The organism is Paenibacillus sp. PL91, assembly GCF_012935325.2.
Taxonomy (GTDB): domain Bacteria; phylum Bacillota; class Bacilli; order Paenibacillales; family Paenibacillaceae; genus Pristimantibacillus.
Genome location: NZ_JABBYG020000019.1, coordinates 57,672 through 115,342 on the forward strand (window position 1 = coordinate 57,672; position 57,671 = coordinate 115,342).

At 46.3% G+C, this 57,671-nt stretch carries 48 protein-coding genes and 4 pseudogenes (2 of these 52 cut by a window edge); 7 read left to right on the forward strand and 45 right to left on the reverse strand.

The genetic code is table 11. The annotated features are described in order from the left end of the window. From HI950_RS28975 to HI950_RS28985, 3 genes are all read left to right on the forward strand, one after another. Window positions 1–14, forward strand: partial view of an AraC family transcriptional regulator gene (locus HI950_RS28975; RefSeq protein WP_169089051.1) — the 3' end only. It extends 922 nt beyond the left edge of the window; only the last 14 of its 936 coding nucleotides appear in the window; its start codon lies beyond the left edge, outside the window; its stop codon occupies window positions 12–14. A gap of 353 nt (window positions 15–367) precedes the next feature. Beyond that, window positions 368–1,219 carry an aldo/keto reductase gene (locus tag HI950_RS28980; RefSeq protein ID WP_169089053.1) on the forward strand — a complete coding sequence of 284 codons (852 nt, stop codon included), beginning with the start codon at window positions 368–370 and terminating at the stop codon, window positions 1,217–1,219. Between the two features lie 166 nt (window positions 1,220–1,385). After that, window positions 1,386–2,594, forward strand: a complete 1,209-nt coding sequence (locus HI950_RS28985; protein ID WP_169089055.1) for a sugar efflux transporter — start codon at window positions 1,386–1,388, stop codon at window positions 2,592–2,594. A gap of 517 nt (window positions 2,595–3,111) precedes the next feature. On the opposite strand, the gene HI950_RS28990 is transcribed toward HI950_RS28985, so the two are convergent. The 16 genes from HI950_RS28990 to HI950_RS29065 all read right to left on the reverse strand — a co-directional run bounded on the left by HI950_RS28990 (window position 3,112) and on the right by HI950_RS29065 (window position 16,331). Further along, window positions 3,112–4,143: a Cfr family 23S rRNA (adenine(2503)-C(8))-methyltransferase gene (locus tag HI950_RS28990; RefSeq protein ID WP_169089057.1), complete on the reverse strand. Its 1,032-nt coding sequence runs from the start codon at window positions 4,141–4,143 to the stop codon at window positions 3,112–3,114. Window positions 4,144–4,635: 492 nt separating this feature from the next. Next, entirely contained in the window at window positions 4,636–6,123 is a 1,488-nt protein-coding gene (locus HI950_RS28995; RefSeq protein ID WP_223285574.1) for a serine hydrolase domain-containing protein, read from the reverse strand. A 48-nt stretch (window positions 6,124–6,171) separates the two neighbouring features. Further along, window positions 6,172–7,278, reverse strand: a complete 1,107-nt coding sequence (locus HI950_RS29000; protein WP_169089059.1) for a HAMP domain-containing sensor histidine kinase — start codon at window positions 7,276–7,278, stop codon at window positions 6,172–6,174. Then, complete coding sequence (locus HI950_RS29005) at window positions 7,266–7,937, reverse strand: response regulator transcription factor (protein ID WP_169089060.1); 672 nt, start codon at window positions 7,935–7,937, stop codon at window positions 7,266–7,268. Before HI950_RS29005 ends, HI950_RS29000 begins: the two co-directional genes overlap by 13 nt. 165 nt (window positions 7,938–8,102) lie before the next feature. Next, on the reverse strand, window positions 8,103–8,297 hold the full coding sequence (locus tag HI950_RS29010; RefSeq protein ID WP_169089062.1) for a hypothetical protein: 195 nt from the start codon (window positions 8,295–8,297) through the stop codon (window positions 8,103–8,105). A gap of 155 nt (window positions 8,298–8,452) precedes the next feature. Further along, window positions 8,453–8,896 (reverse strand): SRPBCC family protein, encoded by a 444-nt coding sequence (locus HI950_RS29015; RefSeq protein ID WP_169089064.1) that lies wholly within the window; start codon window positions 8,894–8,896, stop codon window positions 8,453–8,455. Between the two features lie 2 nt (window positions 8,897–8,898). After that, complete coding sequence (locus tag HI950_RS29020; RefSeq protein WP_169089066.1) at window positions 8,899–9,237, reverse strand: ArsR/SmtB family transcription factor; 339 nt, start codon at window positions 9,235–9,237, stop codon at window positions 8,899–8,901. A gap of 1,155 nt (window positions 9,238–10,392) precedes the next feature. After that, window positions 10,393–10,803: a GNAT family N-acetyltransferase gene (locus HI950_RS29025; protein ID WP_169089068.1), complete on the reverse strand. Its 411-nt coding sequence runs from the start codon at window positions 10,801–10,803 to the stop codon at window positions 10,393–10,395. A gap of 572 nt (window positions 10,804–11,375) precedes the next feature. Further along, on the reverse strand, window positions 11,376–11,810 hold the full coding sequence (locus HI950_RS29030) for a hypothetical protein (protein ID WP_169089070.1): 435 nt from the start codon (window positions 11,808–11,810) through the stop codon (window positions 11,376–11,378). 268 nt (window positions 11,811–12,078) lie between these two features. Beyond that, a complete protein-coding gene (locus HI950_RS37145) occupies window positions 12,079–12,369 on the reverse strand; it encodes a cadmium resistance transporter (RefSeq protein ID WP_169089071.1) in 291 nt (96 codons plus the stop codon). Window positions 12,370–12,564: 195 nt separating this feature from the next. Next, window positions 12,565–12,720: a hypothetical protein gene (locus tag HI950_RS29040; RefSeq protein WP_187768187.1), complete on the reverse strand. Its 156-nt coding sequence runs from the start codon at window positions 12,718–12,720 to the stop codon at window positions 12,565–12,567. A 58-nt stretch (window positions 12,721–12,778) separates the two neighbouring features. Continuing rightward, window positions 12,779–13,177 (reverse strand): DoxX family protein, encoded by a 399-nt coding sequence (locus HI950_RS29045; protein WP_169089075.1) that lies wholly within the window; start codon window positions 13,175–13,177, stop codon window positions 12,779–12,781. An 84-nt stretch (window positions 13,178–13,261) separates the two neighbouring features. Further along, entirely contained in the window at window positions 13,262–13,495 is a 234-nt protein-coding gene (locus HI950_RS29050; RefSeq protein ID WP_169089077.1) for a DUF896 domain-containing protein, read from the reverse strand. A 63-nt stretch (window positions 13,496–13,558) separates the two neighbouring features. Then, complete coding sequence (locus HI950_RS29055) at window positions 13,559–14,494, reverse strand: ring-cleaving dioxygenase (protein WP_169089079.1); 936 nt, start codon at window positions 14,492–14,494, stop codon at window positions 13,559–13,561. Window positions 14,495–14,896: 402 nt separating this feature from the next. Beyond that, the gene (locus HI950_RS29060) at window positions 14,897–15,172 is read right to left on the reverse strand and encodes a hypothetical protein (RefSeq protein WP_169089081.1); all 276 of its coding nucleotides are present in this window, start codon (window positions 15,170–15,172) and stop codon (window positions 14,897–14,899) included. Between the two features lie 220 nt (window positions 15,173–15,392). Further along, a complete protein-coding gene (locus HI950_RS29065; RefSeq protein WP_169089083.1) occupies window positions 15,393–16,331 on the reverse strand; it encodes an aminoglycoside phosphotransferase family protein in 939 nt (312 codons plus the stop codon). A gap of 991 nt (window positions 16,332–17,322) precedes the next feature. Here HI950_RS29065 and HI950_RS29070 point away from each other — a divergent pair. Next, on the forward strand, window positions 17,323–17,502 hold the full coding sequence (locus tag HI950_RS29070) for a hypothetical protein (protein ID WP_169089085.1): 180 nt from the start codon (window positions 17,323–17,325) through the stop codon (window positions 17,500–17,502). Window positions 17,503–17,931: 429 nt separating this feature from the next. On the opposite strand, the gene HI950_RS36535 is transcribed toward HI950_RS29070, so the two are convergent. The 8 genes and pseudogenes from HI950_RS36535 to HI950_RS29100 form a co-directional block, all read right to left on the reverse strand. Next, window positions 17,932–18,057, reverse strand: coding sequence for a hypothetical protein (locus HI950_RS36535; protein ID WP_262985737.1), 126 nt, complete (start codon window positions 18,055–18,057; stop codon window positions 17,932–17,934). A 30-nt stretch (window positions 18,058–18,087) separates the two neighbouring features. After that, window positions 18,088–18,249, reverse strand: a pseudogene (locus HI950_RS37150) (recombinase family protein); the annotation flags it as partial. Then, window positions 18,176–18,328, reverse strand: coding sequence for a recombinase family protein (locus HI950_RS37155; RefSeq protein WP_411268157.1), 153 nt, complete (start codon window positions 18,326–18,328; stop codon window positions 18,176–18,178). The pseudogene HI950_RS37150 and the gene HI950_RS37155, both read right to left, overlap by 74 nt. A gap of 274 nt (window positions 18,329–18,602) precedes the next feature. Continuing rightward, window positions 18,603–19,250 (reverse strand): 2OG-Fe(II) oxygenase, encoded by a 648-nt coding sequence (locus tag HI950_RS29080; RefSeq protein ID WP_169089089.1) that lies wholly within the window; start codon window positions 19,248–19,250, stop codon window positions 18,603–18,605. A 27-nt stretch (window positions 19,251–19,277) separates the two neighbouring features. Next, window positions 19,278–19,490, reverse strand: coding sequence for a hypothetical protein (locus HI950_RS29085; protein WP_169089091.1), 213 nt, complete (start codon window positions 19,488–19,490; stop codon window positions 19,278–19,280). A 275-nt stretch (window positions 19,491–19,765) separates the two neighbouring features. Then, window positions 19,766–20,626 (reverse strand): protein phosphatase 2C domain-containing protein, encoded by an 861-nt coding sequence (locus HI950_RS29090; RefSeq protein WP_191297114.1) that lies wholly within the window; start codon window positions 20,624–20,626, stop codon window positions 19,766–19,768. A 179-nt stretch (window positions 20,627–20,805) separates the two neighbouring features. After that, window positions 20,806–21,105: a Ger(x)C family spore germination C-terminal domain-containing protein gene (locus HI950_RS29095; protein ID WP_169089094.1), complete on the reverse strand. Its 300-nt coding sequence runs from the start codon at window positions 21,103–21,105 to the stop codon at window positions 20,806–20,808. Window positions 21,106–21,117: 12 nt separating this feature from the next. Next, the gene (locus HI950_RS29100) at window positions 21,118–21,420 is read right to left on the reverse strand and encodes a Ger(x)C family spore germination protein (protein ID WP_169089096.1); all 303 of its coding nucleotides are present in this window, start codon (window positions 21,418–21,420) and stop codon (window positions 21,118–21,120) included. Window positions 21,421–21,752: 332 nt separating this feature from the next. Here HI950_RS29100 and HI950_RS29105 point away from each other — a divergent pair, with 332 nt between their 5' ends. Beyond that, window positions 21,753–22,838: a GerAB/ArcD/ProY family transporter gene (locus HI950_RS29105; protein WP_169089098.1), complete on the forward strand. Its 1,086-nt coding sequence runs from the start codon at window positions 21,753–21,755 to the stop codon at window positions 22,836–22,838. Between the two features lie 4 nt (window positions 22,839–22,842). Here HI950_RS29105 and HI950_RS29110 read toward each other — a convergent pair whose 3' ends face one another. Both HI950_RS29110 and HI950_RS29115 read right to left on the reverse strand, forming a co-directional pair. Further along, the gene (locus HI950_RS29110) at window positions 22,843–24,060 is read right to left on the reverse strand and encodes a Ger(x)C family spore germination protein (RefSeq protein ID WP_169089100.1); all 1,218 of its coding nucleotides are present in this window, start codon (window positions 24,058–24,060) and stop codon (window positions 22,843–22,845) included. Continuing rightward, window positions 24,057–25,649, reverse strand: coding sequence for a spore germination protein (locus tag HI950_RS29115; RefSeq protein WP_223285575.1), 1,593 nt, complete (start codon window positions 25,647–25,649; stop codon window positions 24,057–24,059). The genes HI950_RS29110 and HI950_RS29115 overlap by 4 nt, the downstream gene beginning before the upstream one ends. Window positions 25,650–26,063: 414 nt before the next feature. Here HI950_RS29115 and HI950_RS29120 point away from each other — a divergent pair, with 414 nt between their 5' ends. Next, window positions 26,064–27,290 carry an RNA polymerase sigma factor gene (locus HI950_RS29120; RefSeq protein ID WP_169089104.1) on the forward strand — a complete coding sequence of 409 codons (1,227 nt, stop codon included), beginning with the start codon at window positions 26,064–26,066 and terminating at the stop codon, window positions 27,288–27,290. 285 nt (window positions 27,291–27,575) lie between these two features. Here HI950_RS29120 and HI950_RS29125 read toward each other — a convergent pair whose 3' ends face one another. The 12 genes from HI950_RS29125 to HI950_RS29180 form a co-directional block, all read right to left on the reverse strand. Next, entirely contained in the window at window positions 27,576–28,736 is a 1,161-nt protein-coding gene (locus HI950_RS29125) for an enolase C-terminal domain-like protein (RefSeq protein ID WP_169089106.1), read from the reverse strand. A gap of 814 nt (window positions 28,737–29,550) precedes the next feature. Beyond that, on the reverse strand, window positions 29,551–30,048 hold the full coding sequence (locus HI950_RS29130) for a DinB family protein (RefSeq protein ID WP_169089108.1): 498 nt from the start codon (window positions 30,046–30,048) through the stop codon (window positions 29,551–29,553). A gap of 413 nt (window positions 30,049–30,461) precedes the next feature. Further along, the gene (locus HI950_RS29135; RefSeq protein ID WP_169089110.1) at window positions 30,462–30,797 is read right to left on the reverse strand and encodes a cupin domain-containing protein; all 336 of its coding nucleotides are present in this window, start codon (window positions 30,795–30,797) and stop codon (window positions 30,462–30,464) included. A gap of 290 nt (window positions 30,798–31,087) precedes the next feature. Beyond that, window positions 31,088–32,779: a hypothetical protein gene (locus HI950_RS29140; RefSeq protein WP_169089112.1), complete on the reverse strand. Its 1,692-nt coding sequence runs from the start codon at window positions 32,777–32,779 to the stop codon at window positions 31,088–31,090. Further along, window positions 32,767–33,837 carry a glycoside hydrolase family 88/105 protein gene (locus HI950_RS29145; protein ID WP_169089114.1) on the reverse strand — a complete coding sequence of 357 codons (1,071 nt, stop codon included), beginning with the start codon at window positions 33,835–33,837 and terminating at the stop codon, window positions 32,767–32,769. The genes HI950_RS29140 and HI950_RS29145 overlap by 13 nt, the downstream gene beginning before the upstream one ends. Window positions 33,838–33,908: 71 nt before the next feature. Beyond that, window positions 33,909–39,281: a CBM96 family carbohydrate-binding protein gene (locus tag HI950_RS29150; RefSeq protein WP_223285579.1), complete on the reverse strand. Its 5,373-nt coding sequence runs from the start codon at window positions 39,279–39,281 to the stop codon at window positions 33,909–33,911. 14 nt (window positions 39,282–39,295) lie between these two features. Further along, window positions 39,296–41,647: a helix-turn-helix domain-containing protein gene (locus HI950_RS29155; protein ID WP_169089118.1), complete on the reverse strand. Its 2,352-nt coding sequence runs from the start codon at window positions 41,645–41,647 to the stop codon at window positions 39,296–39,298. A 32-nt stretch (window positions 41,648–41,679) separates the two neighbouring features. Beyond that, the gene (locus tag HI950_RS29160; protein ID WP_169089120.1) at window positions 41,680–43,284 is read right to left on the reverse strand and encodes an extracellular solute-binding protein; all 1,605 of its coding nucleotides are present in this window, start codon (window positions 43,282–43,284) and stop codon (window positions 41,680–41,682) included. A gap of 75 nt (window positions 43,285–43,359) precedes the next feature. Beyond that, on the reverse strand, window positions 43,360–44,268 hold the full coding sequence (locus HI950_RS29165) for a carbohydrate ABC transporter permease (RefSeq protein ID WP_169089122.1): 909 nt from the start codon (window positions 44,266–44,268) through the stop codon (window positions 43,360–43,362). Further along, window positions 44,262–45,224: an ABC transporter permease gene (locus HI950_RS29170; protein ID WP_169089124.1), complete on the reverse strand. Its 963-nt coding sequence runs from the start codon at window positions 45,222–45,224 to the stop codon at window positions 44,262–44,264. The genes HI950_RS29165 and HI950_RS29170 overlap by 7 nt, the downstream gene beginning before the upstream one ends. 410 nt (window positions 45,225–45,634) lie before the next feature. Continuing rightward, window positions 45,635–46,156: a GNAT family N-acetyltransferase gene (locus HI950_RS29175; RefSeq protein ID WP_169089126.1), complete on the reverse strand. Its 522-nt coding sequence runs from the start codon at window positions 46,154–46,156 to the stop codon at window positions 45,635–45,637. A gap of 175 nt (window positions 46,157–46,331) precedes the next feature. Further along, window positions 46,332–47,180: a copper amine oxidase N-terminal domain-containing protein gene (locus tag HI950_RS29180; RefSeq protein WP_169089128.1), complete on the reverse strand. Its 849-nt coding sequence runs from the start codon at window positions 47,178–47,180 to the stop codon at window positions 46,332–46,334. A gap of 348 nt (window positions 47,181–47,528) precedes the next feature. Here HI950_RS29180 and HI950_RS29185 point away from each other — a divergent pair, with 348 nt between their 5' ends. Then, window positions 47,529–49,931 carry an SBBP repeat-containing protein gene (locus HI950_RS29185; RefSeq protein ID WP_169089130.1) on the forward strand — a complete coding sequence of 801 codons (2,403 nt, stop codon included), beginning with the start codon at window positions 47,529–47,531 and terminating at the stop codon, window positions 49,929–49,931. 371 nt (window positions 49,932–50,302) lie between these two features. On the opposite strand, the gene HI950_RS29190 is transcribed toward HI950_RS29185, so the two are convergent. From HI950_RS29190 to HI950_RS29220, 7 genes and pseudogenes are all read right to left on the reverse strand, one after another. Continuing rightward, window positions 50,303–52,372, reverse strand: a complete 2,070-nt coding sequence (locus HI950_RS29190) for a serine hydrolase domain-containing protein (protein WP_169089132.1) — start codon at window positions 52,370–52,372, stop codon at window positions 50,303–50,305. 328 nt (window positions 52,373–52,700) lie between these two features. Further along, window positions 52,701–53,006: pseudogene (locus HI950_RS29195) on the reverse strand (fumarylacetoacetate hydrolase family protein); the annotation flags it as partial. Between the two features lie 92 nt (window positions 53,007–53,098). Next, window positions 53,099–55,354, reverse strand: a complete 2,256-nt coding sequence (locus HI950_RS29200; protein ID WP_169089136.1) for an ATP-binding cassette domain-containing protein — start codon at window positions 55,352–55,354, stop codon at window positions 53,099–53,101. A gap of 224 nt (window positions 55,355–55,578) precedes the next feature. Next, window positions 55,579–56,001 (reverse strand): annotated as a pseudogene (locus tag HI950_RS29205) (SRPBCC family protein). Next, on the reverse strand, window positions 55,998–56,327 hold the full coding sequence (locus HI950_RS29210; protein ID WP_169089138.1) for an ArsR/SmtB family transcription factor: 330 nt from the start codon (window positions 56,325–56,327) through the stop codon (window positions 55,998–56,000). The pseudogene HI950_RS29205 and the gene HI950_RS29210 overlap by 4 nt, the downstream one beginning before the upstream one ends. A 309-nt stretch (window positions 56,328–56,636) precedes the next feature. Beyond that, window positions 56,637–56,891, reverse strand: a pseudogene (locus HI950_RS37165) (SDR family NAD(P)-dependent oxidoreductase); the annotation flags it as partial. Between the two features lie 214 nt (window positions 56,892–57,105). Then, window positions 57,106–57,671, reverse strand: partial view of an NADP-dependent oxidoreductase gene (locus tag HI950_RS29220; RefSeq protein WP_169089140.1) — the 3' portion only. The gene runs 352 nt beyond the window's last position; only the last 566 of its 918 coding nucleotides appear in the window; the start codon falls outside the window, past its right edge; its stop codon occupies window positions 57,106–57,108.

A 57,671-nucleotide genomic window follows, 5' to 3' on the forward strand; every position in this document is an offset into this window, starting at 1 on the left:
CAGTTCGCACATAATGTTATGAGGAACCATGGTATAAACTTTGGGATCACCTTCACAAATGAAGAAAGGCAGCGGACTTAGATCGGCTGCCTTTCCTATGTCAACTGTCCTAACTCATACGACAGCCAATTCCGAATAATAACGGGTCACAAGAGGATTAGGCAATAATTTGAGACAATTTTGATATCGGTTCATTCTTTAAAAATTGCATAATGAAGTCATAGCCAAGAAGTATTTTAGTTGGCAAGGAGGAACTATAGCCGTTAACTGTAAGAATATAAATTCAAATGGTGTAGTTTGTTCAGAATAGTATTATCAAACCAGGTGGCTCAGAGAGACAAATCAATTACTATTGGGAGGAATACAAATGCAAAACGTGACTTTAAACAACGGGGTAAAAATGCCAATCCTTGGTTTCGGAGTGTTCCAAATTGCTGATGCAGATCAATGCGAACAAAGTGTTTATGATGCGATTTCTGCAGGCTATCGGCTGATTGATACCGCTGCTTCTTATCTAAACGAAGAAGCGGTTGGCAGAGCGATTAAACGTAGTAGCGTGGCAAGAGAGGAGTTATTTATCACTACTAAACTTTGGGTTCAGGATACTGGATATGAGCGCACAAAAAAGGCATTTGAAAATTCACTGGAAAGATTGCAATTGGATTATTTGGATTTGTATTTAATTCATCAACCATATGGAGATGTGTTTGGTTCTTGGCGTGCTATGGAGGAATTGTATCGTGAAGGTAAGGTCCGTGCAATTGGCGTTAGTAACTTCCAAGAGGATCGACTGATCGATTTGATTATTCATAATGAAGTAGTTCCTGCCGTAAACCAGGTTGAAACGCACCCATTCAACCAGCAAATCGAGAATGCAAAATTCATGAAAGAGAATAATGTTCAGATCGAATCCTGGGCGCCTTTTGCTGAAGGGAAAAATAACTTGTTCCAGAATGAGGCATTGGTATCCATCGCTCAAAAGTATAATAAATCCGTTGCTCAGGTGGTTTTACGTTGGTTATCACAAAGGGAAGTTGTTGTAATTCCAAAGTCTATTCGTAAAGAAAGAATTATCGAAAACTTCAATATCTTTGACTTTGAGTTAAGCCAAGAGGATATGGAGTCGATTACTACGCTAGATACGAAACAGAGCCTGTTCTTTTCCCATCGCGATCCTGAAATGGTGAAATGGATCGGTACCCGTAAACTCGATATTTAAATATCTTCGGTAGGGTCGATCAAATCGTATATCGATTTTTCAGAGAAGCAGTTGACTTGGAGGCAGTACCAGAAAGTTTCACATCGGGTTCGGGACACCATTCCTCAACCCGATTTCATTTCCCAGTGAGGCAAAGTAATGAAACGGATAGAAGGAGGAATAGCGGTTGCATGCGAGATTAAAAAAGGTGTTCGAGATCAAAGGGTACCGTATATTCGTCCTCTGCATGCTGATGATCGGGATCGGGATATCGATTACAATGCCATATCTACCTCTTTATTTCACGGCAGAATTAGGGATGAGCACGGGAGCGTTCGGCGTGTTCATGGCGGTAAGTTCTTTAAGCGGTGTGGCAGTGAATTCTCTCATTGCCAAGCGCTCGGATAGCGGACTGGACCGGAAATGGCTGTTGATTGCAGCGATGCTTTCATCCACTTTGGCGTATGTTGCGTATTTGGTATTCGATAGTTTCTTAATCCTGCTGATTGTGGTCAGTATTTTAAGTGGACTCGGAGCTGCCGCCATACCGCAAATTTATGCTTACGCACAAGAATCTGCCAATGCAAGCCAATCCGACGACAAAACGTTTGCAATGTCTGCATTGCGTTCTCTGATCTCTCTAGGATTCCTAATCGGACCATTGGCAGGGACTCTCCTTTTGGCGGCCGCTGGATATAGTGGTCTCTTTCTGGTGACATCCGCCATTTATCTAACAACTGCATCGCTAGTATTCTTGTTTCTCGCAAGTCGGAAAGCTAATCCGAGAAATCCTAGGAAGAGAACCGTTTCGAGTACCTCGTCACTCAGTAGCATGCAGATCAGGCAGCCTTTTATCGCCTTTATCCTTCTGTTCATGGTTAACGCGATGAACTTAGTCAACACGCCGCTCTTTATTGTGAATGAGCTTCAAGGAACGCATACGGATATCGGGTTAGTGGTAGGAATTTGTGCCGGCCTTGAAATCCCCATTATGCTGGTGCTTGGAGCGTTTGGTAGAAGGATATCAAATCACACTCTCTTGATGATAGGCAATATTATCGCGGTCTTTTATTTCGTCATCTTGAGTGTATCGAATGATCCGATACAGTTGATCATAGCACAGCTTTTGCAGGCAACGTTTGTGGCGATCGTGATGGGCAATGGACTCAGCTATTTCACGAATATACTAGCGGATTCACCTGGTGTAGCCATAACGCTCTATACCAACGCATCCACTATCGGTAGGCTGGCAGGAACGCTCGGCAGTGGTATCATTGCCCAGTTTACAGGATTTCGATCGGTTTACTGGATGTGTCTGGTGATTGTGATTCTTTCATTAGTCTTATTATGGAGAACAAGATCGCAAGTGGGAAAGGAAGTACTGTTACCAATGTGAGACCTGCAGCATACGCCGTTTTAACTTTGCATGGTCCATAACGTCTACGCTTTTGTCTCCTGACTCATGGCGCTGATCAATTGCTCTATCCTGCCCTGCCCGTTTGCTTAATAAAGAAAGGGAGCAGCTGCCGTAGCAAACTCCCTCCTTGTGTGTTCAACTATCGTGTCTCGATAGCTTAACGCAACGCGCCTCTTAGAATACTGAGCAACAGCATTAACTCCTACCAATAAAAACGGGTATAGTAATAAACCTGCATTTATGATTAATCCTGAAACAGGATTAGCATCATCAGCGGATAATGTCTATTCTATTAGACGATGCGAAATCACTTCAAGTTGCGTTATCCTGCCAGTTAGCGTAACGAAGGGCTACCACGCGGTAGCCCTTCGTTGTTCAACTATCGTACCCGTTACGTAATAATTATTGTATCTTATTCTGCTCACTGACAGTCGATTATTTAATCATTTAGTGAAAAAAAAGCATACAGTCTTTATCCTATACCAACTCATGCAACTTAATCAGATCCATAAAGTTGGCCACATGCTGCATTAATATCTGATCCAAACTGGGTTCTGACAGTGACATTGATTCCCCTTGACTTTAATATCTGAACGAACATTTTGACGCTGTTCCGGTCAGATTGCATATAGCTTTGCGGTGTCTCGTCGCTCAAATTGTAGGGTATCAAGTTAACATGATAGAGATGCTCCCATAACCCCCTTTCCCTCAATATATCTGCTACAGCTTCCGCATGATCTCTTGAATCATTTATTCCCCGAAGAAGTATATAAGCGATGTACACCTTTCTCCCCGTATACTGAATATGACTGTCCAACGCTTTCATTACTTCATGCAGGGGGAACCGACTATTAATGGGCATCAGTTCACTTCTCTGAGCCTCAAATGGTGAATGTAGCGAAAAGGTCAAGTTAACTTGTGGGAATTCTTGCATCAGTTTGTATATTCCTGGAAGTATTCCGATTGTAGAAACAGTAATTCTTCGTTGGCCTAACCCAAATATTTGTGGATCAGTCAGTATCGTCAGCGCGTCAAATATATGAGGGTTTGCAAGCGCCTCCCCCATTCCCATAAAAGAGACACTGTCCAAGGCATGGCCATTCAAGTGAAAGTGCAAAAGTTGGTCGGTTATTTCATCGGTTGTAAGATTTCTTTTCAAGCCGATTGTACCTGTAGCACAAAAACTGCAACCAAACCCGCACCCACACTGTGAGGAAATACAATATGATTCCCACCCACGTTTATAACTTAACCTAACTGCCTCTATTCGCTCACCACCTGCTATTGCGAACAGAATCTTACTGACCTGGTTTGATTTTTTTTCTAATACTTGTGTGACGCTGGATACATTATTTCCAAGTTCCTTGATCAATTCATCACGCAATGACTTAGGTAACATGGTCATGTGTTCAAATTCACCGATTTTTTGCTTAAAAATAGCATCTGTGATTTGAAGATATCTGTATCCTGGTTGCTTTAGGCTCGATACTATTTGCTGAATCTTTTCATATTTTGATTTTGGTTTCATTATTTTCTCCAATTAGCACGGAGAAAAACGCAAAAAAGCCCCAGTCAACCGGCGCTTATTTTGCGTTTTACTTTAACCAAACTATACAATAAAAAAACTAAGCGATTATAGAAGTCTTCACTAAGTGTATCTATATATAGAAGGATAAAGCTCCGGTAGCTGCTTCGTTATTTTGTGAACCATGTCAACGATCATTTTAAATGACAGGTTCACATTAACATCTACAATTTCCAGCATCACTTTATCCCCCTTCTAATTAAAAAAACATACAATTATTAACCTATCTTAAATCCTCGTCATAGTCAAGATCATTATGCAGATTGTATTAATATGCTGGTACCCATATGTAATCACGTTATGCTGCCCGTTAGTTCAACGAGACTACTGTTCTATGCCGGCAACCTCGTCCTCGTGATTGTTAATCTATAGTTTCCCATTCGTTTAACCCGCCCAATCAGGTGTGACACATACTGCTCTTCCTGGCTCGCAACTTCATCGGACGTCAGTTTCTAAATTACTCGTCTTCTGTGTAGAGTACAACAATCTAAAACGGCATACCAAATACGTTATATTTACCAGCGATAATACTATAAGCCATATAATCAGAGAAGGCATGGTAGTCCATAGACCGAACCAAGGCAAAACTCGCGCACCGCCGATAAATGTAGTTAGAGGTGACAGAATCAAAAGAATCAAGATAGGGAGCAGTCTTCCCAATAATGAAGAAATAAATTTTCTGGTCGTGATGCTCTTTTTGCTCCTATTAATACGAAAGTGTGAGTATACACCCCAAAGAATTGTCGCTATCACCAGCAGAATCATAAACGTCTCCATGTTTCTACCGTTAAAGATAGTAGCATCCGCTTTTTCACCCTTTATAATCCTTGCAATCCCGTCGACTAAAGCTGAATAATCGACAAAAGCGTTTAATCCGGAATTGAACATCATCGTGATGCCTAGCTGCTGATCCAAATCTATCGTTTCTTCCGCCTTATACGTCCAGAAAATTCCGCTATGGGAAACTGTTCGGCCTTCATGTTCATCCCCTTCTGCAGACCACCCCATTCCATACGGGCCGATCTGGCCGGCTGTATGGTATTGTTCCATCAGCTCTGGGGAAAGAAGACGGCCATTATATTGAGCAAGCATCCATTTTGCCATGTCTTCTGCAGTTGAAATAATACCGGCGGGACCGTCAATAAACCATATAGGTTCTGTTTTTCTTATTGGCTTGCCAAACAACAGATAATGCCCCTGAGGAATGGCGGTATTCTCATTGATTTGTTGCGTAGTACTGACGTTAAAGGTGTCATTCATCCCCAATGGCGCAAAGATATGATCTTGGAGATATTCGGAAAAACGTTGCCCGCTGATCCACTCAACAAGAAGCGCCAAGAATTGGTAGTTTGGATTGTGATAGTAGTAAGTCGTTCCCGGATCGGCGGCAAGCTTTACCGTATTCATAGATGCGTTGATTTCTTGCAACGATTGGAATTGATCGGATTTCGTCATGTCCGGATTCACTTTATCGGTAAGACCACTTGTTTGATTTAGCAAGTGCCGGATCGTGATACGGTGGACACGCTCGTCCACAGGCAAGATGCCGGGAAAATATGAGGTATACGGAGCGTCAAGGTTAATAAGGCTTTTATCCGCCAGCTGCAATATAGCCAATGCCGTTATGGATTTGCTCAATGAGGCAATCGGGAAGGCTGTATCAGTGGATATTCTTATTCCATCGGAATATTCCCCGTAGCCTTGCGTATAGAACACATCTTCCCCATACGCGATTGCAAGAGATGCACCGGGAATATGGTTGGCTTTCATGATTTTCTTGACATAATTATCAATTTCGGATAAGACCTCTGTTTTACTTCGGGTTTCAACAGCGACAGCAGGTATTACGGAAATACACACCGCTAGAAGCATGCAAATTAAACAAACGGCGATACTTTTATTCGTGAAAGTCATTTTATTCATCAACACTCCTTAGATTGGGATAAGGAAATGTTAACCCTTAATTTTCAACTATTTATCAACTTGGCATAAAAAGCTTGCGGTTACTTTTCCACCACCTCTAGAATGATTTGCAACCTGTAACCCTCCCTGGTGCTTTTCGCACAATGTTTTGCAAACGTAAAGCCCTAACCCATGATGCTTATTTGCTTCCGGCACTTCTCCCCGATAAAAAGGGAGAACGGCTTTCACCAGCTCTTCATTGGAAAACCCCGGGCCATCATCGGTGACAGTTATGGAAAAAATCCCGTTGCAAACGCAATAGTCGACTTTCACTTGACTGGAAGCATAACGAACTCCATTTGCTATCATATTTTCAAAAACCTGCATAACGAGATCCAGGTCGACAACCAATCTAGTCGAATCCACATCCTTGCGAGAATCGTAGGTTTTACCTCTTAAGTCTATAATTCGTCTGGAGCTGTCTTCCAGTAAGGCGATGAGTGTGTAGACTTCAACCTCCTGTTTGTTTGCCGGCAACTCATCAAGCTTCTGAATCGAGCTCATCGCCTCTACATAACGCTCCATCCGCAAAATATGGGATTCCATCGTTTTGATCGTGTCCAGAAGTTTTTCCTCTGAAATTTTTTTTTGTGGCAAATAGCTGGTAATAAACTCGAAATATCCTTTCAGGATAGACAATGGCGTTCTCAAGTCATGAGCGAAAATAGCGTTTATTTGATTCCGTTCTTCGGCCGTACGCCATAGGACTTTAAAATTGCTTTCCAGTTGACTGCGCATCTTTTCAAATGAACGGCAAAGCTCGCTCATTTCATCCTTGCTGTCATAGGAAACATGAAACCCCAAATCATTCGCCGAGATTTTTTCCGATGCGTTTATCAAGATTTCCAGAGGCTTTTTTAATTTCATTTTATAAAAAAAGCTAGCCATTAAAAATAATCCGATTCCGATCGTAAACAGCATAGCGATAATCTGAGCAGTTAAAACCCAATCGTTTCCGGAAGGATGATCGACGAAGCGTTGTCGAATTCGATCGGCCCATTCGAATTCAAATACAATGGCTGTTAGAACGATGGCTAAATATACACAATTTAATGCGATGAAGGATTGCAGCATAGTCATATTTTTCAGTCGGAGATAGTTTATTATTTTCGCCATTTATATCCTACTCCCCAAACAGTTTCTACCCTGTTTTCACAGCTATGCTCTTTCATTTTATACCGAATGCGCCTGACATGCTCAGCGATGACGGAGCTATCCCCTTCTTCGTCCGTTCCCCACACTCGTTCATAAATACGTTCTTTATCAAAAATCATTCCAGGGTGTCTGGATAGTAGTTCTACGATATCAAATTCCTTTTTCGCCAAAGAAATTTGTAAGCCATTATAGTAGAGCAGCCGCTCTGAGTAATCAATGACCAAATCGTCGCTAAATTTAAGCGTAGATTTTTTTTGATTTCGCATTTCCCTGCGTAAATGGGCATCCACTCTGGCCCCCAACTCATGGATGCTGAACGGCTTTTGAATATAATCATCACCACCAGCCTGAAAACCGGATATTTTATCCGCATCCTCTATGCGTGCGGTAAGAAATAAAATGGGACAGGACACAAAATTCCGGATCTTCTTGCATACGTCTAGACCGCTAGATTCGGGCATATTGATATCCAGCAAAATAATGTCTGGTTGTTTTTCCACTTGCCGCAACGCATCATTGCCGTCCTTTGCGGTCAATACGAGATACCCGTTAACTTCAAAATAATCCGCTAGCATTTTCCTAAGGTCATCTTCATCATCGATGATCAATATCTTTTGCATTACCTTTCCTTCTTCCCTAATATTTACTCCCTTATTATACTACCTACCTCCGCGGAACGAAGTCTTGACCTCGTCACTACCAGCGACTCGCACTCCATCTGTTCTATTTCACCTAATTTAAATTTCTTGCTGGTAACCAACAAGCTCATACTCAGCCGAGCTTCCTTATTCCACTAACGTTAACTTAATAATAAATGGAGCAGCTGCCGCGGCAAACTGCTCCATTTTCCGTTCAACTATCGTTACCCGATCCGACGACGTCTGCATTGGCGGCGACGGCCGACGATAGCCGGCAACGACCGTCGCCGCGACGTCCGGCGTCCCGATCGGACACTCGATGCCAAAGCCGACGAGGACCATTGTAGGGAAGACGTCGCATCCTCCGCCGCAGTCGGTCGGTGGAACTTGGCCTATGCCGCCGTAGGCATCTTGCGAGCAGCCGTCTGCGGAGAGGATCTGTTCGACTTTGAGAGGAGAGGAGCCATGAAGGCTCCTTCTCTATTCTTGCTCGCCGTCTACTGCTTCTGGTCGCGCAGGTGCGTCGTCAGATCGTCCAGCGCATTGGACCAGCCGTCGTAAAAGTACTTATCGCCGGGGTGACCGGCCACTCCGCGCAGGTGGAAGATCATCTCGGTGCACTCGCCCTGTGCGGTGAGGGTTAGGGTCACGACAGGGGAATTCTCGATGGGATCATCGGGATAACCCCAGGTGAAGACGAGCCGTTCGAAAGGTACGACATCGAGGAACACATCTCCGGTGGGATACTCCTCGCCGGTCTCGACGTTGACCATTGTGTAGCGGTAGCGTCCGCCTTCGCGGACGTCGAAGGAGATGGACTCCAGAGGTGTCGAAGGCAACCAGGGCGCGAGTTCCTTTTTCTCGGTCCAGGCGCGCCACACGAGCTCGCGGCGGACATTCAGGGTGCGGGTGATGGTGAACTCCGGTGCGGATGTGGACATGTTCATTGTTCCTCCTTTTTGATCATGGTCTTGAGGTGTTCTTCCAGTGCGTCGATGCGCTGGTTCCACTCACGGCGGTGTTTCTCGACCCAGGCCGATGCCTCATCGAGTGGCTCGGTGCGCATCGACAGGGTCCGCCACTGTGCGTTCGCTGTGCGTTCGATCAGCCCTGCTCGCTCCAGCACTTTGAGGTGCTGGGAGATCGCGGGTGCGCTTATCTCGAAGGGCTCGGCGACCTCCCTGACTGTCGCGGCCCTCTGTGACAGCCTGGTCAGGATGTTTCGGCGCGTCGGATCGGCGAGGGCAGCGAAGATGAGGCTGAGTGAGTCCTTCGCAGCCAATTAATAACCTCCTTAATTAAGGGTTTTATTAAAAATATGCCACAATGTGTAATCATGTCAAGCTGCTTGGAACGGGCAGTGACGCACAGGCCGAAGGATCGCTGGTACGCACCTCGGCTGTGTGAAGTTAGACCCTTATAAGGTTGACTAAAATGGATTGACAACGAGTTTATCCCTTTTAAGTTGAGATTATTAAGAAAGCTACAGGAAAAACTGTCGCTGAAATCATTAGCAAACGAGTGTTAAAACTTTTAGGATTTACTCAAACGGAGTGGAGAACAGAAGGAAAGAAACGCTGGTACAGCAAGAGAACTTGCTTTGAGGGGGAACTTGCATCTGAATAAGAGAGCTATACACGGGCAAAACATTCAAATGTGTCTTAATGTCCAAACGAATGTTCAACAATCAAATCTCATGCAAGGCTGCCAATTGACTCGGCAGCCTTTTGGAATGAGGGTAAATCAGCAACTTATTATTTTTAACATGAAAAAAAGGGTTATATAGTGAATGACAACAAATGAAAATGTAGTAACCTCGAGGTATTAAACAGTTTTATAGACATATGTTTAAAAAATCATTATTTTGTGAAGATGTAAAAAGGAGCTGCCACAGCAGCTCCTTCTTCGTTGTATAGGGTCCTTCATTGAACTAACGTTTCCCGTTAGTTCAATGAAATTCAAAGTCATACACTTAATCCTAATTTATCGATAAGAAAATCACCTTGTTCGATTATCATCGTTTTCTTCTCTTGGCGAAAATCCCATCCATGTTCTATTGCATACTTAATTAATCTTTTACAGTTCTTGGGTCTATGAAGATTGAAATGCCAGCTTCCTTTCCATGTGAAAAGCCACTTCATAAAATGAGGTATTTGATGAATAAATTTTAAAATTGACAAATTCATTACTAGGTATTTCATTAATAACGCAGTGGAATAGAGAATCGTTGACCCTTATCTTTTTAGCTCTCTTGCGAAATGGTTTCAATAAATCACCTTCTCGTAATTTAATCCTCATTTTTTATCATAAACCACCTTAACTTCTATTGCACTATCCTGCCCGTTAGCTTAAAAAAGAGCAGGCCACCGAAGCGCCTGCTCATCAAGTGTGTTATCCAACTATCGTTTACCGTTAGCGTAGTCGAGCTTTGCTACTATTACTTCAGGCTCTTAGTAAGTATGATTTCCAATGGCTCGTCTTCGAGTATTAAACACCCTGAATCTCGATAACCTAATTTTCTATAAAAATGCTGAGCCCCTTCATTAGCTAAAGTAGAGGTCATAACCAAGTTAAAACCGAGCTTCTTCATTTCATCTTCCCAAAAAAGAACTGCTTCCTTACCTAATCCTTTACTTCGATATGTATCATCGATCCAAATCATATTCATAAAAGGAGTGTTGTCCCAAAAATAACTGTGCCGCATCCACCCAACGATGCTATATTCTTCATTCTGGAGAATATAAATCTCATTCCCCCTAATTTTCGGTAAGATTAAGTTTTCTAGAATATGATGGTCATGTCTTTTAATATATTCATAGTGCGAATCAGTTGCAGCAATAATCCTCATTATAATTACTCCCCTACATAATTACATTATTATACACCTGTTCACTTCCCTAGAGAAATGCGGGAATTTATTAAAACGATCCTGCCCGTTAGTTTAGTGAAGGGCTGCCAAGCGGCAGGCCCCTCGTTGTTGAACTATCGTTTCCCGTTAGCGTAATCACTTCTTGAATATATCGAAGTGTTTTACTCTCATTGAATTTACCTCTCCACATTCTAGGCAAATGGTAAGGAGAAGAGGAGATCCTAGACTTAAGAACTTATTTTTGGGATGAACATTTCCATCACCTTTTATTTCACCTTCAACAAAGTTTGTTCCACTACAGTTTATACAAGGTCTCATTAGTAAAAATCCTTTCCCTAAAAAACTTAAGTTTTTTGTATCTCTTACGATGATTTTCGCCTAACCCTTGGAGACGTATCGTCTCCCGTTAGCGTAATACGATGTGAGTTAAAATCACTCAAAATGAAACACATTTTTCCATCTTTATTAAAACCATTCAGAATGAACCCACGATGATAATTTCCAATGTATTTATCCTGCAAAGCGAACCATAGTCTGTTCCCATCGAATAATTAAACTATTTCTGCGTCTTTATCCATGTATTTGTCTGAGCCTTTGTGCTTGATGTGAAGCGTGCTAATCTGCGCTTCTTTTATTATGCCGTAGTAAAGCTGGTACTGCTTTTCTTCATCTTTTGCATTGGAATCTAGGTTAACCCAACCCCAAGTTACATCTTGTTTGGTAGGAAAAGACACAGTACCACCGCCAAAGCCCCATTTATATTTATCACTCAACTTATATAAAATTCCTGCATCGATGCCTCCAATCGGATTTTCGTAGAAAATAACAACGCCATTTTTCACAACTTGCTGATGATAAATTTGTTTGTACTTTATCCCTCCGTGTTGAATGGCTTCCTTGATTGATTTGTATCCGTTATGAGTACAACCTGAAAGTAGAAGGAATAGACACATTATTAACAAAAGAATGTTCTTCACCTTTTTCATAAGTGTCCCTTCTACTGTGAAACGATATTACATTTCCCATAAATTAGGACGCTAAATACTGGCGAATGTTGCGCTATCCTGCCCATAGTTTAATAAAAAGAGCAGGCATTCGTAGCGCCTGCTCATCTATGTGTGTTATTCAATATCGTTACCCGATAGTTCAACGAACAGTGTTTTTAGAACGGTAACAACCCGAAAGTGCCGCTATGGTAAAGAATGAACAGTCCAAGTGCGATAAGCACAAACGGACGGCGACGTGTCCGTATTTCTAAAGCACCTTTGCTACCAAAGGATTCTTTACTAGCTTATAACCGAGAAAGCACTTCACGGCCACCAAAATAAAGAAAATTAGAAGCGTCACTATGTTGCCGGTAATAGTTTGGCTTGCGAATATAGGAATATATATCGCAAAGTTATCACCGCCGTTCGCAAACGTAATCGCCTCAACTTTAAGAGTAGTGCCAGCAGCCGAAACGTCTTCCGTAAGACTTCCGCAGGGCAAGGATTCCTTTGACAATGCTTGCGATACCTTAAATACTATATCGGCAAACTTGATCAATCCTCATATTGAACTCTCAATAAATTGTGCAATAACAGCACGCACTCACCCAAGTCATTTATTCAAAAACAAATAGAAAACATAAAAAAACCACTCATCAGAGTGGTCCCAGAGTGACGAGAAAGTCCAACAGACTTTTCGGCACTTAATTTTTATTTGGTGGTTCTCATCTCGTTTGTGTACATATTCACCGCTTCACCTTAATAAACTCATGACAAAGCTCTTCGCCATTTCCCGCTGCGCTCCTCGCTCCCCTTGGTTGAGGCCGAACCGATCGCGGATAATCTCCTGTTCCCGCTCATCAATAATATCGAGATTGCGGTGGATTTTGCTTTTCGCGATCTTTTCCAAGTCATCCATTTCCGAGACCAATATATCATTGATGGTAATTTCGTGCCCCACTTTTAGATTAGAACAACAGCGCATCCAGTGAGTAAGCTCCTGCTCCGGTCAGCGCAACGCCGATAGCTACAGCCACGAGTACCAGCGGATATTCATACCCATTTGCCGTTGCCCACAGGCCGTTAGGCCGATGCACTTTAACTATAGCACCTGCCATGGTGACTACAATCATCACTCCTGCTGCTGCTGTGAACAGTCCCGTGGCGAACAATGCCCCGCCCAGCAGTTCCAATACTCCAGCAAAGACAGCCATAACAACACCAGGACGAATGCCAACCGATTCCATCCAGCCTCCTGTCCCTTTCGGGCCATATCCCCCGAACAGGCCGAACAGTTTCTGTGCTCCATGACCAACAAACAACAATCCTACCACTACCCGAATAATAAGAAGTCCCAAATCCATCATTTTCATTCATCTCCCAAATTTTTATGGTGTTGATCTTAAAGTTACTTAGCGAATCTGCCCTGTAATATTATTGAAAGAGTCCATCTAGCGGTCATCCCCTAGCAAAATCGTTTTATCGGCTGCCAGCTTAGCCGGAGTTACGTCCTGCCCGTTGGCATCCATTACCGAGACACCCAACAGCATATCGTGAACTTGGCCGCGAATCTGCTGCAAATACTCAGTACGAAGCTCTGCCTGTTCTTTTTTCTCCTGCTCGTTTAGTCCTTCAGCATGCTGTTTTCTGCTCAATTCGTTAATACGTCCCAGAATGGCAATCATAATCCGCACCTCATTCCAAAAATTAATAGTTAGGCTACTGACGGATAAAGCGTGATGATTCTGTTACTTGGCGTTGTTCTTTAATGGCGGCAGTATGGCTTCAATCTCGGCTCGGTTTGGCTCATACCATTCCGGCAGCATCAGCTTGTGCCCAAGCTCTTCCGGCTCCTCATCCCGTGCGAATCCTGGTGGATCGGTCGCAATCTCAAACAAAATACCGCCGCTTTCTCGGAAATAAATTGCTTTGAAATATTGACGATCCTTCACTTCCGTTGGTGCATAGCCGCTGCGGGCCACACTTTCTCTCCATTCCAGTTGCTCATCATCATCTCTGGTCCGCCAAGCGATATGGTGGACTGTTCCGGCACCGCCACTTCCATGGTGCATATCCTCAAGCGGAACATCAATTAGATTCCCCAGCTCCGCTGTCGCTTGGAAGCGAACGTATCCTGCATCCTCACCGACTTTGACCAGCCCGAGCACACGCTCCAACACGTCGATGGTATCGGCATGCTTCGTGCTGAACAAGACAGCACCGCCAAACCCTTTGATCGCATAGTCTGCAGTAATGCCATCTACCTCCCATGTGCTGGTTGGGCCTTCTTCCCTTTCAACCAATTCCATGCGTAGACCTTCGGAATCGGTGAATTGCACATATGTTTCACCGAAGCGGATGCTACGGTTCGTTACAACACTACGGCTCGCTAGTCGCTGCTCCCAAAAGCCGATGGAGCCTGGCGGGATAACGAACGTCGTGATGCCGACTTGACCGCCACCGACCCGCCCCTGACGAGCTTCGGACCAAGGGAAGAAAGTCAAAATAGTGCCAGGGCTACCCGCTTCATCTCCGAAATACAAGTGATAGACATGAGGGGCATCGAAATTGACCGTTTTCTTAATCAGCCGAAGTCCGAGGACACCGGCGTAAAAATCGACGTTTTCTTGCGGGTGTCTGGCAAATGCCGTGATATGATGAATGCCTGAAGTACGGTTGAACATAAGAATCACTCCTTGGTTTAATTGGTTTTTGTCTTCAATTTAATTATCTTTAATTTAAGATATTATAGATAAAAAATTCTTCCTTTACCACACGATTCTCAATTCCCGTTGTACTTCGCATTTCACTTTCGACTCGATCTGCTATTGTATGACTTAGAAGGTACGTTCTATTTATCTTTAGATTAAATATCTTAAATTAAAGATACCTTATATTCATATTGTTGTCAACAGGCAAAATAAAAGTTTTTTCCCTTGTCGAGCCTTGAAGCTGTTTGGTAGGTAATTGAAGTCCCTTCGGGTTAATCTGATCGAATACTCATCACTTGAAGTCATCTATTTATAGGAGATTTACGCATGGATTTCAACAATGCCCTGCTAATCAGAAGAGCCTTGGCTATTCCTTCAACATAGCCAGTAAACAGATAAGAATGAATTTTCGTAATTCAAAGTCCTGTAGTTATCTAGTGTTAATCCTTTAATCGCCACAATATATGGTTCTTGTCTATTCAAACCATCTGAAAAAACATTAGGAGCATAGATTGTGCTCAGTCTTTTCGTATCATCTTTTTCTTTTATGGCTTCAAGATAAGTTGAGATTGTTTTTAACAAACTGCCTTTCACACCAACAATTTTAATAATGACAAATTTAGCTATAATAAGCATTCCTATTTTTTTCATAAGCTTTCCACCTCTTTCAAATCCACCTTAGATAAACACATAGATAAAGTATTTCCAAGGGGTATAACTTTTGATTCAGACGATTGCGTTATACTGCCCGTTTGTTCAATAAAAAGAGCAGGCATCGCCTGCTCTTCATGTATGTTATTCCACTATCGTTACCCGTTACCTTAATCATTTTTTTCGCCTTTTGTTAAAAACATCGCTCTATCTCTGCTAACTAATTCCTAATCATGTCAATGACTTGTTTCGCAAACGCAGCATAGGGTTCGATCAGATCAGGACTTCTATCAATAGCCCACCTGAGGTTATCGAAAGCCCTTATTAGCAGCAAATGCCTCGTTTCAGAAAGGTCTTTTTCACTTATTCCGTACCCGTCCATAAACGCTTTGAATTCCTCAACACTTGCGCTTTCTTCTAGTCCCAGGATTTGGTAATGCATCAATTGAGCAACAGTTGCATGCGGTACCACGCTTACTTCTGCATTCCAATCCAGCAATATAACTTGGTTTGCCTGATTGACAATCGTATTCTTTAAAGAGATATCTCCATGGTTTAAACCGAAGCGGAACGGTTCACTCTTCAAATTTTCAAACAGTTTTCTTACTCTCTGCGATTCCATCTGAGTGATTACTCCAAGCTCAATCAAGCGATCATGCTCAGTCAAACAATTGATATTATATTGCACATACCCTTGCCAACTGCCGTCCGATCCTGCATGAGAAGGTGACTGAAACTCACCATGGACTGGATCAATCAGATTTTCCCCGTATCCTTTCACTGGAATCGAATGAATAAGCCTGGCATATTCGCCAAGCTGCCTCCAAATATCGGATTTGGGAACCGTACTGTCTAACCCGTTGTTGCCATCTATAAAAGTTTGAATCATATAGGCTGTTTCATCAACGATATCAATGGACAAAACCTCAGGTCCAGGGATGCCAACTGCGGCTGCTTGCTCGATGCACCATTTTTCTTTGATAAAGCTTGGAAATGTATCTTTATCGTTCATGCGGACAACAACTTTGCGACTCTCCGTCTCAACTACGCAAACCTGATTTGTGATGCCTTTACCTATGATCTGATATGAAGTTTTTACTTGTTCCAGAAGAAAATCGCCTGCAATTCGTTCTGCTTGTATAACTACAGAGTCTTCCATAGTTTCTTTAATCCCCCTTAAGTGTCGTGCTTCGAACAGTTTACCACACACTTTTTTGGAAAGTACGTTTATAACTAAACTATACTGCCCGTTAGCTCAATAAGATGAGCCGGCCACCATAGCTCCTGCTAATCATGTGTGTTATTCAACTATCGTTCCCCGTTAGCGTAACGCTGATTGTTCTTAATCTTCCACCTCTTCTTGAATCTCTTTAAGAATGTCAGTAATTAGAACTGCCTTAGGCTCTACAAGCTCATTTCTCAACCATGCCGTGCATTCTTCTGAAGGACTGTTGCGTTCGTCATTTAGGAAGTGATTTTTCCATGCAAACACCTGTTTTGATTCGCTTATACCCATGTAAAACATTGGACGAATCGCTATTTTCAAAAGCGCCCGATTATTTGCAAATACACGTCACCTCAATGCACTATGTACTCTCATATTTCAACATGTCCCCTTAATGATTTCTGCACGTTAGCGTGGAAACGTCAATTTGCAGGCCACCGCAGCGCCTGGTATTACGGATACAACATTACTCTAATAAGGATAACGGTTTGGAGAAATACTATAGGGATAACACAGGAGGTGAACTATAAAATGAGTACTAAATCCAAACCAGACAAAAACAACCCAAAGAATAGCCCTTCACGATCTAACGACCCGAACGATCAAGGAAAACCTAGAGTGCAAAATAATTCGAAGTAAAGCTGACATGCTCAGTTAAATATTATGAAAGCATCACCAAACCTGGTCTACATGACCGGGTTCTTTATTCAGGAATTTTTTCCGTATATTGAAGTGGCCTCCTTAAGCAAGAATAGTTAAGGTGGATACAAGGTGGAACGTATGTAGAAATGGACAGTGGAGAATTAACTAAGGGTATAATGATTGAGCTTGCAAAGGGACTTTGCTTCCTTGAATTCCTGAATAAAAAGCAAATATAAGGTGAATAATTGCCTAGAAAAGAAATCCACTATTAAGGAGCCTTGCAATGACTGAAAACAACCAGCTTGATGAAGTCGAAGACTTCGTGAGCTTTAAAGCTATGTCGGATATGACTTCTGCCGAGATGCCAGATAAAAGCGAAAACCCCGATGATCATGATCCGAAGAAAGATAATCAATTCTTATATCCGCCGATTAATCCGCATCCCCGAAATGACTTAGAATAGTGTCATATGCTCCCCAAATAGTAGGCAGATGAAATAATAAAAACCTGCTGCTATGAGGGGAGTATTTTCATGTCTAGAGTTCAATATCATGCGTAGGAGAAACTCACGATTATTGAAGAGATCGAGAGTGGCGAACTTAGACTTATGACTGCTTCGTATAAATATGGGGTTTCGAAAACAAGCTAGGTAAAATGGAGACGCCGTGATTCTTCCATGGGAGCTTATACAAGAGACTTTAAATCCTTTACATCCATTTATTTTAGTTAGCTTAACAACGACTCCAGAATGGCCACTTAGTTGCAACGCTGCTGCCGACCCGAGTTTCTGCAGATATCGTCCTTGCTTCAATGGCCGTAGGAAAAAGGAATCTGATTAAATAAATGATCACTTAAATTCTATAGACCTGTAAGTGAAACTTCAGTTTCAAGCTTATTTGTTCTTGAGAACTTGATATAGCTTTGCTTTAGATACTCCGGTCTGCTCTGTTATTTCTTTTGTCGTATATCTCCGACTCTCATACAGAAGCAACGCCATTTCAACTTTGCTCTTACCCAACGGCGGTCTTCCTCCTTTTCTACCTCGAGCCCTAGCTGCTTGTAGTCTGACTTGGGTTCTTTCTCGAATTGTCTCTGCCTCCATTTCAGCTAAACCAGCCATAATAGCGAAAAAAAGCTTATCCGCTGGTGTGCTTGTATCTACTCCCAGGGTGATTGATCTGCAGACTGACTCCTCTTTCTTTAAGGTCATGCGAAAGCTCGATTAACTGCTTTGTCGTCCGACCAAGTCGATCCAATTTCCAGATTTTTATAACTACCAGCGGTTTCAAGCCAAACTAAAACAACGCGCACCGATTGAATACCGGTGCGCGCTGGCTGCTTAGCTTTTTTTCATTTGTCTACTTGACGGGGGGATGACCATCATGAGGTCGGTTTTTTCCATGGTGGAGATGGTGGCGAGGGGATTTGAACCCCTGTTCGAAGATCACGCCACATAGGCTTCTACAGGTGTAGTCACCGTTTTGATGTCACTTGAGAGCTGCTAGAATTAGTAACAACCTGACTTTCCATTGCTTCCGAATCACTCAGTACATGATCATACATCTAGGAAGAGCGAAGGGCTTGCCTTCTCATCCACATCGTTGCAACCCACTTTTCCCCTTTGATCACTGGTGTACCTGCATGCAGGGTAAAATCGTTTAATTCATGATCGCTGTAAAAGTATTCAAAGTAGACAGCCATGCCTTTGTTAGGAAAAACTGAGATATTAAGCATGGGGAACGCCGTTTCTCCGCCTTCCTCCACATCATTCAAATACATCACGAGCGTACTAATTCGATTGTTAGCACTTGCTCGACTCGTTTCTGCAAAGAAATCATAATGAGGTTGATACTCTTGGCCAGGGGTATACAGCAGAACTTGCAAACCGTCACCGTGCTCGATAGGAATATTCATAATTTGAGAGAATCGCTTCTCGATTCTTGTAATCGTTTCATTCTCCTCACAGAACACCCCACTGCTCGTTCTAATTTGATTGACTGCACGATTTCCGCCTATTTTTGAACGTTGCAATTGTTCCCTAGAATGTTTAATTAGCTCATCGCATTCCTCATCGCTAAGCACATTTCCTAGTACGACAACCAATGGCGCCTCATACTTGGCAAGAATACGTATCTCTCGATCTTCTGTCTTGATCGTATTTCCAGCATGATCAAATATCGTCCGCTCTTTCTCTGTCGTATCCCCTATCATCCTTATGCAGCCCCTATAGTATGACATTCACCACAAAATACTATACCATAAATTGGAACTATTTACTCTATTATATTCAGAAAAATCGAAATAATCAAACTGTCTGGTGTTTGTGGGATCGAGGAGAGTTTCGATAACCGAACAATACAATCCCCATTCTTCTGGCTCCGCCAGTCGAATAGAATATTCACTTGATACGTGATAAGTAATCGTCTCTACACACCAATCGCTTAATTGCATACCCTATTCCTCCTTGTGAATTCGCAAAAAAATAATAAGTGAACACGGCTTACTAATGATTACTCCTCCTCAGAATATCCAAGAGCGACAAAAAGACTACAAATGAACATAGCTTCGTCTGTAGCCTCTAAACTCCTGAGTAATCCCTATTCACAGGTATGAATTACATGTTACCTTACATATGCATACAATTAACGCGCACATAAGTCGCTCCAGAGTAAATAGTTTATGATAGTGCTGTTATTCTTAAATTACGAGCGCTGCTAATAGAAGGTTCATAGAGCACTTTGAAAACTAATCACAATTGCGGTCTTATCATCCGATTTCTTAAAGCGGATATGGTCAATACACTCGGAGTCGCTTTCTTCTAGTTCTACTAACTCTTGAGTATATAGTTTGATACCCTTATTCAATATTCTATGCGCAACAAAGCTCCAATACGAGCTCTGTTCGGGAACGATATTTATTGGCAAAAACATCCCATCAGTCAACAAAATGATATGTTTTAGACATGTCAGATTAACTTTACCGTATTCGAAAAAACGAACTGCATTCTTTTCCCCATTTAGGACTCCGTAACCTCCATCAGTATTAGACTGATATCGGTTTTTTCTTATTGTATCAATAACAGTTTCATGAAGCTCTTTCTGGCTTTTCAGGCCTTTAGTTATTCCTTCCTGCCATTTAGCGAATGCCGGTGCTTCTAAGTGAGAAACTTGTCTCCATGTTAATGGGCGAACCTCCTCATTATCATACACGGCTAGAATCATGCAATCGCCCGTCTGTATGAACTCCACACCATCATCCTGAACACGTACGATTGACAATGCTGCTCCCCAAAGTTCTTCTTTTTTCTCCAGATCAATATTTGCGAGCACCATTTGTTCCCTAAGTAGATCATTTACTTTAACCATGTGGTCCTTTAGACTTCCAAGATCAGCAATAGATTCGAAGTAGTCTCTTATCAAATTCGCCGCAATAAAACCACCAGTTTCCTTTTTGGAATTTAAATAGGGTACCAATGAAGATACTCCATCCAAAACTCCATACAAATTTGCTTTGGGAAGAGTAATAATGGCATCCTCATTTTGTAACCCAACACCTTTCTGGGTGATCTCCTCATAAGTTACAATCAAATTGTCACTCCGTTCTCAAATTATTATAATATCTTTCACCTACTTTACCATATTTCCTTATTACCAAGTATTGGTGCTATACTGCCCGTTAGATTAAAAGAAGCAGCTGATCGCGTGACCGGCTGCCTCCATGTCATTATTGAACTATCGTCTCCCGTTACTTAACTGAACATTATCGATTATTGTTCGCTTAATGGAACAACTTTGGTTCCTGAATTGAGTATTTTTATTTTTACGTCAACATGAATAGGAATTTCCGGAAAAGCTTCATCCCATTTCGGCTTAAATTTAGTTTTCCATTCTTTACGATGCTGTTGATAAAAAATTTGCCCTATTCCCAGAAAGTCTGATTTAAACTCTTTTTGGGCTTTTGTTATTGTGGCTTCAAGCTCCTTTTTCACCTTGTCTTCCAGTTCCTTTTCGCATGCGCGGAGAATCTCCGGCGTTATGGCTCCGATATCACCGTCGAATTGGATCATCGTAGCATTGGCTTACGTCTTAATGAATACTTCGGGTACCTCCTCGCCTGCTTTAATTTTTATTTTCGATTTATTATCACGAAGTCTGAATATAGCGGATACAGAAGCTCCAGTATCAGTTGCCGTTAGGGATACGGAAGACATTTCTTGTATGTTCAGACTTGTTATTCGTGCCAAGCCCTTGCTTTCTTCCCCATCAAGCACGCCTGCCAGCTTAAAGCCATTAAAAACAACGATATCCGATATCCTGAGCGTTCCGTCTCCATTTATTTTTAATGACGGGGCGACAGGCTCTACTCCTTCTGCCATCAACATTTTATTAAATTCCCTTAACCTGTTGCTTTTACGAGTTGATCTTTTTCGGCGGAACCATATACTTTCGCAACAGAGATGACTCTTGATTTAATGGTATCCATCAACTCGGCTGGAGTTAGATGACTTTCCTCCGAATTTCTGTCTTGATATCTTTCGATCACATAGTTGTTAAGGCTCTGCCCATTGATTCAGCGAAATAGTAAACCTTGCCATAAAATATATCTATGAACCGATTACCGTATCTTTCCAATGGAAATAATAACTAATGTGGGTGGGACCTGAACCGCTTATATTCAGACAGAAACAGCAAGTACATAAATCGAGAGGTAACTATGAATAAAATCACTGTCTATCAGTTATTTACGATTACTTTCATTTTCCAATTAGGTACTACCATTATATTCGGCTTCGGAGGCTCAGCCGGCCGGGATGCGTGGATTGCCGCACTGTTTTCCTGTTGTCTGGGTGTATTCATTGTGTTGATCTACATCGCTTTAATGCGGATGAATCCTGGGCTAACCCTTGTCCAATGGTTTCCGGCACAACTCGGGCGCTGGATCGGGACGCCTCTTGCTTTTCTGTATCCTCTTATGTTCTTGTATATTGTTGGACGGATTATTGCGGATATCAGAGATATGGTTTCAACAACCGTATTACCTAGCACCCCCCTTCTCATAATCTCAGGTGTATTTGCCTTCATCATTGCTTATTGTGTATATAGCGGCATTGAGATCGTTGCTCGACTGGGAGAAATGATCCTTCCCATCGTATTAATCATGTTTTGTATTGAGGTCATTTTTCTTTTGAGCTCCAACGTCTTGCATATTAATAATTTGCTGCCCGTTTTTGAATACGGGTGGGAGCCAGTTTTGAAGGTTGTATATCCAACCGGCATTACTCAGTCCTTCGGGGAAACGCTCGTCCTTGCGATGTTCTGGCCGGAGACCAAGCGGCCTGAAAAAGTGATGAAGATTACGCTTCTTGCCACTATTCTGTCTGGAATCATGGTAACCTGCTTTGACGTGTTGGCTATTTTAGTTTTTGGAGGTATGTTTTCGGGTCTTGTATACCCGCTTTATACCTTGTTGAGTTTGATCAGTATCGGACATTTCATTGAAAATTTACAGATGTTCGGCGTGCTCTATTTTTTGATGACGGCACTTTTAAAAAGCGTCGTTTATATGTTTGCTGCGGTAAGAGGGATTCAGCAACTTACGAATATGAAGGGTTACCGCGTACTTGTCATCCCTGCATTCGCCATCTCACTATTCCTTGGAATGACCCTGTCCAAAAACATTTCCGAGCACATTTATTATCACCACTTTGAAATTTTGGTGCCTTATGTGTGGGTACCCTTGCTCATAGTCTTACCTACGATTCTTCTCATCGTTACTTGGCTGCGGCTATTGAAGAAATGAAGCATCATTTCTTAATCTCGTTTGGGTTCAAATGCAACGATGGGCCAGTTACTCCTATCTGTCGAACCGTCAATTCCGCGTTCACGGATATTTCTGCTTCCCGAAACTCCGCTTCCCAGTCATTTCTTATGGATTTCCACAATGTCAAATTTTTTCTTCGGATGACATCACTGAATCCGAATACATCTGTCCCGTATTTTTCTTGCACTTTGGTGATCGTTCGAAGTACGTTTTCTTCAACGTGTTTGTCCAGTGCGTTTTGCAAAAGGATAATATTTTTCATCTGCGTAAGATCCAGATTTGTGTTGTTCTCGCGAATCGCTCCTTGCCCCGTTAACGTGACAAGGATTTTTAACTTGTCCCCTTGGATGATCGGCTGTATGTTATTGCCTATCTTGTAGATATCTATACTGACGTTGCCTTCCACTTGCGGTATCGTTGACGATACCGTTAGCTTATTAAGATTCCCGGCCACCCATCGCATCGACCTACCTTCCTCTGTATTCAAAAATCCAACCAACTTCAAATTTTTATTAAATAATGCTGGCCCTGTGATTCGGAACCCTTCCTCATTATATTGATTTTTCTGTTTTTCTTCGTCCTGTGAAGCTGGGTTCATGCCGATCGCAACCGAGGGTATGGCTGGACATGTTCCTTCGCTGGTCGCAGAGAGCAGAAAGTTTAATAACCCTATTTCCATGAGTGTTCCCATCTGGTTATACTCTCCTAAAACTCCTAGACTCGGAATATTTTCTAATGGGTACGATGTTTTTAAGAAATCATTTGCGGAAGCCCCCTTGACAATAAATATATCGGTTCGCAGCTTGAGGTTTGGATCTCGGGTGTATGTATCGAATATATCCTTTATTCCTTGTCTGGCCATGGATTCCCCAATCACAATGACCCGCCGATGACCGCGAAACACTTGCCGGGAAAGCTTAGTCTGCATCCGCTGTATCGCATCAAGCGTATTCATTCCATCGCTCGATACGACAAAATAAGGTTTTCCCTTGCTTAATCCACCAGTACCTCCACCCTGTCCGCCGCTCATTTTCGACGGGATGATTACTTGAGCACTGATCTTGACTTTCTTGTTCGGAGCCTTGTCGATCCCCCATGCGAGTTCAATGGCAATATCGTTTACTTCCGAACTATCCCAACAGCCTGTTGTGAAAAAAAGCGAGAGAATCAAACAGAAACATAGCCTCCGTTTCTTATTCATTTTCCTGCTCTCCCTCGCTTTGGACTTGGTTTTTGTCCTTCCGGGATGCGCCTCTTATTCGCCCCGGAGAAGAATGAAGGGCGTTGGTTCATACTCCATCTGGGTGCACGAATGAAAACATCCTTCAGGTTTTGAGGGATTTGCGGAGCTACCGGACTCATATATGGAACTCCAAACGAACGTAGACCAAGAAGATGGATGATCATGAGAAGTAATCCGCTTATAATTCCGTATAAACCTAGCATTCCCGCCAAGATCAACATCGGGAAACGAAGAAGCCGGTATGCGGCCCCGAAATTATATCGAGGGATGGCAAAAGATGCGATCCCGGTCGTGGCTACGACAATAACGACAGGTGCCGATACGATGCCTGCTTGTACGGCGGCTTGTCCAATAACCAGCGCTCCCACAATGCTAACGGCCGAACCAACTGCTTTAGGCATGCGAATTCCCGCTTCCCGGAGGCCTTCGAACATAAACTCCATCAACAACGTCTCGACAAACGTCGGAAAAGGGACTCCTTCCCTTGAATTAGCGATACTGACGAGTAGGTTCGTAGGAATAAGTTGTTGATGATAGGTTGAGAGCGCGACGTACAAAGACGGAAGCAACAGTGCGATATTTAACAAGGAGTAGCGAACTAATCGAACAAAGGTCGTATAGATGGAGCGTTCGTAATAATCCTCTACCGCTTGCAAGCCAGTCCAAAAAGTCATAGGAACGATCAGCGCGAATGGGGTGTTATCGACGATAATCGCGACTTTCCCTTCAAGGAGACTGGCGCATACGATATCGGGCCGCTCGGTATTTTGGATTTGTGGAAATGGAGACCAAGGGGCATCTTCAATAAATTCTTCGATAAAACCTGATTCAAGAACCCCGTCAATTTGAATTCTGTCGATTCTTTTACGGACTTCCTCCAAGATCGTATTCGAGACAATCCCATCAATATATACAAGCACGATTTCTGTCTGAGAAACTTGACCAACCGTAACCGAATCCATTTTCAGTTTTGAACTGCGGATTCGTCTGCGTATTAAGCTGGTATTGATTCGTAACGTTTCCGTAAATCCGTCCCTGGGTCCGCGGATAGAAACTTCAGCCTCCGGCTCTTCAACAGCGCGTTTTTCGAATCCTTTGAGATCCGCGACTAGCGCCTTGTTTTCACCTTCCACCAATAGGACGATATTCGCCTTCAGAATCCCATCGGACACGTCGTTGAATGTAGAAACCGTTTGAACTTGCGAGATGGCAACCAGTTGCTCCTGGATGATCTGTCCTGAAATAGAATCACCATTCAACCCGCGAGGAGCTCCATTAAATAGGAAAGGCGTTAAAACAACTTTGTCCAACGTTTTTGTATCGATTAAACCATCGGTGTAAATCAGAAGAACTTCGGGGTTGCTGCAGATTGGACGAAATACGATATCGGAGCATGCTTGAAAAGTTTCTCTAAGCCTCTTCTCGTTAACAGCGAGTATTGTGCATAATTCTGCATTTTGTTCATTAGGGAGCGAGTGATTTGGCGATTCAATCTCGTTCGAGCTATCGTTACGAACCGAATGTTTTCGAATCTTTATCCGCCGCAAACGTATCTCCCTCCTCCAATTAATTAAGCGATGCTTCCAGTTGTGTAGTATATCCAAAAGCTCTATAAAATAACAACGCCCCAACGTGAATAAGGGCTTCCTTATTGAGGAATCCAGGATTACTTGCTCATAAATACTTAGCATTTCATCCTGTGTTAAGGTCATTTTCGCCACAGCAATGCCGGCGGAGATTAAGTCTTTACCAACAATTCCATTAAAAGAATCAATTAAGTTTTTGCTACCTACTCCTTGCTTCTAATAGGCAGCTTATTCTTGCCTTGGCCTGACTAAAAGCTTGTCTCCAGCCCCTCCCTGGGGAAAAAGATCAATTCGAGATTTATTTTTTAATTGTATGTGGCTTTTCACCTCCCTGCGGTGTCTAATTGAATGTAAGGTCAAGAGGAGGTTCTTACCATGTCTGGAGCTCATGACAAAAACCCTGTTTATCCGGATGAACAGGGAAACATTGAAAAATTTGAAATAGCCTATGATCAATATCGCAAAAGAATCTGCAAATATCTCTCGTTGAAAGTAAATCCAATGGTTGCGGATGACTTAACGCAGCACGTTTTCTTAAAGGCAATAGAAAACATTCATTCATTTAAAGAAAAATCCAGTTTATTCACTTGGATTTTCAAAATTGCTCAGAATATAGCGAAAAATGAATTTCGAAGTTTATCACGAAAAAAAGAAATCCCCTATGATTTTACAGGTTACGAATCACAGTCTATCTCTCTTGATTTTGCTAAGTATGTTGAAATCCGTATTGATATTAGTTCAGCGTTAAAAAAACTAAACGAGCTAGACCAACAGATTATTTCATTGCGTTTTTTTGTTGACTGCACCTTGTCGGAAATTTCCAATATCGTTGGAATGCGTGAGAGTGCAGTAAAGAACAGGTTGTACCGATCATTAGAGAAATTAAGAAGAGAATTAAAAGTATGGGGTGACATTGCCATAATGTCTATTCAAGATATGATATCAATAGTAAATAAAAGTGAAACAAATGATATGACTGATAGTCTGAAGAAGGTTCATCAAGACTTATTTAATAAGCTTAAGGATAATGTTGAAAGAATTTCATTGAAATATAAACACCAGCCATCCAGGAAAATTATCATTGAAATTTATCCAGATCTTCCTACCTTCCATCAAGCTGTAGGAGAAGAAAATGCTCCCAATTGGTTCATGGGTACTTTTGAGGAGAATTATTTAAAAATTGTTTCTCCTTTGAATCCTGGACCAGAGCATACGTATCAATCCATTCTAAAATCAACCTTACACTTGTTCACAATGTGGTTAATCACTGACATTAATCCGCTTGCCCCAAAATGGGCGCGTCAGGGTATTGGAGGATTTGAATCAAAAGGAATGAGCGAAGAATTCATCAAAAACAGTACTTTAGATACCATTCATAATCATGTTATCCCGTCTTTTCAAGAGTTAAATAATGATACTTGGGATTTTGAAACGATGAAAGGATTTCAATTTTCTTATTTAATTGTGGAGTTCATTGTTGATAAATATGGATTAGATGCATTAAATAACGTGATTAGAAATCCCAATGGTTTTAATGAAATTTTTCAATGTTCTGAGTCAGAGCTGCATGAGCAATGGGTTGAGTATGTAAGAAACAAATAGTAATGTTTCAGGTCCTTTAAGCCCGGTTATAAACCGGGCTTTTATTCTATTATCCTCCCGGCTCATACGGTAATGTTATTATGTTCTTGTCCTTACACGGCAATGTTATCAGGTTCTTGTACTCAAGCTTGGACAAGAATCTGGTAACATAAAATAAAAAATCCGCGCATAATAAGCGATCCCCACTGCTCTTGACCACACTAATAAGCGCTATTGCATCGCAACAGCGCTTATCCACAATATAATAGAAATCCGTATTCCAACATCATTATATTCTCTGGCTTATTACCGGTTTCTCAGGGACCAGCCGGATCGCTTTATAAGGTTTGTTACAAGTTCATCGTCGAAGACGATTCCGAAACCCGGCGTGGACGGAATATGAATCTCTCCGTTTTCGATTCGATACCCAGATACATCCATTCCTTCAATTGTAATGTCGTCGTATTCCACAAATTCGAAGTTGCGCACCGCGGCTGACAAATGTCCCGATGCGTAAATGCCATATGCATTGCCGTAACAGTGAGGCGCAGACCGCAAACCATGCCCATCCAACTTCTCGCCTAATTCCAGCCAATGCGTGAAGCCGGGCCAGATGATATCGTACTGCAGCACATCGACACGGCCGCGAGTCGCCCACTCAATAAGATGCGGTGAGGCAAGTCCTTCCCCATCCGCGATAAGCACATTCTGCCCACGTTGCCGGAGCCATTCCTTCAGGTCCTCGTACAAGGCTTCATCCTCATGGAACGCTTCTTCCAGCCAATACAGATTCACATCCTCCAAAGCCGCCAAGACCTCTTTCGTTAAGTTCAAATTATATGCATTATTCGCATCGATCATGATCTTGCCTGTGGGACCTGCCACTTCCGAGATCCCATGTACGATCGCGATATCTCGTTTTGTCCCTTCCCAGAGTGGCATATGGCGTCCGCCCCGGCCAACTTTAATCTTAAAATGACGATGGCCCTTCGCATATCCTTGTATCGCTTCCTCTTGCATCAACGCGACCGCGGTTCTCTCATCAGGCAGATGCAAATCGTCGAAGTATAGAGAGGTATCATAGCAGGGGACAACCAATGGGACTCCCCTTTCCAAGTGGGCACCCGACACCAATTCATAAACTGGTTTGCCTTGTCTTTTGCCTAACCAATCGAACATTGGATATTCCAATTGCAAACGATACGCTTCGCGCAGTCTGCCCCGGTCGTCGAATAAGTCAAGCAATCGGCGGCCTATTATGTCTTCGGCCCATTCCGGCGTCATATGAATAGAGCTTCCGTAACCCGTCTGCCCGTCGATCGTAACTCTGGCGATATCCACTGTGCAGCTTTTGCCATGAATGCCGATTCTGCCATTGGCCCCCGCGCTTCTGGCTCGTTCTCCCGTTAATTTGGCGAATTCGATTTTTTCCACTTTCCAATCAGATTGTATACCCGTAATGTTCATAGGATCCTCCATAACCGACTCGACGGCTTCATGTCCCGATTTTATTCGTTAATAGAATACCATATTATAGAATTATACGATTAGTAGATAAGAAGATTCTTCATCAATTGGAAGTCTGTAATCTTGAATAATGAATTGATCAAAAAAGGAAGTTCCAGATCACGAAGCTTTTTTACTTCAATTAGTTGATCTTTACTTATAATCATAAAAGTCAACTCATTAACTCCGAACTTCATTCCATACCTAGAGTATTCGTCAAAATGATCAAACATTCTTGCACCTTTCTAAGTTGCGCTAAAACTGCCCGTTAGTTCCGCCTGCTCATAGCTTGAAAGGCATGGCTCGTAACGCATTGCTCCAGCCAATGCGGATCGAGACCACCGGCCGCTGCGGAAGGGAAGAAGTCGGTGAACAAGTTCTTGTCATCGACCAATGATAAGAACTTGTTCTCATAAAGTAAAAAAGCCGCATATTAAGCGGCAATCAATGAGTACAAGTTCTTGTCACCCGACAGTATTTGGTGTCATATAATTATTATCCGCGTTTTCCATTCATAAAAATAAATGCCCTGTCTTTGTAAAAAAACCGGCGAAAACTGTTAGCTGTAAGTAGCCTATATGTGTCTTTTCCATCCATATGACAATATTTTCTTGGATTACCTGGCCGAACTGCGAACGTTGAGCGGATTGCCGCTTAGCGGAAAAGCAAGCCATTTGCGCTATGCCCGGCGACAAAAAAGCATTCGTCACGAAAAAACAGTCGCAGAGTACCGTCGGTCATGCCGATACCCTGCGATTTTTCGGCGCGTCTTAGTTCATTTGCCTTCCTCGTCGGCCGAGGGACCGTAGAGGCCAGGCACCGGAATATCAAGTAGCCGTAAATAAACCCCGAGCTGCGCCCTATGGTGGACCATGTGGCTTAATCCGAAGGTGCGAAGCGCGATCGCCCGCGGTTGGCGCAGGATAATATGCTCGCCGTTCCGCAAGGTCCATTCCTCGCCGAGCGTTTTCTCGTCGCATTCGGCTAACAGTTTTTCAAGCTTGACGACGTTCGCGTCGAATTCCTCCAGCACGTCTTCGCGTCTTTCCAAAGGTTCCCGCCGAAGCGGCACGGTCGAAAGATCGAATTCCGGGTAAAGAAAAATCGCGACTTGCCAGTTCAGCAGGTTGATCAGGTGCGTGGACAACCCTCCCAACGTCATCGATTTCACGTGCGGCTTCCACGCCATATGCTCCTCGGGCAAGCGCTCCAAGATGCGGCGCGTAGTGGCCAGCTCATGCATGGCGTCTCCGACGATCAGTTGTTTTACCATAGATTCCCTCTCCTCCCTTATATGGCTAGCATACTATAAACCCGATCGAGTGGAAAGGCTTGTCTGAATGGCAATGAAAAAGAAAGCTGCCGAGGAGATGAAGTTGGCAGCCTTCATATGGTTTTATTGAACAATCGTATCCCGTAAGCGTAATAAAGTAGTGCATGCACCACATCGTTTTTGTTAATTTTTTGAAAAATTGAATATCATCAAATGCACTATTAGCATGACCTCTTACAAAATCATTTGAATCATTAAGCGCTATTTTACAATTGGTCAAACTTTTTCAATTTCTATTTTCCCATGTATTCGTGCCATATTCTTTTGTCGTCTCCTAATTTCAATTCCTGAATTGCAAAATCTTTATCATATCCCTAAATTTATTCATATTTTCCACTGTCCACTTGACTAACTTATTTATTTGAGTGTTCTGCTGGTGAAAAAAAGACAAGGGTAGTTAGGTCTTCTGTTATATCATAGAATCTATGTTCTTTGTTTGCTTCTACGAATAGGATGTCCCCTTTACTAATTTCAGTAAATAGATCTCCATTCAGAAACGATGCTTTACCTTCAATTACCAAATAAATCTCATCTTCAGTATGTGGCTTTTGGTTATCTTTTTCGCCCTTATTCAGTTTATAGAGCCCTACACTCGTTGATGGTACCTTCAGAAATTCATAATATGAGGTATTTTCTAATTCTTTTAACTGCTTTAGATGATTATGTAAGTCAACTAATTTAAAATTCAAATTATATTCCCCTTTCTTTGCAATCGTTTCATGTCAGTTTTAATAATTTTCTAATTAATGATGCTATTAACTTTAATTTCATAATACTGTCCGTTAGCTTAATATTACTCGTTAGCTCAACAATGTAAAACTAAATTTTTCCGTAAACCTAATATATTTGCCTTCCTAATTATAGAATATTTTGAGAGAAGGGATTTATTATGGTGCTGTTATACTATGAAAAAAAGACCTATGCGACTGCCGCATAGGTCTACATCATCGGGTGAGAACTACATACTTCTCGCCAGAAGCTACTGCTCTACTGGACAAGCTGGAATTGATATCTGCAGCTCCCGCTCCCGCCACATGCCTCTTAACCTAACTTGTTCTGCGTTGTCTTCAATTTCCGGCACGAAGTCTTCCTCACGATGTCCGAATATGAGCGAAAATAGAAACGCCGCACTGCTCATATTCCGAAAATCTATCGTTTTTCTTTGACCGGCATAGATAACAAGATCGATCCCCATTACTCCCTCTACCCGGTTAATCTCCCATTTCCACGGTGCCGCTTCATCTGGAAGGGTATTGCCGAATGCCGTATGCCAGCTATGCAACCGCACCGGCGTATTATGGATTCGAACCTCAGCCCCGTCCTGGTCGGTTTGCGCACTGATGCGCTCCAGGCAACCGCCGATTTCCAAACGCAGTCTGAAGTCTGAGGCCTCGATGCTCCCGTCCATTTTGTCCAAACTAGGATGAGTGTCCCCCCCATTTGTCAGGAAACCAACGCCAAACAGCACATGGGTGTCAACCTGATCCGAGTAAAAAACGGCAGAGCAATAATCGTAGCCGTCATGCAGGCAGCGTAAATGAAGATAGGTAGACTCTCCCCCATTATCGACGTAAGCAAGCAGCGCTCGTCTCTGGTTCCACAGAATTTCCCGGCTGAAGCTGCCAAGCGCAAAGCTTGGGGTCATAAAGGTCGTTGCCCATTTTCCCTGCCCGCCGCCTTGTTGGGATTCGTAGCACTGCCTTAATTCCCGATTCTCTGCTGTAAGAAAAAGACTGATATACTTTGACGGACACTCGAATCCGCTGTTATACCATTCCTCTTCATAAGGAAGTTCCCCCCATGGGAAAAACTTTAGATTCCCCGCCGTCGCCAGCTGCAGGAATGCTTTGTTCTGATCGCTCAGCAGCGTTTGGTAGCAGCGGCTGTGCGGTCCAGCCCACTGCCCGGTCGCGGCATGATAATGCTCAGCCACACTCTTCCAGGCCATATCAGCCAGTTCTTCGCTGATCGCTTTGGCGCGGGTGTTCTTCGTTTCCACCGCTATTTTGGACAGTTCCAGGATGGCGATGTACGTGTAAGGAGGACTGTTGTACTCTTGAAAGGCTTGCCGCTCCTGCGTAAAAGCACGAAGCTTCTCTAGGCGTTCCAGACCATATGCAAGGTAATCCTCACGCTTGTAAAGCTCGCCGGCGATTAAGGTGACGAACGCCCCCATGATAGCGATATTCGTATAGTTCGGTCCGACATTTCTGATCATAATGGCATCGCATGCATGATAGACTGCCCCCTGCACCTCATCCAGCAATTCATCCGGAAAACGGTGTCCGTGACGCAAAACAGACAGCACAAGCTGCTTGCCGCAAAAATCAGCCCAGTTCCAATCAGGCGGAGACATCTTCTCAAGAGGCTCCTCGTAAAACCACGGCCAAATGCCGAAGGTGCTGCGGCTCCGGTCCGTTTCCTGCAGCGAAATAACCTGCCGGATAATGTCGAAGGCACGCTGTTCATATTCCTCCAGCTCCGTATCCAGCAAGCCTAGTGCATAGATCAACGAGCTTCGGGTGGAATGAATGAAATCGGCTTTTTTTATCGTTGTATGATAACCTGGGCTGCTGAAGGGCGATGTCAGCATACGAACCTGAGGATTGTAATGCGTCTCCTTTGATTGAATGAGACGGAGCAGCATGCGCCTAGTGTCTAAAGCTTCCACGACCTATCTCCTCCTTTCTTATCTAGCTTAGCCGCTTCCGTAAGCAGCATCATTGTCAGCCCCTGTCCGTAAAGAGTTGGATATAGGGGGATCCCATTGTAGGCCTCGGCGGACGGCATGACCGGCGTTCCCCCCGAAACGGAGGTCACTTCGCCTTCAGCGGTAATCAGCGGCAGCAGGCCCTGCACCGTTTTCCATGCTGTGGCTAAATAGGAAGAATCCAGCATATCGGCTCGTACCGCCTTTATGAATCCGCTGGCGATGCCCGCGCTGCCAGAGGCTTCCTTATAGAAATCCGGCCGGTCCAATACAGTATGCCAGAGCCCATCTCCGGACTGGCATAAGCGCAGCCCCTCAGCTAGTCGTACATAACACTCTGTAAGCTGCTTCGGTATTGCCGTTAACTCACGTATTTCCTTCACAATTTCCGGTATGGCAACAGCGATCCACGCATTAGCGCGAGCCCAGCGGACTGCTGACATATGATGACCCGACTGACTATCCCAACCATGAAACAGCAAGCCCGTTTTGCGATCTTGAAGCAGGCGAAGATGTAGCATCGTCTGCTGAAGCGCTTCTTCCGCTGCCTTCCAGTCACCGGTCAACCTGGCATGCCTAGCCAGAAACAAGACCGCCATGAACAACGTATCAGCCCATACTTGTTCGGGAAACTGGGCTTTTTCGGTCACCGTATGCTCAAAAGCGCCTTCGCGCGTTCGGGGGGCTTCTTCCAGCATCCATTGGGCGATTTGACGTGATTGCTCAATACACCACTCGTTGCCCGTTTGACGATACAGCTCTGGCAATACCGCGAACGGTGCCGTCGAATTGATGACCTTCATCGTTCCTGCCAGACGCTTATTCCGTTCTACCCAATCCTTCACATACGAAATTACGTCGTTCCGCTTCATCGCGACCCCATAGTCCATCATCGCAATCAAGCCGACGCCGGGCACCCAATCCCAATGATCGAAGCCCATCCCCCAGCTGCCATTATGGCTAGAAGTCATATAAGCGTGCAATCGGTCTAGATAAACTTCCGTCCCGGTAATCAACATGATTTCATGCCGCCTCCAAAGCATGCCCCGCGAGATAAACTAACGGGGCCGCATTTTATGGTAAAGCCTATTTAGCCCTTCAGATCCATAAGCCGGAGCAGCAGCACGACGGCTTCCGCCCGGGTCACCTTCATCTGCGGAGCAAATCGGTTGCCGCTGCGGCCTTTCATCAGCCCGAGCTCAGCCGCTGCGGCTGCTGACGTCTTGGCCCATGCAGGAATCGATTTGTCATCAGAGAAGGAGGTTTCCGTTCCGCTATCTTCCTCGACAGCGAAGTCTTCCCCTATGTGCCCAGCAGCCCTGCAGATCATAACCGCGATTTCCGACCGGCTGATTTCCAATCCAGCGTCGAATGTGCTGTCAGGATAGCCTTCAAGAATACCGGCTTGAACCGCCTTGTAAATGTCCGGTTTCGCCCAGCGGGGAATGTCGCGGTCATCTGCGAACGGTTTTGCGTCTTCAGCAGCGTTCGGCAGCTTCAGCGCCCGAGCCAGCATGACCGCGAATTCCGCCCGGGTAAGCCCACTCTCCGGCTTGAATGTACTGTCAGGATAACCGGTGACAAGTCCTTGCTTCACCGCTTCAGTAATTTGCATGGCTGCCCAGTGACCGCCAATATCGGAAAAAGACGGGAATTCTCCCTTAGATTCCACGGCAAATACGGCGAACTTTGTAAAATGATCAGTCTGGACGGTGATATGACCGCCGTCTGCCTCGCCGCCTATTTCAATCCACCGCTCCGTCTGCTCGTCGTAGTAGAACACCGAAGGATACTGCCCGGTCTCCAGCGGCAATGGGTCGTATTTAAACCTCAAGGTGACCGGCTTCTTGAATAACCCTGCTTTATTTTTCAGCAATTCGAACACCGGACTAAGCGGCTGCTTTCCCTCTTCCAGAAGCGCTTCAAACTCCTTAAGCTCCTCTATCGTAAAATGAACGGACTCTACCGAAGCACCTGCGGGAATGCTGATTCGCACTGCTTTTCCTAACGAAACTTCGCCGGCTGCTCCCGGCGGAATAACCAGGCTCCCCGTTGCCGAAACGTAGCTTCCTGAACCCGAAGCGGAGCCGGGGCCGCTCGAAGGCGGATTAACGACCGGCGGCGATGGCACCTGCATCCACTGCATGGACCGGTACAAGCTTGGTCTCTTCTCGGAGCCGATGCCCGATCCCCATTCAATCCAACCCCTTCTGCCAGTGCCGTCATGGTCGTTCACCAGCAGCGAGAAGCTTGCCGATTCTCCGTTCACCGGTTTAATCGGCGCCAATTCGGACCACGGAAGCGCAAGCTCATAAACGGTCAGCTTCTGCTCTTCATCCCGCGTGACCGTCGCTTCCGCTTTGCCTGCCGGACCCGTATCTATACCTGACGTCGTTCTCCAGCGGTAAACCTGCGGGCCCTCGGGGGTGTCCGCGATGCCGTACTCGAACCATTCCTTCACTTCCCCTGGGATGCCGTAGGCCATGCCGAATTGAATGCCGTCATTGTTCCATATTTCCTCGCCTTTGGCCGGCGCGGCATGTACATTATCCTTGATCTTGGCCGTCAAATAAAAACGATCTTTGTCGTAATGGAGCCAAATGCCTCCACTTAAATCGTCATCTCCGCCATAATTGCTGACCTTGACCGTGCTCTGGGACAAATCGATCGTCGGCGCTTCGCCCGGTTTTTGCCCGATCGGCTGGAAGCTCAGATTGCCCTCATATACGAACGGCTCGCGGTTTGCAAACTCGACCTGCACATGCGCTTGATGATTTTGCCCAAGGGACAGACCGTTCAGCGGGATGCTCAGACGGAGCGTTCCCTCCGGGGACACGGCCGCATTCCATGCTTCCTGACCGGATTGACCTCCCAGCCCCCAACTGACTTCCTTCAGCGCCAATGCATTCGTCTTACTGAAGTTATTCACTTCGACACTTAAGGTTTGCTTGTAATTCCCATCCTCAAGCTCCTCCAATACAGGGCGCACCTTAACCTCGCTGGAAACGCGGGTTATGGCCTCATACTGCAGTCTGCCGACCTTATGCTCTCCATCCAGTAAAGTGACTACTGCCATCCGGAAGCCTGCCTGGCTGGCATTCGGGACCGTCAGCCGTTTGTAGGCAGTTTGCCCCTTCTGTGCGGAAAGCGGATAGTTCACCCCTTCCACGTCCATGGAGAAAGAAACGCTTTTATCAGCTGCATTGGCAAGCCTTACGGTGAAGCCCGCAGGCTCTCCTGCAAAATGCTCCTCCCCCTGAATCGAGAAGGTTCCGTCCGCCACGATCCGCTCAACGTTCCCTTTTATATAGAGAGGCTCGCCTGTCAGAGTTAAAAATACTTTGCCGTCGTAAGGAACGAACGTTTCCGTATTTCCCGAAAGATCCGTAATGGCAAGCGGACTGTCGGTATAAACTGCCGCGCTCTTATCCTCATGCGCCCACAGCACGCGAAGCGGCTTGTTCTCCTTTTCGAAAACATAGCTCCTAATCCCGTCGGCGGACGACTCCTGCTCCACGAATGACGCCCCTGTCAGCTCTCTGGCCATCGCGGCGTAAGAGACATAAGCAGGTTTAGGGGTATACGCTCCCAACGGATCGTCGGCAAACCGGATAAGTCCAAAGTTATGCTCGTTGTAATCGGCCTGCAAGCCATCGTTCATCAAGTTATACCAGACGACCTTCTCCACTCCGTTGGCCAGTGCCAGCACATGCGCCCTAACCAAATAATCAGCTTGCGTTTTTTCGTCCACCCCGCTTGCCGATTGATGGGTCGGCCAGCCGATTTCCGAAATCCAGATCGGCTTGAGTTCGCCTCCGTTATATTTACGAATCAGAGCCTGCAAATCCTGAAGGCCCTTCACCATGCCTTCCGGCGTCTGAGGATACCGGTACGGATGCACCGAAATGACGTCCATGTATTCCAATCCGCCGAGCTTGAATACTTCCTCTATCCAGCCAAGAGGAATGCCGGCCGTCACCATGCCGATTACCGGCATGTCTGGGTTGTTTGCTTTTACGGTTCCATAGGTTTTTACGAGCAGCTTATAATAGTAGTCGGGCTGGGAGTTCGCCGGGCTATTGCCCCGTTTTCCGAAACCTCCGTTAAATTCGTTGTAGACCTGAACGCCTGCCAATTGATCCCTGTAATGCTCCGCATAGGCATTCGCGTAATTAGCGAAGCCCTCACGCCCTTCGTCCGTATACGGGGTGCCGTTGTTGTCGTAAAACGGATTATTGTAACCCGATACGAACAACGCCTTCACGCCTTCTTCCTTTAATTTCCGCATGAAAAAGTCCGGTTGGGGCGAGAACGTATACGCTCCCTTTTCTTTCTCGATGCTGGACCATTCCATGCCGCCGCGTGCGGTTTTCGCTCCTGCTTTCGCGATGAGTTCGGCCAAGTCCGCACTCCATCCTACAGAGGTGCGGTGCAAATGCGCAGCGATGCCGAATGGCGAGTCTTGAAGGCCTTTAACATCGAACGGTGACAGGACGGCAAAAGGCGTACGCAGCACGATCGGCTCGCTTCCCGCTTCCTCGATTGAGGCCTCCAGCAAGAAATAACCCCGGCGCGGGGATAACACCTCTACGACTGCTGTGCCTGCCACGGTTTGCGCATCCCCTACAGCCAATACTGCGCCATACATGTCGCGAACGGTCCAACGGACGTTAGGCCGCAGCGTAGCCACTTCGAACTTGACCGGCTCGCCTTCCGTGAACACGTTGCCTAGACTTGTCTGCTTCAATTCAGTCTTCGGGATCGTTACGGTCAGATAAGGCCCGTCATTGCTCCATTGATCCGCGCCATTGCCGGCTTCTACCTTGAAGGTATGACGACCTCCGAGCTCCAGTCCGTGAACCGAATAGCTCAACGTATCACCATCGACCGTTCCTACCAATCCCCCATTCCGATAGATGCGGTATGCCGTCACGTCCTCTGATCCGTTTGCCGCCGTCCAGTTCAGGTCGACGCCGTCCTCCCGCAAATTAGAAGGCTGCAAAGCGCTGCCGCTATCCCATTGCGGGGCCCCCGCAGTCGCTCTGTCGCTGGAGAGCTCCAAATACGGCTGATTTTGCTGGTTTTCTTTGCTGAAGATTTGAATAACCAACCCGTTTGCTGCCTGCTGCAGAAAGCCTAGGCCAATCGTCTTCCGGCCGCCTGCTCTTTGCGACTTCACGTAGGAAGTGACGTCCACTTGATGCCATTTCCAGGTCTTATCCATTGAAAAGGCATCGAGGTAGTGATCGGCGACTGGTTTCGTCAACCAGGTCATAAGCGATTCGCTCCAGGAAACGTTCTCTACGCCATACAGCTGCGTATCGATGACGGAGCCGCCTCCGTCCGTCACCGCTCCGTAGAAATGCAAGGTTGCAGTACCCACCTCGCCATCGAATGGGCCCGTATCGAATTTCATAAACGCTTGCCGGGTCACGTTCCGGTCGACATTCACATTTTTGACCCATAGACGGTCAAGGTTTCCGAAATTGTTCATGCTCGCCGTCCCGTCATTCACATAAGTATCCTCGATAGGCTGAAGCGCAGCGGTTTCGGGAATCGTCAGCGTCACAGTTGGACCGTTCTGCGACCAATGGCCGGCCGAGTCCCCTGCCTCGATCTTGAACGTATAAGTTTGACTGCTTTGCAGCCCTGTCGCCCTGTACGTCTTGACCAGCCCTCCGACCTCAGCAATCTGTTCCCCATTCTGATAGATGCGGTATTTGGTAACGCTTACATCATCCTCTGCATCCGTCCACCCCAAGTCTACGCTTGCTGGGCTTACCGCTCCCCCCATTAAGCTGCTGCCCTCAGGCCAGACCGGAGCCGCCGTATCTTCTACTTCAGCGAACACCACCTCTAAATAAGGCTGATTCACCGTATTTTCTTTACTGTTTAAATCAACGACCAGACCGCTGCTTACGTTCTGCGCCAAACCGACGCTTGCCGCTTCGCCGTTCGCAGCCTGCTCCCTCAAATAGCCTGTAACGTCGATTTCATGCCATCCGGCTGGCTTACCTATCGTCACCGCTGCGAGTTCGGCCCCGAGGGACGGCTTGCTCATCCAGGTCATCGTGTCCTCTGTCCAGCTGTTATCTGCCACGCCGTGCACTTGCACGCCGATCTGACTGCCCGCCCCATCCGTAACCTGCCCATACACAGAAATCGTGGCCGATTGAATAACGCCGCCAACCTCTTTAAGATCGAATTTCATAAAAGCTTGACGGGACACGTTACGGTCCGCATGCATGCTTTTTATCCTTAACGTCTGGGCGTCCCCGAAGCTTTTGTTTTCCGAAGCCGCCCCGTCATTCACATACGTATCGTCAGACGGCGCGATTTGAATCGTTCGGATTCCGGCTGGCGACTCCGCTGCGGGTTCCGCGCTGGCTACTCCCGTTTGCCATAATAGGGAACAAAACATTGCAACCACCAGCAGCTTTGACGTCAACCTCCAGGTTTTCATTGCCACGATTACAGTCACTCCTCATGGGTCGATTTTCGCATTTCCTCATAGGCGCGTTCCCGATATTCCGATGGAGTCAGTCCGGTTATTTTTTTGAAAATCCGCACAAAACTGTTGACGTTCGTGTAGCCTACCCGTTCGGCGATGTCGCGGATTTTCTCTTCCGTTTCCGACAACAGCTCCTTGGCTTTGCTCATCCTTAATTCCATCAAAAAATCGATAAAATTGCATTCCTTCTGTTCCTTGAACAACTTACTCAAATGCGAGACGCTGATGCGGAATTCGCTCGCAAGCAGGTTAAGCGACAAGTCATTTCGCATATAGTGCTCTTGAAGGTACAGCAGAACCTTATCGATGACGTCGTTTCGTTCGCGGCCGCTCCTTTTTTGCTGAATCAGCCCGATGAAGCTTTCCATGGCCTCGATCGTAAACTGCTCCAGCTTCTCCAATTGCTCATAACGGCTGAGCGTCTCGTACATCGAATGCTTGGGGAACATCCGCTCCGCATCCACGCCGATTTCAGCGGCTGCCGTCGCGGCCTTCATCATGCACTGCACGATGAGCTGGACAATCATTTCAGGAGGAATGTTATGCTCCGCAAACGATTCGAACCATCTTCGCACCTGTTGCCTCATCTTCTCCGCATCCTGCAGCTTGACGGAAGCCAGTATGCCGTCCGTCATCGCATATAGCTTATAAAATTTTGGCGACGGCTCACTCGCCGTATCTTCTGGCGTTATGATGGAGTTCCCGCCCATAACCAGCTTGTAGCGGAGCGCATCCAGGGACTGCTTATAGGACAGTTGAAGGTCCTGCAGCTCATCCACAGCGTCGCCAATGCCGACCGTGATGGTGCGGTTGAAATACTCCTGAACGAAATCCTTCATCAAATCCGCGACGACAACTGCACGCATCATATGCCTTTCGGCATCGTCCGCCTCGTCGAAGCTCATAATGATCGCGCATTTTCCATTGCCCGTTTCCGCCGCGATCCCAAGGCTCTCCGCATTCATCAGCTCCTCGGCGACGTTGCACAGCGCGTAGGCGTACAGCTGCAAATCGCGGGGAGTCGCGATTTCATTCCGGTTATCGAATTCCACGCTCATGACGATATAACGACCCGTATGCAGGCAGACGCCGGCCCGGCTCATGAACGAATGCAGCGCCGCCGTGCTTTTGCGGTTGCCCGAAAGCAAATCCGTCAGCAGCTGCCACTTAATGAACGGTTTGCTTTCGATGACCTGACGGTGCAACTGCTCCCTGTCCTGCAAAATATCCTGGACGGTCGATTCGAAATATTGGAACTCATCCGTATATTTGCGAGCATGGACGCTTTTCTGCGGGACTGTCAAATGCTTGGTCATCGACTGGATGAAGCGATTGACCGGTTTAAAGGTCCAGCGCCCAACAGCCGCAGCCGATGCGGTAGCCACGACGAACAGCACCACTGCCAGCACCAGCAGCCCGTTTCGGATCGTGGCAAGCGGTCGCGTCAACTGAAACTCAGGGACGACGCGTACGATTTTCCAGCCTGAATAATCCGCTTGCATGTAGAAAACGGAGGATGCAACCTGCTCGACATCGGCGGAGAACTGGCCGTCCGCTTCCTGGTCCTCGATAATCCGGCTGATATACGGAAACTCGCTTATATCCTTCCCAAGCTTGCTTTTGTCCCCGTGCAGCACAACAACGCCTTCCTTGTCGATGACGAACGTCTGCCCTGCGTCCTCCTCGGTCGAATTCCGGATGAGCCCGTGCAGCACGTCCTCCTTGATGTTCACCGCCACCGCTCCCTTTCTACCCGCTGGGGAATGAATGAGCGGATATGTGCGGACAAGCGTAGTGACGTTCCGGTAAATCGGATAATTGGAACGGTTAAGCTGTATTTTGCGCGTCGGCATCCAATTTGAGTAACCGTCAAACTGCTGGAATTGCGTAATCCATTGAAAGTCCTGCAGCAAATCCTGCTCCGTCAGCGTATTTCCGGACACGAGCCGCTGCTTCTTGTACGAGTACAAATCGATCGAGAATATATACTCGTTGCTATTAATGACATTCGTGATGAAATTCGAGATCCGGAACATATTGTTGCGGCTCTCCTGTTCGTTCAGCTCGTATTCGAAAAACCGGACGACCTCGTCGCTTTTCAGCAGTTGGATGGTCAGCTTATCGATATTTTGCAAGGCAAGCTCCAGCTTGTGCTCCTGCTGCCTCAGCAGCTCCATGTTTGTGGCGGTCAGCTGTTTGCTCAATTGGCCATTGAAGATCATATATGTCAAAAAAATCGAAGAAAAGACAAGGAGAAACAACACCATAGAAAGCATTGCAATGGCATTAAACAGCCGTTTATTCTGAACCCGTTCCATGGCCTATCCCCCTTGTCCGCTTCACGGCACCGTTAGTTAAAGCTTGCTTTGTTCTCTTCGTACCATTTCTGCGCGATTGCCTCCGCTTCGGCTCCGCCTAAACGCTCCCACTCCTTGCGGATCTCGCCGATGGCCCAATCGCCTGTATATTTGTCGCCCTGCGTGACAGCCGTTGCCCGCGCTTCGCGGATGAACGTATCGAGCGTGGAGCGAATTTCATTGATTTCATCGAAATTCGGCTGATACGGGATATCGCGCTTGAACGGGTTTTTCAACACCGTTTGCAAAGATTCCGCATTCAACGCGGCAATTCGCTGTGAAAGCGCATCGTCGGCCGCTTGAAGAGGCAGATCTTCCGGCTTGATGTTTTCCTGCCGCAGCACGGCATACTCATTGGCATACAGTACTTCCTTCGTGAACTTATCCGCGTCGATCCGCTTCGCGACTTCACCTGATTTCTCGAAATGAACGCCTTCTTCACCGTTCATGAGCGTGAACCACCCCTTATCGATGATCCAATCCAAATACTCGACTGCAGCCTTAGGATTTTTTATATCCTTATTAAATGAGACATAGATGAACGGCGATGCTTCCTGGTACGTGCCGTTTTTCCCGTATTTGGATGCTACCGCTTCCAGCGGCACCGGATTAGCGTTCGGCACGTTGGAGATCAAATCCTGCATGAGAATGTCAACCGCTCCCATTCCCCATTGGCCCATCAAAATGCCGGCCTTTCCCGTCGTCCACAGCTGATTGGAGCGCTGGTTGTTGCTGTCGGTGAAATATTCCTTGTCGACCAGGCCAAGCTCGTAAAGCTGCTTTTCCAAGCCGATGACGTCCTTGAACCTATCCACCGTCGCGCCGTACTTCATTTTCCCGTCCTCCAAGTACCAGAGGAAGTTCATTGCCCCATGCAAGGCGGCGTAGATATCGGGTGCGTTGGCGCCTACGATCGGCGTGCTGTCCGGATAATGCTCCTTGAAGGCCTGCGCCACCTTGATTAACTCCTCGACGGTCGTCGGCTTCTCCATGCCGACCTCGTCCAACCAATCCTGGCGGATCCACATCGCGTGGTTCGCGATCGACGTGACCGGACGCTTACTGGCCACCGCATACATTTCCCCATTAAACGTCAAGTGTGCTTTTAAATCCGGGTTTTCTTCCAAATATTTTTTGTATGACGTGCTGTACTTTTCGATATAATCCCCGATCGGCTGGATGACCCCTTGCGTCACCAGCTTTCCGATATACGAGCGGTCAAACTCCCAAATCAAATCAGGCGCCTGGTTTGAGGCTATAAGCACATTCAAAGTGTCTTGAGCCTGGTTGCGAGGCACAGGCACAATTGAAACGTCAATGCCCGATTGCTCGCGGATCCATTTCACCCAGCGGTTATCCTCATATGTCCCCTCGTCGCTCGATACCTGCCCTCTGTCAAACGTGGAGATGCTAATTTTTTTTGGCAGATCCGCGTACGGATCATCCGCGCTTTTCGCATTCCCCGAAGAGTCATTGCCGCTTGATGCTTTCGTGCTTCCCGCTTCTCCCTCTTTGTTTGAACAGGCTGTTGCCAGCAGCGCCAGCAACATCGCGAGGATGAGCAGCAGCCGTCCCTTGCTTTTTGTATTTGGTTTCATACTTGACCTCCTGCAATATAGTTTTTATTATATCAAAACGCGCTTTTAAAGCGCATTCGATAGCTTACTATTTTCCTAACCCTTCACCGAGCCCAGCAGCACGCCTTTAATGAAATGTTTCTGCAGGAACGGATATACGCACAGGATCGGTGTAATTGCAATGACAACCGCAGCGGCCCGGATACCCTCAGGCGTAATGACCGTCTGCAACAGTCCTTCGCCGCTGCGCAGCATGTCCGGACTGACCAGCGCGATCATCTGATGAAGCTTCACCATAAGTGAAAGCTTATCGGTGTTCCGGATATAGATAAGTACATTCATGTACGAATTCCACCAGCCGACCGCGTAGAACAGCGTTAACGCCGCAATGACCGGCTTCGACAAAGGCAGGATGATTTTCCATAAAATCGCAGCGTCTCCCGCCCCGTCAATCTGCGCGGATTCCTCCAGCTCATCGGGCAGTCCTTCAAGAAAGGACTTCATCACGAACATGTTGTAGGCGCTAATGAGCGCCGGCAGCCACAAAGCCCAGTACGTATTCACAAGCCCCAAACTGTTAATCAGCAGAAAATTCGGAATGAGCCCGCCGCTGAACAGCATCGTGAACAAAATCGCCATGAGCATGATGTTTCTGCCTCTAAGCCTTGACTTTGACAACGGATAAGCCGCCATAATCGTAAACAGCATATTGAGCGCCGTACCTGCAACCGTAATCAGCGCCGTATTTTTCATGGCGACGAGCAACTGACCATCCCTAAGCAGATTGACATAGGCATTCAAATTAAATTCAATCGGCCACATGAACACCTCCGCGGCGTTAATCGCCCGGCTGCTGCTGAAGGATACCGCGATAATGTTGACGAATGGAAACAACGTCGCATAGGCGCATAATGCGAGAACCAAATAATTGACCCAGTGAATTACTTTGGAAGAAGAGCCGCGGCGATAGTGCAGCTTCTTCCACGCTTTGCCGTTTGTCACCATAAGCCCCTCTCCCCCAATGCTTTAATAATCCGATTCACCGATACGATTAATATTAATGCGATTAATGACTGGAACAAGCCTAACGCGGTCGTGTAGCTGTACTGCAAATTCACGATTCCCCTTGTATACACATAAGTGCTGATAACCTCCGCCACACTCGTAACGGCGGGATTTCGGAGGGCATACACCTGCTCAAAGCCGACATCCATCATTCTGCCGACCTGCAAGATTAACAGGATCGCTATCGTACTGCGGATGCCCGGCAGCGTTACATGCCAGATTTGCCTCAGCTTATTCGCCCCGTCCATCTTCGCTGCTTCGAACAAGGTGGGATCGATCGAAGCCATCGCCGCCAAATACAGAATCGTGCCAAAGCCCGCTTCCTTCCAAATGCCCGACACGATGAACGTAACCGGCCACCAGAACTTATCCGCCATAAAGTAGATCGGCTCCAGCCCCAGGCCTTTCATCAGAAAACTGACGAAGCCCGTAGATGGCGACAACAGTGCGATGACGATGCTCCCGAGCACGATCCAGGATATGAAGTGCGGGATATAGAGCAGATTTTGCAGCGTCCGCTTATACCACTCGATACGTACCTCATTCAGCAGAATCGCCAGAAAAATGGGTACGGGAAAAGCAAAAATGAGGTGATACACGTTGAGAAGCAGCGTATTTTTAAGTACGACATAAAAATCCTTACTCGAGAACAGCTTTCCGAACTGCTCGAAGCCGACCCAAGGACTGCCCCATATGCCGTCGGCCAAGCGGTAGTTTTTGAACGCGATAATCTCCCCCGCCATCGGCGCGTATTTAAAAAGTAGCAAATAAGCGGCGACCGGCACCAGCAGCATATAAAGAAAGCGGTTTCGTGAAACTTGTTTCCAAAAATGCGTGCCTCGATTTATGCGCTTGCCTGTGGGCAGCTTCGCGTCAAGCGGTGCGTGTTGATTCATGTTTGTCTCCTTTCTCCCCTTCGGGGTACATTCTAATTCTCCAGCCGTTTGTTCAGGTCTGCCCCTCTATTCCAAGCTAACACAGTGCATCTCGTCGTTGAAATCTCCAGTTTTTGTCGGGGTACGCTTTATGCGCAAAGCGCTATGTGCTTTTTTTGTGATGCTATTCTTTTTTGGTGATTTGGAGTGAAATGTAGCGGGATTACGGGTGGCAACCAGAAAAAGGCCTCACAGGCGATGACTCGCCTTGTGAAGCCGATGGTTTCAACATGATTTGCTCACACGCTTAGAAGCAGTTTTTTTCCAGTTCTGTATCGTCCTTGGCCTCTGCAAACAGCAAAGCGGCTGCAATCCTTTTCGTACTAATATTTAGATGAAACCGGTGTCTTCATTGACTTGCTTAAAATCCGTCAAGAATTTCCCGTTTTCTCTTTAATCAAATACAAAGCCAGATCATGTCCGACTAGCACATAACTGCCGGGTTCCACCTGCTTGCCTTCATTTATTATTCCTCTTCCATCAGGGATATAGCCCCGCTTAGCGTAGAGTCGTTGTGCATTTCCATAATCATAATAGAGTCCCACACCAATACCGACAATACCGTATTTTTCGAATGCAACTTGTTCGATTGCCTCCATCAATGCATTGCCGATGCCAAGTCGGCGTAAGGAGGGAACTACATCAAAGTTGTTGATTTCTGGAATCCCTCTTTCTTCGAAATACGGATAATATGATTTAGATAAAAGATGTAACCATCCGGCAAACTTCTGGTCGTTGAAAGCTATAAGAGTAACCCGTTCTCCAGACTTATTTTCTTCCCAACACCTCTTAATATAGTCTAGTGGTTTCCTAATATAGTGGTCATCAAGTGCTTGGAAAACTACATCAACATCTTCACTTTGCATTTGTCGGAGTTGAATATGAGAATTCATTAAATCGTACCCCCAGTCTCCCTAATAAATACTGCCTCTCTCGAATTGTACCATAACTCTTGATGAGCAGAATGGTTAAAACTAAACTGTCCGTTAGCGTAATGAAGGGCTACCATATGGCAGCCCTTTCGGTGTTTAACTATCGTGTCCCGTAAGTGCAATAAGAAAAATCACTTTAAACAACTGTATTACTTATAATCGTCAGAAAACTGTTCTTTGCAGCGGTAGCAATTAATTTATGAATGGATTGTCTTGCGGTATCGCTAAACAAATACCATTCATCATTAGTTGCGTCATGAATCAAAATTTCTGGGTAATCTGTTAACAGTTCAGATGGAAAAGAATGAATTAAAGAATAAACATCAAAACGAACTAAGCTGTTCCCTTTTTGGTCTAAAAAATCATATTGTTCATTTTTATAATAAGACCCAAGTGTGTCAATAGTGTTGCTCCAAGAGTAGTTTGCAGGTGCTTCGACCTTTTTACCTTTGTTTTCTACAAAAATATTATAAATGGTTTCGTTATATGCATTTCCATTTATTTGCTGAACTACGCCGCCCATAATCATATGGTATTCTTGTTGCAATGCTTTTACTTGTACACCGTCTATGAATAACGGTTCAGTATCGACAGTCACTGCAAAGTTGCTGTAATTGACATTGCAGCCAAACGTCTCTGCAATAAAACGGAGTGGAACAAATATGCGATTATTTTTCATGTATGGTTTTACATCAAGCAGCAACTTTTCTCCGTTCATCTCCGCTGTAATACTGTTCAGTGTTAATATTACTTTCATATCGCTTTTTGTGAGAATAACCTTGGAATTGGACCACTCGACACTAGCCCCCAAATTTTCGCTAATAACTCGTAGAGGTACCATAGTACGTTTGTTCTTAATTTCGGGCTTCACATCGGATGTAATAGCAACACCATCAATTTTGATTTGATATTCTGCTGCATAAGTAGTTGACGATGAAATAAATATTGAGATTGCAAGAAAGACAACAAAGATTACTTTCTTCATAAATGATAGCTCCTTATTGGTTAAATTTGGTGCACAGCACCTTTTCCCCATATTAAGACGTAACTGGATAAAATTTGTTGCGCTTTTCTGCCCTTTAGCTAAATAAAAACAAGGAGTAGCTGCCGAGGCAACTACTCCTTGTTTCGCTAAACTAACGTGTCCTGTTAGCTTATGACTGAACTACACAACGACGTAGCGGCAGCCAGAGACGCGTAAATAATGTATTAGACTGCAGCTGTAATAAAGTAAGTACAGAAGTTTTGTTATTAAGGATAGATGCACAGGCAAGCCGTTCAGTCCTAACATAACCATATTTAGATCAACGACGCGTCGAAAAGGAGGATTGCTTTGCAACCCGAGGAAGAGACAATACAGAGCATATTGGAATTATACGGAAAGCTCCCTCTTGCTTTCGTTACCAATGTCGGACAAGAGGATCACAGGATTTCGTTTTATACACAAGGGAAAGGGTTTCGAATCGCCTTTATTCCAGATCAAATAAGAATGACCTTTTATGAATTCGATTCTCTCCCTTCATCGTTTCGCAAATCCGGAATCGATAGGTTCTTGCCAGAGCATAAAGAGCAAGAAAGAGAACGACGAATGAGGGGTGTCAACCTGACTTGGCGGTTTTTAAATGCCCTCTCCGACATGAATGTGGAAGGCGCCGAACCGGAAGCCGGGAAGATTAACTACTTGCGCGGTAGCGATCCGCAACAGCATTACATGAATCTTCCGTTGTACCGGGATGTCGCATACCGGCAGGTTTGGCCTGGCATTGATGTCGTGTTTCAAGGGCATGAAGGGAAGCTCAAATATGATGTGATCCTGCAGCCAGGTGGCCGTGTGGCCGATATCGGGCTCGTTTGTGAGGGTGCAAATGACCTCCGTCTGGATGATGCGGGGAATTTGTTGATCGAAACGTCTTTTGGGACCTTCACCGACCACAAACCATTCGCCTATCAAGACGTGGATCACCTGCGAAAGCCGGTAGGCTGCCGTTTTGTGATCCGATCGGAAGCGGACGGAAGCAAGACCATCGGATTTGAGATGACGGAGGAATTTGATTCCAGGCTTCCCTTGGTGATTGATCCGATTCTCCTCTACTCCACCTATCTCGGGGGAAGCGGGGATGATCGTGGTCAAGGCATCGCGGTGGACGCATCCGGAAACGCCTATGTGACCGGATTCACCTTTTCCGCCGATTTTCCTACGACCCCCGGAGCTTTCGATACCACCTTGGACTTCGTTCAGGATGCGTTTGTGACGAAACTGAATCCGACGGGGACAGCCCTCGTCTATTCCACCTATCTCGGGGGGAACTCGTTGGATCAAGGTTTCGGCATCACAGTGGATGCATCCGGTAACGCCTATGTGATAGGAGTCACCTTCTCCACCGATTTTCCCGTCACGCCCGGAGCTTTTCAAACCACTTTCAACGGTGGTGGCGATGCGTTTGTGACGAAACTGAATCCGACCGGGACGGCGCTCATCTATTCCACCTATCTCGGGGGAGGCCTAGGTGATGCAGGTGACGAGGGTCGAAGTATCGCGGTGGATGCATCCGGTAACGCCTATGTGACAGGAACCACCAATTCCACCGATTTTCCAACCACCCCCGGAGCTTTCGATACTACCTTTAACGGTGTTGACGATGTTTTCGTAACGAAATTGAATCCGACCGGGACAGCGCTCGTCTATTCCACCTATCTCGGGGGAACCGGGCTTGAACAAGGTCTAAGCATCGCGGTGGATGCATCCGGTAACGCCTATGTGACAGGATTCACCGAATCAAGCGATTTTCCCACGACCCCCGGAGCTTTCGATACCACCATGAGCGGTTTTGTCGATGCGTTTGTGACGAAACTGAATCTGACCGGGACGGCCCTCGTCTTCTCCACCTATCTCGGTGGGAGCAGCGGTGATCGAGGTCGAGGCATCGCGGTGGATGCATCCGGTAACGCCTATGTGACAGGAAGCACCCAATCAATCGATTTTCCAACCACCCTCGGAGCTTTCGATACCACCTTGAGCGGCGCTGAGGATGCGTTTGTGACGAAACTGAATCTGACCGGGACAGGGCTCGTCTATTCCACCTATCTTGGGGGAAGCAGTTTTGATCTAGGTGAAAGTATCGCGGTAGATCCATTTGGTAACGCCTACGTGACAGGAGGCACCTTTTCCGCCGATTTTCCAACCACCCCTGGAGCTTTCGATACCACATTAGGCGGCGCTGAGGATGCGTTTGTGACTCGTATTAATTTAACGGGCTCTGACTTACTGTTTTCCTCTTATCTCGGGGGAAGTTTGGTTGATATAGGTATAGGCATCGCGGTAGATGCATCCGGTAATGCCTATGTGACAGGGTTCACCAATTCCATTAATTTTCCAACCACTCCCGGAGCATTCGATACCACCTATAACGGCAATGAAGATGCGTTTGTCGCAAAAATAGGAGAAATTGTCGTACCTGGTCCACCTGGTCCACCTGGACCGCAAGGGCCGGTTGGACCGCAGGGACCCCAAGGGCCGATTGGACCGCAGGGACCCCAAGGGCTGTCAGGAGTGCAAGGTCCTTCAGGGCCTCAGGAACCAGCAGGACCAATAATCATAAAACGCAAAATTATTAAAAAGAGGAAGTTCCGTACTTGTAAAAAAAGCCAGCGAAAAAAACACTGTCATCGTAAATTCCCTATTTGCGGAAAACATCTACGAAAAGAACATTGTCATCGAAAGAAAACTATCCAGTAATAATTGCGAATCTTTACAGGCCACAGGCCCTCCTTCATTAGGGGGGTTTTTCTTTTGTCTTATTCGAAATTACTGCCCATTAGCTTAATAATTAAAGGGAGCATATCAGCAAAGTGCTCCTCTTATTTGCTTCGCAAAGCTGCGCTTTATTGAGTCTTTATTGTTTCTGATTCCGCTGAATCAAATAAGCCGCCATTTTATTGGCGGCTATACTTAGTTTGGCCCATTACTTCTGGCACTTCTTGCTATGATCGAACAACTGCCGGAGTGATCCCTCAGAAGAGTTGAAATTATCGAAAGACTGTATTACAGCTGCCAAGGCAAACTTACTTGGTTAATCGCCTCGTTCTAACACTCAAACGTTCGCCGATTTATTTTAACGAAAGTTCAAACTTCGTCCCGGTTTCACCCGCAAAAACAAGGGTGCCTTTCTCGGGGAGAACAACCTTTTGATCCCTGCTAATGATGCTGAAGAATGTACAAGTGCCTTTCTCGTCGTAGATCGCGAATGAGCCGGTTGTCGGCATCTTCACCTTCAGGGTCTTGCCCGCGGTCTTCTCGGACAACGTATACCACTTCGCGTGGCCGCTCGCCTGAATGGTGACCGACGACTTTTGACCGGGGTAAACGGGCTTCACTGCATCTTCGTGCACAAACAGGTTGCCAGCGACTTCAAGATACTCGGTCCCGTCCTGCGTGAAGAAGTTATAGTCCGACGTGTCTCTGCCGTTCATCGCCGGAATTTGCAAATCGCTGAAAGCTGCGTTCGGGCCTATTATCTTTTTGTCGGATATATAGCCGGGTGCTTCCTTGGACAAATTCACTTGAAGGGCGGGTATGATCATGTACGCCACAGATGTATATTTCTCATTGATCGGGTAATATTTCTTGCCGTCGCGTGGTATCCAGGCCGCTGCCGTTTCTTCCGGGATGTCGTGGGATGCGAGCTTCTCCGCCGAATAATGCGACAAGGCCGTCTGGCCAAGCCCGGGGATTGCGATATATTGTCTGGTCCACAAATAGGTACGTCCATTCTCCTCCGTCACGAAGCTGACCTTCGTATTCCCGTCCGCACTTACGAAAGAACCGTCTGCCGTATAGACATATTTCTCGGCCGGGTAGTCAGGCATTTGCAGATAAGACAGCGTCATTTCACCGGTTTGACCGATATCCGCTTTGATCAACTGGCTGGTCATACCGTATAGCCCCGCGTTCTTCAGCAATTCCTGCGGCATCTGTGCTGCTGTCGGTTTGCCATAGGATTTCTCGGGCTTAAATTCGGTAATGATTCCTTTCTCTTTCAGCGCATGAAGCAGCATATCATTCGCGAGCAGTTGATTTGTTGTACTAGATCCGCCGGAAGAGAGCACCGCAGCCGCCATGTTATGTTCGGGAAGGACGACGAGCGATGCGTGATACAGAATCGTGTCGCCGCCTTTTGTAAGCGCCTTGATACCGTAATCGCCGAACGGGAACAAGGTGACGCTGTCCCAACCGAGCCCGTAGCTCACTGACGTGTCCGCCTCTTCGGGCCATAGGCCTTTCTTGTATTCCTCTTGTTCCATCGCCTTTACGGATTCCTCGGAGAGGGTGCCGGTGGCTTGTCCCGTGAAAATTTGCGAGAATCGGGCCAGGTCTTCCGCCGTGGAATAGATGCCGCCTGTACCGATGACGTTAACTGACTCGTTCGGCAACTGTTCCTTATAGGAAGGAAAGTAGAGTCCCGCCATCCCGGATACGTCAGGCTGATCCAGCGGCGTCTTCGTATCGGACATGCCGAGCGGTTCAGTAAAATGCTTATGGATAAAAGAGGTATAGTCCATGCCACTTACTTTCTCTACCAGAATTTCAGCTAATGTAAAACAGTCGTTGCAATAAACCGAAAAAGCACCGGGATCGGCCTTGAGCTTTTGGTTCGCTAATTGATCCAGAAGCGAATCGTGAGCATAGGTATCGTTGTCTTCGAATAAAAAAGCGTTGGTCAGCGTCGATCCGATAAGACCGGCGGAATGATTGAGCAGCATACGCGGCGTGATCTGCTTGTACCGCTCATCTTTCATTGTAAATTCTGGGATGTAGTTAATGACAGGCTTATCCAGATTGACTTTTCCCTCGTCTGCCAGCTTCATTACGGCTGCCGTTACGAACATCTTGCTCGTCGACCCGATGCCGTACATCGTTTTCGCCGTCAGCGGCTGCTTCCCTTTCTCGTCATTCCGACCGGATTGACCGGATACGACAATGCTGCCATGATCGATTAGTGCAAATTGAACGCTTGTCGTGCCGAAAGTGTCCGTCAGCAGCGCTGCTTTCTCCGCCGCCGCCTTTCGTGTGTCTTCATAGGCAGGTCCGCCACTTTGACCGGCAGCCATCGCTCCGGCCGGGACAAGCAGCGTTAGCACAAGCACTGCTGCCAGTATCCTGGATATTGATTTTTTCATTTGAACCTCCTTAGGGTTTAGTCTATTTTTTATACGAATAGCGAATAGGAAATGATCCATAATCTAGTAAAAATAATAGAATAGCCCTAAAATGGCAGGTCGATATAGGTTGATAGGCGGATTTTCCGACATATTCAGCGTGCTGGTTACGTAAGGTTAATCTGTGAAACTATTAAAGCTTTTCCAATAAACCTTGAACATCCGTATGAAAAACGCTTTGGCTTGGGAATGTCATTTGGCTATACATCCCTAGCAACGACAAAAAGGGCTGATCCACAAGTAGAATTCCCTACTTGTAGATCAACCCCTACATCCGCTACAACGTCGCTTACTTATAACTTAAAGACACGCTACCAAGTTGTGCGAATTGGACTTGGATCGTATCCCCTGGCACGAAGGAAATCGCTTCTGTAATCGTCCCGATCAGAATGATATCACCCTTGCGCAGCCCTTCACCGACTTCGCCTAACTTGTTTACCGCCCATGCAACGGAGACTGCAGGATTGCCCAAAAAAGCTGCGCTAGCGCCTGTTGCCAACACTTCCTTATTTTTCGTCAACACGACGCCTAGCTCCGGCAAATTGACATCGCGTACTGGCACCATTTTGCCGCCATTGATACATTTCGCTGAAGAGCAATTATCTGCTACGAAAGTTTAACCTTTAGTATGTTCTTGTTATAATACGAAATTACGAATTCCATACATTACTAAAGTGGATTTGATGATTACATCAAGTATCTTCCCGTGATCGACTGCTCCGCAAGGATGATCTGCGGAGGTGTGCCCTCGAACACCAACTGGCCGCCCTTGCTGCCCCCGTCCGGTCCCATATCGATGATCCAATCCGCTTGGCTGATCACATCGAGGTTGTGCTCGATGACGATCACCGTATTGCCGGCATCCACGAGGCGGTTCATGATCCCCAGAAGGTGACCGATATCTGACATATGTAGTCCGGTCGTCGGCTCGTCCATCACGTAGATGCTGCCCTTCTTATGCAGCTCGCTTGCCAGCTTGATGCGCTGGCACTCCCCGCCTGAAAGCGTGCTGAGCGGTTGGCCGAGTGTAATATAGTTCAGCCCCACATCACTCATCGCCTGGAGCTTACGAACAACCTCTTTTAGCTGAAAAAAATCCAATGCCTGCTCTACAGTCATCTCCAGCACTTCTGCAATTGACTTGCCGTTCAGCTTGTACGCGAGCACCTCTTCCTTGAACCGTCTACCTCCGCATACTTCGCATGGCAGCTTCACGCTATCGAGGAATGCAAGGTCCGTATACACAACGCCCAGCCCTTGGCAGTTCTCGCAAGCCCCTTTGGAGTTGAAGCTGAACAAGCCTTGTCCCACCTTGTTAGCGGAAGCAAACGCCTTGCGAACATCATCCATAATGCCCGTATAGGTCGCGGAATTCGAGCGCGTTGACACTCCTACCGCTGATTGGTCAATGACGATCGCATCCGGATGCTTGCTGAGGAATACTTCGTTAATCAGCGTACTCTTGCCCGAGCCGGCGACACCCGTAACGACTGTCAGCACTCCGGTTGGAATATCCACACTCACATTCTGTAGGTTGTGCAGTGTGGCATCCTTGATGGACAGCTTGCCGGATGGCTGCCTGCAATCGTGCTTCAGCTTGAGCGGCCGCTTCATATGGGTGCCTGTCAATGTACCTGCCTCAAGCAGGCCTTGGAAGCTTCCTTCATATACGATGGTACCGCCGCGGCTGCCGGCGTGAGGCCCGACGTCGACGATATGATCCGCCAACTTGATCACATCGGGATCATGCTCGACGACAATCACGGTATTGCCCTTGTCGCGCAGCTTCTGCAGCAATTCATTTAACCGGTGTACGTCACGGGGGTGCAAGCCAACGCTGGGCTCATCGAAAATGTAAGTGACATCCACCAGACTGCCGCTCAGGTGCTTCACCATCTTGACGCGCTGCGACTCGCCGCCGGACAATGTATCAGTCTCACGGTCCAGCGTCAAGTAGTCAAGTCCGATATCCACCAGATGCTGCAGCCGCTCCGTCAGCGACTTGACGACCGGCGCAGCGACAGGATTGTCAATCTCCCGAATGACGCGGATGAGCTGCCCGACCTCCATGGAGGACAACTCCGCAATGTTGAGTCCATTGATCCTGCAGCTGAGCGTGGCCTGACTGAGTCTCGCACCGCGGCAGCTGGAGCAGGGACCTTCCGAAATGTACGGCGCTACTGCTTTTTGTGTGCGCTCGGACTTCGTCTTCACATCCTGCTTGATGTATTTGTTGGTGAACTTCTCAATGACGCCTTCCACTGTAATATTCGTTGCCTTACCGGCGAAATCCATTTTCACTTTCCTTGCCTTGGCGTACAGCAGTTGCTCCAGTTCCTCTTCCGGATAATCGCACAGCTTCTTGTCGAGATCGTAGTCCCCCGACTGCACGATCATGTTCCACTCCCAACCGTTCACCGAATAGTCCGGCAGCGTAATAGCCCCTTCATTCAACGACTTTGACATGTCCACTGCTTTGCTCATGTCGACGCCCAGCCTGCGACCAATACCGCTGCACTCGGGACACATGCCTTGCGGATCGTTAAACGAGAACATGTGCGCTTGTCCAACATAGGGCTGACCCACTCGGGAGAAGAGAAGACGCAGTATGGGAGAGATATCGGTAATCGTGCCCATCGTGGAATGGGAACCACCGCCCAGTCGTTTCTGATCCACAATTACAGCCATGCTCAGGTTCTCGATGGCGTCCGTATCCGGCTGTGGAACGCGGGGCAGGAAATTGCGAACGAACATGCTGAAGTTCTCATTCAGCAATCGCGTGGATTCTGCTGCGATCGTATCGAAAACGATCGATGACTTGCCGGATCCGGATACTCCGGTGAAGATCGTGATCTTCCGCTTGGGAATCCGCAAGGATACGTTCTTGAGATTGTTTTCCCTCGCACCCGATATTACGATATACTCCTGATTAGATTCGCTCATGCCTAACATCCTTCCGAACGTGTTAATTTCTACTTATATTCACATTTTACCATTTATCCTGCCTTGACCCGAAACGACAAGAACTTGTCAGATTGTCCGAAGTAGACATAAACCGGCTTCAAACTACAGGCAGCCGGTTTATGTTGATTCGTGTCAAGCAGGGTTCAACTATCGTACCCATTCATTTGGAATGGGGGAAGGAGATGTTTTAGCGCCGAATGCGCTTATTGTTCCACTACCTTTTTAAGCTCGCCGCACCATTTACCCCAGCCATACTTAGCGCCTTCGAGTCCTTGAGCATTTGCGAATCCGGTTTGTTCGAGATGAAGGTTAACCTTTCCGTCACCTAAATCCTGCAGCGTCCAGGTGACCGTATGCTTCTCCCCTCCGCTGGCCCAAGTATAGGACACCCGGTTTGGTGCGTCCACGATAAGCACTTCGCCGTCAATAATTCCATCCCACCATTCGGAAGGCTGAGTGCGAAACTGAAAACGGTGTCCTACAACGGGCTTAAAATCATTTTCCATCGCCTGACTGGTTTGGATGTTGACCACCCACTTGGCAAGCTTGCTTGAATCGGTTAAGGCGGATCAAACCTTCTCGATCGATGACGTGTACTGAAAATCCAAGGATAATGTTAAACTCATTCTTCTTCCTCCTCTAATAGTTGGTTCAAGCGCAACATATTCGCACTCCAAAACTTGCTGTAGAAAGCCAACCAATCTTGAATTTCTCTGAGTGGAGAGGCGTTTAGTCTAAATCGTGTTTCTCTTCCGACTTTTCGATCAATTACCAGTCCGGCCTCTTTAAGAATTGTCAAATGCTTGGAAACCGCTGTACGGCCCATTTGAAACTGTTCCGTTAATTCATGAAGCGGTATCTCATCTGCCTCTGCTAACAGTCGAATCAGTCGGCGTCTAGTTGGATCTGCAATCGCGTCAAACACATCCCGCAACTGGTTGTTTTCGCTCACAACACCCTCTCCTAAATATTATTACCTAGGGACAGCCGTTAACTTCACGTCCTTCTCAATCAGGTTCAAACCTCTCCAATTGACTAATTCCTAATTGGACACCATTTAGTGACACTTTTATTATAGGTCACCATTTGGTGTCGTGTCAACAACATTAATATACCGATCGGACGTTTCCAGTTAACCTGCCTTAATAAGTGGTGTCAGCTTCTCTGATACTATCCCTTATTGCTGGACATTTTAGATTGTTGATAATACAAAAAAAAGAGCCACTCAGCTTTAGAGTGGCTCATTCAACCTTTATGTTTCTCACCAACAACAAGCCCTAATGATATCCATCGACCATTGTCTTGGGTAATGAATTGCTGTTCTGATTCCGAAATACGTCCCAGCATTGTTCACCACATCGATACGACCATTCTGCTTCAAGGCAAGCTGTGCCACTTTCTGCATATCCTCGGATGAGATAACATCCGCCTTAATATAAACAGATTCTCCACCTTCTTGTTCAATTTCATTAACGATGGCTAGCAGACGATCCGCTCTTCTTGCCGCCAATACGACCTTAGCTCCCTTTTAGGCCAATAACTTGGCTGTGGCTTCCCCTATTTCACTGGATGCTCCAGTAATGATGATTACCTTAGATTTCACGTTGTCCAATGCTATCCGCCCCTATGGCCTCAGCTTTCGTTGGAATCGTAGAGTGGTGGATTAGGCATAAAATGAAATGCTGCACTCACCAGAATATATGGCGGAGCAACTATAGAAAATAAACCGCTTAATCAATCATAAGAACAATTTTCCCGCGGCCGTGCCTAGATTCGATGGCCCGGTGCGCATCGTCCGCTCGGTCCAGCGGGAAGGCCTGCCTGATATGGATGAGAAGCTTGCCTTTTGTATGAAGATCCACCAGCTCTGCAAGGCGGGTTGCCGAGCGTTCGCCAATGACGATGCGAAGGCCAAGCTCCTCAATAAGGTCGTAGGCGAAGAAAGTACAGATGCGGTTCTTGTCTCGTACCAATTCCACCGCAGCCCGGAGTCCTTCTCCCCCGGCTGTATCGAAAGCGGCGTCGATGCCGTCCGGTGCGAGCTCCCGGAGCCGCCCGGCCAATCCTTCCTCATACGTAACCGGTATGGCGCCCAGAGATCGAATATAGTCATGGTTGCTCTCGCTAGCGGTGCCGATTATTGTCTTCGCTCCCCACTCCTTCGCCAGCTGTACGGCAAAAGCGCCTAGGGAGCCGGCCGCACCGTTGATCAGAACGGTTTCGCCCGGTTCAACACCGATCGCTTTCAAGGCGATGTAAGCACCCTGACCGTTGCCGGTCAACCCGCCTGCTTCTT

What these genes read in the sequence shown, in the direction of transcription:
- HI950_RS28980 (WP_169089053.1), top strand. Translation starts at nt 368, where the DNA reads ATGCAAAACGTGACTTTAAACAACGGGGTAAAAATGCCAATCCTTGGT.
- HI950_RS28990 (WP_169089057.1), bottom strand. Translation starts at nt 4,143, where the DNA reads ATGAAACCAAAATCAAAATATGAAAAGATTCAGCAAATAGTATCGAGC.
- HI950_RS28995 (WP_223285574.1), bottom strand. Translation starts at nt 6,123, where the DNA reads ATGAATAAAATGACTTTCACGAATAAAAGTATCGCCGTTTGTTTAATT.
- HI950_RS29000 (WP_169089059.1), bottom strand. Translation starts at nt 7,278, where the DNA reads ATGGCGAAAATAATAAACTATCTCCGACTGAAAAATATGACTATGCTG.
- HI950_RS29005 (WP_169089060.1), bottom strand. Translation starts at nt 7,937, where the DNA reads ATGCAAAAGATATTGATCATCGATGATGAAGATGACCTTAGGAAAATG.
- HI950_RS29010 (WP_169089062.1), bottom strand. Translation starts at nt 8,297, where the DNA reads ATGGTCCTCGTCGGCTTTGGCATCGAGTGTCCGATCGGGACGCCGGAC.
- HI950_RS29015 (WP_169089064.1), bottom strand. Translation starts at nt 8,896, where the DNA reads ATGTCCACATCCGCACCGGAGTTCACCATCACCCGCACCCTGAATGTC.
- HI950_RS29025 (WP_169089068.1), bottom strand. Translation starts at nt 10,803, where the DNA reads ATGAGGATTATTGCTGCAACTGATTCGCACTATGAATATATTAAAAGA.
- HI950_RS29030 (WP_169089070.1), bottom strand. Translation starts at nt 11,810, where the DNA reads ATGAAAAAGGTGAAGAACATTCTTTTGTTAATAATGTGTCTATTCCTT.
- HI950_RS29045 (WP_169089075.1), bottom strand. Translation starts at nt 13,177, where the DNA reads ATGATGGATTTGGGACTTCTTATTATTCGGGTAGTGGTAGGATTGTTG.
- HI950_RS29050 (WP_169089077.1), bottom strand. Translation starts at nt 13,495, where the DNA reads ATGATTGCCATTCTGGGACGTATTAACGAATTGAGCAGAAAACAGCAT.
- HI950_RS29055 (WP_169089079.1), bottom strand. Translation starts at nt 14,494, where the DNA reads ATGTTCAACCGTACTTCAGGCATTCATCATATCACGGCATTTGCCAGA.
- HI950_RS29060 (WP_169089081.1), bottom strand. Translation starts at nt 15,172, where the DNA reads ATGAAAAAAATAGGAATGCTTATTATAGCTAAATTTGTCATTATTAAA.
- HI950_RS29065 (WP_169089083.1), bottom strand. Translation starts at nt 16,331, where the DNA reads ATGGAAGACTCTGTAGTTATACAAGCAGAACGAATTGCAGGCGATTTT.
- HI950_RS29070 (WP_169089085.1), top strand. Translation starts at nt 17,323, where the DNA reads ATGACTGAAAACAACCAGCTTGATGAAGTCGAAGACTTCGTGAGCTTT.
- HI950_RS29080 (WP_169089089.1), bottom strand. Translation starts at nt 19,250, where the DNA reads ATGATAGGGGATACGACAGAGAAAGAGCGGACGATATTTGATCATGCT.
- HI950_RS29085 (WP_169089091.1), bottom strand. Translation starts at nt 19,490, where the DNA reads ATGCAATTAAGCGATTGGTGTGTAGAGACGATTACTTATCACGTATCA.
- HI950_RS29095 (WP_169089094.1), bottom strand. Translation starts at nt 21,105, where the DNA reads ATGATCCAATTCGACGGTGATATCGGAGCCATAACGCCGGAGATTCTC.
- HI950_RS29100 (WP_169089096.1), bottom strand. Translation starts at nt 21,420, where the DNA reads ATGTTGATGGCAGAAGGAGTAGAGCCTGTCGCCCCGTCATTAAAAATA.
- HI950_RS29105 (WP_169089098.1), top strand. Translation starts at nt 21,753, where the DNA reads ATGAATAAAATCACTGTCTATCAGTTATTTACGATTACTTTCATTTTC.
- HI950_RS29110 (WP_169089100.1), bottom strand. Translation starts at nt 24,060, where the DNA reads ATGAATAAGAAACGGAGGCTATGTTTCTGTTTGATTCTCTCGCTTTTT.
- HI950_RS29120 (WP_169089104.1), top strand. Translation starts at nt 26,064, where the DNA reads ATGTCTGGAGCTCATGACAAAAACCCTGTTTATCCGGATGAACAGGGA.
- HI950_RS29125 (WP_169089106.1), bottom strand. Translation starts at nt 28,736, where the DNA reads ATGAACATTACGGGTATACAATCTGATTGGAAAGTGGAAAAAATCGAA.
- HI950_RS29130 (WP_169089108.1), bottom strand. Translation starts at nt 30,048, where the DNA reads ATGGTAAAACAACTGATCGTCGGAGACGCCATGCATGAGCTGGCCACT.
- HI950_RS29145 (WP_169089114.1), bottom strand. Translation starts at nt 33,837, where the DNA reads ATGTTGATTACCGGGACGGAAGTTTATCTAGACCGATTGCACGCTTAT.
- HI950_RS29150 (WP_223285579.1), bottom strand. Translation starts at nt 39,281, where the DNA reads ATGAAAACCTGGAGGTTGACGTCAAAGCTGCTGGTGGTTGCAATGTTT.
- HI950_RS29155 (WP_169089118.1), bottom strand. Translation starts at nt 41,647, where the DNA reads ATGGAACGGGTTCAGAATAAACGGCTGTTTAATGCCATTGCAATGCTT.
- HI950_RS29160 (WP_169089120.1), bottom strand. Translation starts at nt 43,284, where the DNA reads ATGAAACCAAATACAAAAAGCAAGGGACGGCTGCTGCTCATCCTCGCG.
- HI950_RS29165 (WP_169089122.1), bottom strand. Translation starts at nt 44,268, where the DNA reads ATGGTGACAAACGGCAAAGCGTGGAAGAAGCTGCACTATCGCCGCGGC.
- HI950_RS29170 (WP_169089124.1), bottom strand. Translation starts at nt 45,224, where the DNA reads ATGAATCAACACGCACCGCTTGACGCGAAGCTGCCCACAGGCAAGCGC.
- HI950_RS29175 (WP_169089126.1), bottom strand. Translation starts at nt 46,156, where the DNA reads ATGAATTCTCATATTCAACTCCGACAAATGCAAAGTGAAGATGTTGAT.
- HI950_RS29180 (WP_169089128.1), bottom strand. Translation starts at nt 47,180, where the DNA reads ATGAAGAAAGTAATCTTTGTTGTCTTTCTTGCAATCTCAATATTTATT.
- HI950_RS29190 (WP_169089132.1), bottom strand. Translation starts at nt 52,372, where the DNA reads ATGAAAAAATCAATATCCAGGATACTGGCAGCAGTGCTTGTGCTAACG.
- HI950_RS29200 (WP_169089136.1), bottom strand. Translation starts at nt 55,354, where the DNA reads ATGAGCGAATCTAATCAGGAGTATATCGTAATATCGGGTGCGAGGGAA.